Annotated in this window: 53 protein-coding genes (1 of these 53 running past the window's edge); 22 read left to right on the top strand and 31 right to left on the bottom strand. The window is 68.2% G+C overall.

The features are described 5' to 3' along the window. Positions 1–481: 481 nt before the first annotated feature. Both ilvA and queF read left to right on the top strand, forming a co-directional pair. Positions 482–2005: a threonine ammonia-lyase, biosynthetic gene (gene ilvA, locus AC1Z3W_RS34105; RefSeq protein WP_483509392.1), complete on the top strand. Its 1524-nt coding sequence runs from the start codon at positions 482–484 to the stop codon at positions 2003–2005. Between the two features lie 12 nt (positions 2006–2017). After that, positions 2018–2848, top strand: coding sequence for an NADPH-dependent 7-cyano-7-deazaguanine reductase QueF (gene queF, locus AC1Z3W_RS34110; protein ID WP_483509393.1), 831 nt, complete (start codon positions 2018–2020; stop codon positions 2846–2848). A 66-nt stretch (positions 2849–2914) separates the two neighbouring features. Here queF and AC1Z3W_RS34115 read toward each other — a convergent pair whose 3' ends face one another. The 5 genes from AC1Z3W_RS34115 to AC1Z3W_RS34135 form a co-directional block, all read right to left on the bottom strand. Continuing rightward, positions 2915–3352 carry a hypothetical protein gene (locus tag AC1Z3W_RS34115; protein ID WP_124660693.1) on the bottom strand — a complete coding sequence of 146 codons (438 nt, stop codon included), beginning with the start codon at positions 3350–3352 and terminating at the stop codon, positions 2915–2917. Continuing rightward, positions 3346–3948, bottom strand: coding sequence for a peptidoglycan recognition protein family protein (locus AC1Z3W_RS34120; protein WP_483509394.1), 603 nt, complete (start codon positions 3946–3948; stop codon positions 3346–3348). The genes AC1Z3W_RS34115 and AC1Z3W_RS34120 overlap by 7 nt, the downstream gene beginning before the upstream one ends. 399 nt (positions 3949–4347) lie before the next feature. Further along, the gene (locus AC1Z3W_RS34125; protein ID WP_057926573.1) at positions 4348–4734 is read right to left on the bottom strand and encodes a RidA family protein; all 387 of its coding nucleotides are present in this window, start codon (positions 4732–4734) and stop codon (positions 4348–4350) included. A gap of 123 nt (positions 4735–4857) precedes the next feature. Continuing rightward, positions 4858–6339, bottom strand: a complete 1482-nt coding sequence (locus AC1Z3W_RS34130; RefSeq protein WP_057926572.1) for an N-acyl-D-amino-acid deacylase family protein — start codon at positions 6337–6339, stop codon at positions 4858–4860. Positions 6340–6341: 2 nt separating this feature from the next. Further along, positions 6342–7277, bottom strand: a complete 936-nt coding sequence (locus AC1Z3W_RS34135) for a MurR/RpiR family transcriptional regulator (RefSeq protein WP_057926571.1) — start codon at positions 7275–7277, stop codon at positions 6342–6344. 119 nt (positions 7278–7396) lie between these two features. On the opposite strand from AC1Z3W_RS34135, the gene AC1Z3W_RS34140 reads away from it, so the two are divergent. After that, entirely contained in the window at positions 7397–8677 is a 1281-nt protein-coding gene (locus AC1Z3W_RS34140; protein WP_483509395.1) for an amino acid deaminase, read from the top strand. A 163-nt stretch (positions 8678–8840) separates the two neighbouring features. Next, positions 8841–9422 carry a DJ-1/PfpI family protein gene (locus AC1Z3W_RS34145; RefSeq protein ID WP_057926569.1) on the top strand — a complete coding sequence of 194 codons (582 nt, stop codon included), beginning with the start codon at positions 8841–8843 and terminating at the stop codon, positions 9420–9422. A gap of 112 nt (positions 9423–9534) precedes the next feature. Here AC1Z3W_RS34145 and AC1Z3W_RS34150 read toward each other — a convergent pair whose 3' ends face one another. Further along, entirely contained in the window at positions 9535–9981 is a 447-nt protein-coding gene (locus AC1Z3W_RS34150; RefSeq protein WP_124833614.1) for a MarR family winged helix-turn-helix transcriptional regulator, read from the bottom strand. A gap of 34 nt (positions 9982–10015) precedes the next feature. Then, positions 10016–11611 carry an MDR family MFS transporter gene (locus AC1Z3W_RS34155; protein ID WP_057926567.1) on the bottom strand — a complete coding sequence of 532 codons (1596 nt, stop codon included), beginning with the start codon at positions 11609–11611 and terminating at the stop codon, positions 10016–10018. Positions 11612–11718: 107 nt separating this feature from the next. Here AC1Z3W_RS34155 and AC1Z3W_RS34160 point away from each other — a divergent pair, with 107 nt between their 5' ends. After that, positions 11719–12561 carry an EcsC family protein gene (locus AC1Z3W_RS34160; protein WP_124833613.1) on the top strand — a complete coding sequence of 281 codons (843 nt, stop codon included), beginning with the start codon at positions 11719–11721 and terminating at the stop codon, positions 12559–12561. On the opposite strand, the gene AC1Z3W_RS34165 is transcribed toward AC1Z3W_RS34160, so the two are convergent. The 5 genes from AC1Z3W_RS34165 to AC1Z3W_RS34185 form a co-directional block, all read right to left on the bottom strand. Further along, on the bottom strand, positions 12531–13493 hold the full coding sequence (locus tag AC1Z3W_RS34165) for an alpha/beta hydrolase (protein WP_175825006.1): 963 nt from the start codon (positions 13491–13493) through the stop codon (positions 12531–12533). The genes AC1Z3W_RS34160 and AC1Z3W_RS34165 overlap by 31 nt on opposite strands. Before the next feature lie 103 nt (positions 13494–13596). Beyond that, the gene (locus AC1Z3W_RS34170) at positions 13597–14031 is read right to left on the bottom strand and encodes a CHRD domain-containing protein (protein ID WP_057926677.1); all 435 of its coding nucleotides are present in this window, start codon (positions 14029–14031) and stop codon (positions 13597–13599) included. 257 nt (positions 14032–14288) lie between these two features. Beyond that, complete coding sequence (locus AC1Z3W_RS34175; protein ID WP_483509396.1) at positions 14289–15062, bottom strand: class II aldolase/adducin family protein; 774 nt, start codon at positions 15060–15062, stop codon at positions 14289–14291. 263 nt (positions 15063–15325) lie between these two features. Continuing rightward, the gene (locus AC1Z3W_RS34180; protein WP_124833610.1) at positions 15326–16948 is read right to left on the bottom strand and encodes a phospholipase D family protein; all 1623 of its coding nucleotides are present in this window, start codon (positions 16946–16948) and stop codon (positions 15326–15328) included. Between the two features lie 225 nt (positions 16949–17173). Further along, positions 17174–17890: a FadR/GntR family transcriptional regulator gene (locus AC1Z3W_RS34185; RefSeq protein WP_057926562.1), complete on the bottom strand. Its 717-nt coding sequence runs from the start codon at positions 17888–17890 to the stop codon at positions 17174–17176. 134 nt (positions 17891–18024) lie between these two features. Between AC1Z3W_RS34185 and AC1Z3W_RS34190 the strand changes: the two genes are divergently transcribed. Genes AC1Z3W_RS34190 through AC1Z3W_RS34205 form a run of 4 tightly spaced genes read left to right on the top strand, consistent with a single transcriptional unit; the run spans position 18025 to position 22726 of the window. Continuing rightward, positions 18025–18825, top strand: a complete 801-nt coding sequence (locus AC1Z3W_RS34190; protein WP_124833609.1) for a (Fe-S)-binding protein — start codon at positions 18025–18027, stop codon at positions 18823–18825. Further along, the gene (locus tag AC1Z3W_RS34195; protein WP_057926560.1) at positions 18822–19532 is read left to right on the top strand and encodes an LUD domain-containing protein; all 711 of its coding nucleotides are present in this window, start codon (positions 18822–18824) and stop codon (positions 19530–19532) included. The genes AC1Z3W_RS34190 and AC1Z3W_RS34195 overlap by 4 nt, the downstream gene beginning before the upstream one ends. After that, entirely contained in the window at positions 19529–20974 is a 1446-nt protein-coding gene (locus tag AC1Z3W_RS34200) for a LutB/LldF family L-lactate oxidation iron-sulfur protein (protein WP_124833607.1), read from the top strand. The genes AC1Z3W_RS34195 and AC1Z3W_RS34200 overlap by 4 nt, the downstream gene beginning before the upstream one ends. A 51-nt stretch (positions 20975–21025) precedes the next feature. Further along, positions 21026–22726 (top strand): lactate permease LctP family transporter, encoded by a 1701-nt coding sequence (locus tag AC1Z3W_RS34205; protein ID WP_057926558.1) that lies wholly within the window; start codon positions 21026–21028, stop codon positions 22724–22726. Between the two features lie 109 nt (positions 22727–22835). Here AC1Z3W_RS34205 and loiP read toward each other — a convergent pair whose 3' ends face one another. From loiP to AC1Z3W_RS34230, 5 genes are all read right to left on the bottom strand, one after another. Further along, positions 22836–23597 carry a metalloprotease LoiP gene (gene loiP, locus AC1Z3W_RS34210; protein WP_057926557.1) on the bottom strand — a complete coding sequence of 254 codons (762 nt, stop codon included), beginning with the start codon at positions 23595–23597 and terminating at the stop codon, positions 22836–22838. A gap of 150 nt (positions 23598–23747) precedes the next feature. Next, positions 23748–24554 (bottom strand): glycosyltransferase family 2 protein, encoded by an 807-nt coding sequence (locus tag AC1Z3W_RS34215; RefSeq protein WP_124833606.1) that lies wholly within the window; start codon positions 24552–24554, stop codon positions 23748–23750. A gap of 125 nt (positions 24555–24679) precedes the next feature. Continuing rightward, on the bottom strand, positions 24680–25969 hold the full coding sequence (locus AC1Z3W_RS34220) for a chorismate transformation FkbO/Hyg5 family protein (RefSeq protein ID WP_483509397.1): 1290 nt from the start codon (positions 25967–25969) through the stop codon (positions 24680–24682). A gap of 97 nt (positions 25970–26066) precedes the next feature. After that, positions 26067–26783 carry a 3-oxoacyl-ACP reductase FabG gene (gene fabG, locus AC1Z3W_RS34225; protein ID WP_124833604.1) on the bottom strand — a complete coding sequence of 239 codons (717 nt, stop codon included), beginning with the start codon at positions 26781–26783 and terminating at the stop codon, positions 26067–26069. A gap of 115 nt (positions 26784–26898) precedes the next feature. Further along, a complete protein-coding gene (locus tag AC1Z3W_RS34230) occupies positions 26899–27183 on the bottom strand; it encodes a phosphopantetheine-binding protein (protein ID WP_124833603.1) in 285 nt (94 codons plus the stop codon). A 566-nt stretch (positions 27184–27749) separates the two neighbouring features. Between AC1Z3W_RS34230 and AC1Z3W_RS34235 the strand changes: the two genes are divergently transcribed. The 10 genes from AC1Z3W_RS34235 to AC1Z3W_RS34280 all read left to right on the top strand — a co-directional run bounded on the left by AC1Z3W_RS34235 (position 27750) and on the right by AC1Z3W_RS34280 (position 38160). After that, a complete protein-coding gene (locus AC1Z3W_RS34235) occupies positions 27750–28394 on the top strand; it encodes a COG4648 family protein (protein ID WP_124833602.1) in 645 nt (214 codons plus the stop codon). A 65-nt stretch (positions 28395–28459) separates the two neighbouring features. Further along, positions 28460–30220: an AMP-binding protein gene (locus AC1Z3W_RS34240; protein ID WP_175825002.1), complete on the top strand. Its 1761-nt coding sequence runs from the start codon at positions 28460–28462 to the stop codon at positions 30218–30220. Further along, positions 30217–31191, top strand: a complete 975-nt coding sequence (locus AC1Z3W_RS34245) for an LpxL/LpxP family acyltransferase (protein ID WP_483509398.1) — start codon at positions 30217–30219, stop codon at positions 31189–31191. Before AC1Z3W_RS34240 ends, AC1Z3W_RS34245 begins: the two co-directional genes overlap by 4 nt. Beyond that, positions 31188–31844, top strand: coding sequence for an outer membrane lipoprotein carrier protein LolA (locus AC1Z3W_RS34250; protein WP_483509399.1), 657 nt, complete (start codon positions 31188–31190; stop codon positions 31842–31844). The genes AC1Z3W_RS34245 and AC1Z3W_RS34250 overlap by 4 nt, the downstream gene beginning before the upstream one ends. After that, positions 31844–34324 carry an MMPL family transporter gene (locus tag AC1Z3W_RS34255; protein ID WP_124833598.1) on the top strand — a complete coding sequence of 827 codons (2481 nt, stop codon included), beginning with the start codon at positions 31844–31846 and terminating at the stop codon, positions 34322–34324. Before AC1Z3W_RS34250 ends, AC1Z3W_RS34255 begins: the two co-directional genes overlap by 1 nt. Continuing rightward, the gene (locus AC1Z3W_RS34260; RefSeq protein ID WP_057926550.1) at positions 34321–35214 is read left to right on the top strand and encodes a polysaccharide deacetylase family protein; all 894 of its coding nucleotides are present in this window, start codon (positions 34321–34323) and stop codon (positions 35212–35214) included. Before AC1Z3W_RS34255 ends, AC1Z3W_RS34260 begins: the two co-directional genes overlap by 4 nt. Before the next feature lie 63 nt (positions 35215–35277). Beyond that, positions 35278–36498, top strand: coding sequence for a beta-ketoacyl-[acyl-carrier-protein] synthase family protein (locus AC1Z3W_RS34265; protein ID WP_124833597.1), 1221 nt, complete (start codon positions 35278–35280; stop codon positions 36496–36498). Beyond that, entirely contained in the window at positions 36495–37313 is an 819-nt protein-coding gene (locus AC1Z3W_RS34270) for a beta-ketoacyl synthase chain length factor (RefSeq protein WP_483509400.1), read from the top strand. The genes AC1Z3W_RS34265 and AC1Z3W_RS34270 overlap by 4 nt, the downstream gene beginning before the upstream one ends. Next, positions 37310–37843 (top strand): hotdog family protein, encoded by a 534-nt coding sequence (locus AC1Z3W_RS34275; RefSeq protein WP_057926547.1) that lies wholly within the window; start codon positions 37310–37312, stop codon positions 37841–37843. Before AC1Z3W_RS34270 ends, AC1Z3W_RS34275 begins: the two co-directional genes overlap by 4 nt. Next, entirely contained in the window at positions 37840–38160 is a 321-nt protein-coding gene (locus AC1Z3W_RS34280; RefSeq protein WP_057926546.1) for a hypothetical protein, read from the top strand. The genes AC1Z3W_RS34275 and AC1Z3W_RS34280 overlap by 4 nt, the downstream gene beginning before the upstream one ends. A gap of 81 nt (positions 38161–38241) precedes the next feature. Here the strand turns inward: AC1Z3W_RS34280 and AC1Z3W_RS34285 are convergent, their stop codons facing one another. The 9 genes from AC1Z3W_RS34285 to AC1Z3W_RS34325 all read right to left on the bottom strand — a co-directional run bounded on the left by AC1Z3W_RS34285 (position 38242) and on the right by AC1Z3W_RS34325 (position 46068). Beyond that, the gene (locus tag AC1Z3W_RS34285; RefSeq protein WP_057926545.1) at positions 38242–38442 is read right to left on the bottom strand and encodes a hypothetical protein; all 201 of its coding nucleotides are present in this window, start codon (positions 38440–38442) and stop codon (positions 38242–38244) included. 195 nt (positions 38443–38637) lie between these two features. Further along, entirely contained in the window at positions 38638–39381 is a 744-nt protein-coding gene (phbB, locus tag AC1Z3W_RS34290) for an acetoacetyl-CoA reductase (protein WP_124833595.1), read from the bottom strand. A gap of 216 nt (positions 39382–39597) precedes the next feature. Continuing rightward, a complete protein-coding gene (locus AC1Z3W_RS34295) occupies positions 39598–40779 on the bottom strand; it encodes an acetyl-CoA C-acetyltransferase (RefSeq protein WP_483509401.1) in 1182 nt (393 codons plus the stop codon). A 268-nt stretch (positions 40780–41047) separates the two neighbouring features. Further along, positions 41048–41629, bottom strand: a complete 582-nt coding sequence (gene phaP / locus AC1Z3W_RS34300; RefSeq protein WP_483509402.1) for a TIGR01841 family phasin — start codon at positions 41627–41629, stop codon at positions 41048–41050. A gap of 451 nt (positions 41630–42080) precedes the next feature. After that, complete coding sequence (locus tag AC1Z3W_RS34305; RefSeq protein WP_057926542.1) at positions 42081–42845, bottom strand: ParA family protein; 765 nt, start codon at positions 42843–42845, stop codon at positions 42081–42083. A 102-nt stretch (positions 42846–42947) separates the two neighbouring features. Continuing rightward, the gene (locus AC1Z3W_RS34310; protein WP_057926541.1) at positions 42948–43571 is read right to left on the bottom strand and encodes a DNA-3-methyladenine glycosylase; all 624 of its coding nucleotides are present in this window, start codon (positions 43569–43571) and stop codon (positions 42948–42950) included. Further along, positions 43558–44106 (bottom strand): G/U mismatch-specific DNA glycosylase, encoded by a 549-nt coding sequence (mug, locus tag AC1Z3W_RS34315; RefSeq protein ID WP_483509403.1) that lies wholly within the window; start codon positions 44104–44106, stop codon positions 43558–43560. Before mug ends, AC1Z3W_RS34310 begins: the two co-directional genes overlap by 14 nt. A 120-nt stretch (positions 44107–44226) precedes the next feature. After that, on the bottom strand, positions 44227–44778 hold the full coding sequence (locus AC1Z3W_RS34320) for a single-stranded DNA-binding protein (protein WP_124834240.1): 552 nt from the start codon (positions 44776–44778) through the stop codon (positions 44227–44229). 102 nt (positions 44779–44880) lie between these two features. Then, positions 44881–46068, bottom strand: coding sequence for an MFS transporter (locus AC1Z3W_RS34325; RefSeq protein ID WP_057926538.1), 1188 nt, complete (start codon positions 46066–46068; stop codon positions 44881–44883). A gap of 275 nt (positions 46069–46343) precedes the next feature. On the opposite strand from AC1Z3W_RS34325, the gene uvrA reads away from it, so the two are divergent. Together uvrA and AC1Z3W_RS34335 are read left to right on the top strand one after the other, a co-directional pair. Beyond that, positions 46344–49229: an excinuclease ABC subunit UvrA gene (gene uvrA, locus AC1Z3W_RS34330; RefSeq protein ID WP_057926537.1), complete on the top strand. Its 2886-nt coding sequence runs from the start codon at positions 46344–46346 to the stop codon at positions 49227–49229. A gap of 255 nt (positions 49230–49484) precedes the next feature. Continuing rightward, a complete protein-coding gene (locus tag AC1Z3W_RS34335; protein WP_057926536.1) occupies positions 49485–50567 on the top strand; it encodes an AI-2E family transporter in 1083 nt (360 codons plus the stop codon). 128 nt (positions 50568–50695) lie between these two features. Here the strand turns inward: AC1Z3W_RS34335 and purU are convergent, their stop codons facing one another. From purU to AC1Z3W_RS34360, 5 genes are all read right to left on the bottom strand, one after another. Next, a complete protein-coding gene (gene purU / locus AC1Z3W_RS34340) occupies positions 50696–51580 on the bottom strand; it encodes a formyltetrahydrofolate deformylase (protein WP_057926535.1) in 885 nt (294 codons plus the stop codon). Positions 51581–51630: 50 nt separating this feature from the next. Next, positions 51631–52488: an NUDIX hydrolase gene (locus AC1Z3W_RS34345; protein WP_175826138.1), complete on the bottom strand. Its 858-nt coding sequence runs from the start codon at positions 52486–52488 to the stop codon at positions 51631–51633. 5 nt (positions 52489–52493) lie between these two features. Beyond that, on the bottom strand, positions 52494–53108 hold the full coding sequence (locus AC1Z3W_RS34350) for a LysE family translocator (RefSeq protein WP_057926533.1): 615 nt from the start codon (positions 53106–53108) through the stop codon (positions 52494–52496). 34 nt (positions 53109–53142) lie between these two features. Further along, positions 53143–53709, bottom strand: coding sequence for an adenine phosphoribosyltransferase (locus AC1Z3W_RS34355; protein ID WP_040141994.1), 567 nt, complete (start codon positions 53707–53709; stop codon positions 53143–53145). Between the two features lie 78 nt (positions 53710–53787). Further along, complete coding sequence (locus tag AC1Z3W_RS34360) at positions 53788–55794, bottom strand: monovalent cation:proton antiporter family protein (RefSeq protein ID WP_057926673.1); 2007 nt, start codon at positions 55792–55794, stop codon at positions 53788–53790. Positions 55795–55919: 125 nt separating this feature from the next. On the opposite strand from AC1Z3W_RS34360, the gene kdsD reads away from it, so the two are divergent. Then, positions 55920–56308, top strand: partial view of an arabinose 5-phosphate isomerase KdsD gene (gene kdsD, locus AC1Z3W_RS34365; RefSeq protein ID WP_057926532.1) — the 5' portion only. Its footprint extends 595 nt past the window's final position; only the first 389 of its 984 coding nucleotides appear in the window; its start codon is at positions 55920–55922; its stop codon lies beyond the right edge, outside the window.

Raw genomic sequence — 56308 nt, forward strand, 5'->3', positions numbered from 1 at the left:
ACTATCTCGCATGGGGCCGGAGCGGGACTGGACTCACCGTTCCTGGCCGGCAGGGCCTGGCGGCACTCGGAGCCATCAGCACGATCGCGCGCGGCGCGCATGCCGCTCCGCCGCGGGGCTGGCTGCACGCGGCGTCGGCTTCAACGGGGCGATCCGAGGGTGCCTCTGCATCTTCCGATCCTTGATTCAAAACGGAATTCTAACCCATGATCGGGTCTTCCGTGGCACGCCGGACAGGTCGTGGGGCTTTCGCCGCAACCCGCGCCGGGCCTGGTTCGGCACGGTTTTGCGCCGACATTCGCCGTCCGTCCGGTCGGTAACCGTGCGGTTAAACCGGTAAAAAAGGACACTCCACCCTTCAAACACGCCCGCCGGCGCGGTTCCGCGCCCGTGCACCCGGCATGCCGCTTGCATGCGGGCGGACCCTTGGCGCTATCATTGATCCTTTACCGTCTGCTTTCCGCACCGCACGCGAGCGCCCATGGCATCCCACGATTACCTGAAGAAAATCCTCACTGCGCGCGTCTACGACGTCGCGCTCGAGACGGAACTCGAACCCGCCCGCAACCTGTCGGCCCGGCTGCGCAACCCCGTTTACCTGAAGCGCGAGGACAACCAGCCGGTGTTCTCGTTCAAGCTGCGCGGCGCGTACAACAAGATGGCGCACATTCCGGCCGCCGCGCTCGCGCGCGGCGTGATTACGGCATCGGCCGGCAATCATGCGCAGGGCGTCGCGTTCTCGGCGTCCCGGATGGGCATCAAGGCCGTGATCGTCGTGCCCGTCACGACGCCGCAGGTGAAGGTCGATGCGGTTCGCGCGCACGGCGGCCCGAGCGTCGAGGTGATCCAGGCGGGCGAGTCGTACAGCGATGCGTACGCGCACGCGGTGAAGGTGCAGGCGGAACGCGATCTCACGTTCGTCCACCCGTTCGACGATCCGTACGTGATCGCCGGCCAGGGCACGATCGCGATGGAAATCCTGCGTCAGCACCAGGGCCCGATTCACGCGATCTTCGTGCCGATCGGCGGCGGCGGCCTCGCGGCCGGCGTGGCCGCGTACGTCAAGGCGGTGCGGCCGGAGATCAAGGTATTCGGCGTGCAGGCCGAGGATTCGTGCGCGATGGCGCAGTCGCTGCAGAAGGGCGAGCGCGTCGAGCTGGCCGAGGTCGGCCTGTTCGCGGACGGCACCGCGGTGAAGCTCGTCGGCGAGGAAACCTTCCGGCTCTGCAGCGAATTCCTCGACGGCGTCGTGACCGTCGACACCGACGCGCTGTGCGCGGCGATCAAGGACGTGTTCCAGGACACGCGCAGCGTGCTCGAGCCGTCCGGCGCGCTCGCGGTCGCCGGCGCGAAACGCTATGCGGAACGCGAAGGGATCGAGAACCAGACGCTCGTCGCAGTCACGTCCGGCGCGAACATGAACTTCGACCGGATGCGCTTCGTTGCCGAACGCGCGGAAGTCGGCGAGGCGCGCGAAGCCGTGTTCGCGGTCACGATCCCCGAGGAGCGCGGCAGCTTCAAGCGCTTCTGCTCGCTCGTCGGCGACCGCAACGTGACCGAGTTCAACTACCGGATCGCCGATGCGCAGTCCGCGCACATCTTCGTCGGCGTGCAGATCAAGCGGCGCGGCGAGTCGGCCGAGATCGCCGCGAACTTCGAATCGCACGGCTTCAAGACCGTCGACCTGACGCACGACGAGCTGTCGAAGGAACACATCCGCTACATGGTGGGCGGCCGCTCGCCGCTCGCGCTCGACGAACGCCTGTTCCGCTTCGAATTCCCGGAACGGCCGGGCGCGCTGATGAAGTTCCTGTCGTCGATGGCGCCGGACTGGAACATCAGCCTGTTCCACTACCGCAACCAGGGCGCGGACTACAGCTCGATCCTCGTCGGGCTGCAAGTGCCGCAGGCCGATCGCGCCGAGTTCGAACGCTTCCTCGCTGCGCTCGGCTATCCGTATGTCGAAGAGAGCGCCAATCCGGCCTACCGCCTCTTCCTGTCGTAAAGGCTTCGTGCAATGAATCCCGAACATTCCCCGCTCGGCAAGGCCACCGTCTACGCTGCCCAGTACGATGCGTCGCTGCTGTTCCCGATCCCGCGCGCCGGGGCGCGCGAGCAGCTCGGCATCACGTCGGCGCTGCCGTTCTTCGGCACCGACATCTGGAACGCGTACGAGCTGTCGTGGCTCAACGCGCGCGGCAAGCCGCAGCTCGCGGTCGCGACGTTCTACGTACCGGCCGAATCGCCGAACATCGTCGAATCGAAGTCGTTCAAGCTGTATCTCGGCTCGTTCGCGCAATCGCAGTTCGACTCGCTCGACGCCGTGCGCGACGTACTGAAGCGCGACGTGTCGGCCGCGTGCGGCGCGACCGTGTCGGTGCAGCTCGTGTCGCCGCACGATTTCGGCAAACTCGAGATGGAAGAGCTCGACGGGCTGTCGCTCGACCGGCTCGACCTCGACACCGACGTGTACGAACCCGATCCGTCGCTGCTGTCGGCCGCCGACGCCGAGGACGAAGCGCCGGTCGAGGAGACGCTCGTGTCCGACCTGCTGCGCTCGAACTGCCCGGTCACCGGCCAGCCCGACTGGGGCAGCGTGCAGATCCACTATGTCGGCCCGCAGATCGATCATGCGGGGCTGCTGCGCTACATCATCTCGTTCCGCAATCACACGGGCTTTCACGAGCAGTGCGTCGAGCGCATCTTCCTCGACATCCTGCATGCGTGCAAACCGGTGAAGCTCGCGGTGTATGCGCGGTATACGCGCCGCGGCGGGCTCGACATCAATCCGTTTCGCACGAACTACAACCAGCCGATGCCGGATAACGCGCGGACGGCGCGGCAGTAAATGAGTGTGTTGGCGGGGCATCTTGCGGTCCGCCAACCCTGCCTGCTTGCGGAAGGGCGCGTCTCTCTAATTCGGCGCGAACACGGCGGCCCGGCACTTCGGACAATACAGGTAGATTGTTCGACCATCGTGCGTGGAAATGAAGCCTCGCCTTGCCTGGTCTATCCTCCATTTCGCCGCGCCACCATCCGCGAAACGTGCTTTGCCTTCGGCATAGCAATTCGCGGCGTCCAGATCATGGCTGTACGCCCGTTCCGTTACGCGGCCCGCATGCTTGAAAAACGCGCTGACATCCGCACGCCGAAGAACGAACGTACGACACATCTCTGCCGTTTCGTCCCCACTGATGTCAGCCGACCACGCACCGTTTCTGACGATTTCGACTGACTCCGGCACAACAGCGGGCACCGCGCCGCGAGGCGATACCCTATTGGACAGCGTGCCCGCAACCGCACCGTGGTTGAGCAAGAGCGCCAACATCAAAATTGCGATCCGAATCACCATTTCACCCTCGCCGCCTCCGTCCGGTTCTTCCGCGATACTACCGGGTGACGAAAAACCTCTGTCATCGGAACACGTAGCGTTACCGAAAGGGCGTGGATGAGCCATCGTAACGAGTCATTTTGAGCGTCGGGCGCAGCGACGTAGATTCGTCGATCGGGGTTGGGCTCATTGAGCGGTAGAGCTTCCCCGACCAATTCCACGCCAATGCTGTCCGTATTGGAAGGGTAACGGTCCGGGACTATCTTACGCATCTCGCGCTGGTTTTCGCCACGCGGGTCAAAACGGCGAAGTTGCTGCAGTTCGACCGGCGTGCAACGCATTTCGGCTACACAGCGCGCCTTGATTCGACCAACATGCCAAGTCTGCTTCTTCAAAGATGCCGTCTGATAAATCGTTCCATCTTTTTCAATCAGAAAATGCGCGCCAGTAGCAGACGCATTCTGATAACTGTTGAGAGCAGAAGCCGCAGTTGAACCACCCGTTTGATGGACGACGATCCCACTAACCCTCTTCATCGCACCGCGCTCGATTTGAATTTTTCTGGCCCGCACTACGCGCGGAGTCACAACCATTCCACTGGAATCAATCGACAGCACCCAATACCCTCCCGTTTGATTACGGCATATCGCCTCGAGTTTTGCGCCTATCGGTTAGTCCCTCTGATCTGACAAAAACCTCGATCTCGTTCCAACGCACGCTTTCCATCAAAACACCTTGCCCTCTGGTTTGAAAAGGCGGTTGTACCAGGTGAATCGCACCATACATCCGCGGCTCGCTGTCACAGCCCGCTCAGACGGGCGTGTCACTTTGAGACCCGCTAGAAAAACTTCGTCACACAATGCAAAGTTCCGGTGCCGCTCACACCGACTTCAACCGAGTTGTATTTGAACGCCCTCCGTCCATGCGCTCGCCTTCGCATCGACTTCGTCAAATGCAAAAAGCCGGTGCATACCAATGCACCGGCCCTGTGTCGTACAGTTTTTGCCCTTGCCGCGTTACTTCGCCGGCGCCTTGTAAGCGATGCAATCGACCTCGACCTTGCAATCGATGACCATGCTCGACTGCACGCATGCGCGCGCCGGCGGGTTCTCGCCGAAGTACGACACGAACACCTTGTTGAACGACGCGAAATCGCGTGCGTCGTCGAGCCACACGCCGCAGCGCACGACGTGCTCGAGGCCGTAGCCGGCTTCCTTCAGGATCGCGATCACGTTCTCGATCGTCTGCTTCGACTGCGTGACGATCCCGCCTTCGACAACCTCGCCGTTCACCATCGGCGTCTGGCCCGACACGTACAGCCAGCCGTCGGCCTCGACCGCGCGCGCAAACGGCATCACCTGGCCGCCCGTGCCCTTCGCTTCGCCTACGCCATATCGCTTCATCGTTTCACTCCTTGTTGGTCGACCGGCATCGGCGCGCAAGCGCCGGCGCCGGTCCCATGCAACGCACGGTTGCGGATGCGCGCGCCGACATGGCGCACGCGGCAAATCGGATCAAGACCGCGTTCAGAACGCGGCGTCGGCACTCGCCGGCACGCGCTCGCCGCGCGCGACGAAGCCGCCGGCGCGCTCGCCGGTCGGCTGGCCGTTCTCATAGGTCAGCACGCCGTTCACCCACACCGCGTCGATCCCGTGCGCCGGCTGCTGCGGCTTGTCGAAGGTCGCGGCATCGATCACGCTCGTCGGGTCGAACAGCACGAGATCCGCGTGGTAGCCGACATGCACCTCGCCGCGCCGCGCGATCCCGTAGCGGCGCGCGGACAGCGACGTCATCTTGCGGATCGCTTCCTCGAGCGGCAGCAGGTTCGTGTCGCGCACGTAATGGCCGAGCACGCGCGGGAACGCGCCCCACAGCCGCGGGTGCGGCAGCGGATCGTTCGGCAGGCCGTCCGAGCCGACCATCGTCGCCGGATGCGACAGGATCCGGCGCACGTCGTCCTCGGACATGTTGTGGTACACGGCGCCGGCCGGGCGGATACGCTGCGCGGCCTCCTGCTCGGTCACGCCCCAGTCGGCCGCGATCGCCTTCAGCAGCTTGCCGGCGACTTCCGGATGCGGCTCCGACCACGTGATCGTGATGTCGATGTCGCCCGTCACCTGCTTCAGGTCGAGCGTCGACGAGCTGCGGCTGTACGGATAGCAGTCGCAGCCGACCGGCTGGTAGCGGCGCGCGCCTTCGAGCGACGCAAGCACCTCGGTGCTGCGCCCCCAGTTCGACGGGCCCGCGCACTTCAGGTGCGAGATCACGACCGGCACGCGGGCATGACGGCCGACCTGGTATGCCTCTTCCATCGCGTCGAGGATCGCATCGAACTCGGTGCGCATGTGTGTCGTGTACAGCGCGCCCGCATTCGCGAGCGGCTCGGCGAGCGCCATCACTTCCTCGGCCGGCGCCGCGAATGCGGAGCCGTACGCAAGGCCCGACGACAGCCCGAGCGCGCCGTTCGCGAGCGCCTCCTCGAGCTGCGTGCGCATCCCGGCGATTTCGCCGTCGGTCGCCGCGCGGTCGAGACGGTCCATCTGGTTGTTGCGCAGCGCGGTGTGCCCGACGAGCGCCGCGACGTTGACGGCCGGACGCGCATCGTTCACGGCCGCGACATAGGCGGCGAAGGTCGGATAGCGAAACGCGTCGCGATCGCCGAGCAGGTTCATCGGGTCGGGCGGATCGCCCGCGAGCGTCACCGGCGACGCGCTGATCCCGCAGTTGCCGACGATCACGGTCGTCACGCCCTGCGAGATCTTCGGCAGCATCTCCGGCGCGCGGATCACGTGCGTATCGTCGTGCGTGTGCACATCGACGAAGCCCGGCGCGAGCGCGCGGCCGTTCGCATCGACGACGGTTTCGGCGAGCCAGTTCGACAGGTTGCCGATCGCCGCGATCACGCCGTTGCGTATTGCGACGTCGCGCGTGACGGGCGGTGCGCCGGTGCCGTCGTACAGCTGCGCGCCGACGATCAGCGTATCGGCGGCTTCGGGATGCGAATGCATGGTCAGTCTCCTACCGGTTGACGGTCTCCGCCGCCGCGGTGCGCATCCAGCGCATGCTTGATGCGGCGCAGCGATTCTCGGCCCGCATCGCCGAGCCGCAGTGCGACTCCGGTGACGAGCACGTCGATCGCCATCATCATCGCGTAGCGCGATGTCGACGGCTTGTAAATGAAATCGGTTTCGAACGCGACGACCGGGATCAGGTGGTCGGCGAGCTTCGCGAGCGGCGAAGCCGGCGCGGTGATCGCGATCAGCGTCGCGCCGTAGCGCTTCGCGAGGCGGCAGCTCTCGAGCAGCTCGGGCACGCGCCCGCTCACCGACAGCGCGACGACTACGGCGTCGCGCGACAGCGTCGCCGACACCATCCGCTGCAGCAGGCTGTCCTGGTAGCTCGCGACCGGCCGGCCGAAGCGCACGAGGCGGAAGCGCAATTCGTCGGCGAGCGCGGTGGAACCGCCGCCCTGCCCGTACACGTAGATCATCTTCGCGCCGGCGAGCAGGTCGGCCGCCGCGTCGAACGACGTGTTGCGCAGCAGCTGGTGATTGTGCGCGAGCGCCACGCGGATCTCGTCGTAGACGACCGATGCCGGGCTCGCGTCTTCGCCGGGATGCGCGTCGGACGGCACGAGAAAGCGCTGGCCGACCGCCGCCGCCTGGGCGACAAGCACCTTCAGTTCGCGCACGTCGCGGCAGCCGACGGCCTTCGCGAAACGCGTGACCGTCGCGACGCTGACCTGCGCATCGCGCGCGAGTGCGCCGATGCTCGCATGCGCGGCGCGCGCGAGATCGGCGAGGATGAACGCCGCGACCTTGCGTTCGGCTTCGCGCAGCTCGGGTGCGCATTCGGCGATCCGCGCGACGATGTCGAGGACCGGCTGGGCGACCGGAGCCGGTTGCTCGGCGGCGAACGGAACGGACGGGGTGGCGGGCGAATTCATCTGTAGAAAAGGGGGTGGCGCTTTATGTTACTAAATAACATCACCGCGCAGATGCTACTTTCTGTACCATCTGCATGTCAACTTCAGTGCAATGCATAGTGATGATGGAGCGGGATGACATGAAAGTTACAAACTATCAGGAACCGACAATCAATCCGTTGGGCAAGGGCCTCGGCAACCTGCCGAGCGCGAGCGTGCCGCTCGACGACGCAGGCCGCCTCGAGTGGAGCCTGCTCGCGGAAGACGTCAGCCTGCCGGCAGCCGTGCTGTACGCGGATCGCATCGAACACAATCTGAACTGGATGCAGGCGTTCGTCCAGCAATACGGCGTGAAGTTCGCGCCGCACGGCAAGACGACGATGGCGCCGCAACTGTTCCGCCGCCAGCTCGCCGCCGGCGCATGGGGCATCACGCTCGCGACCGCGCACCAGACGCAGGCCGCCTATCACGGCGGCGTGCGGCGCGTGCTGCTCGCGAACCAGCTGGTCGGCCGCCAGAACATGACGATCATCGCGGCGCTGCTGTCCGACCCCGAGTTCGAATTCTTCTGCCTCGTCGATTCGGCCGACAGCGTCGACCAGCTCGGCCGCTTCTTCGGCGACGCGAAGAAAACGCTGAATGTGCTGCTCGAGCTCGGCGTGCCGGGCGGCCGCGCGGGCGTGCGCGATGCCGCGCAGCGCAAGGCCGTGCTCGACGCGATCGCGCGCTATCCGGACACGCTGAAGCTGGCCGGCATCGAACTCTACGAAGGCGTGCTGAAGGAGGAAGGCGAGATCCGCACGTTCCTGCAGGACGCGGTCGCGCTCACGCGCGAGCTGGCCGAAGCCGGCCGTTTCGCACGCACGCCGGCGATCCTGTCGGGCGCCGGCTCGGCGTGGTACGACGTGGTCGCGGAGGAGTTCTCGAAGGCGTCCGACGTCGGTTTCGCGGAAGTCGTGCTGCGTCCGGGCTGCTACCTGACGCACGACGTCGGCATCTACAAGAAGGCGCAGACCGACGTGTTCGCGCGCAACCCGATCGCCCGCAAGATGGGCGAAGGGCTGCTGCCGGCGCTGCAGCTGTGGGCGTACGTGCAGTCGATACCGGAACCCGATCGCGCGATCATCGCGCTCGGCAAGCGCGACGCGGCGTTCGACGCGGGCCTGCCCGAGCCGGCGCGCCATTTCCGCCCGGGCCGCGACAGCGCGCCGCGCGAGGTCGCCGCAAGCGAAGGCTGGGCCGTCACCGGGATGATGGACCAGCACGCATACCTGCAGATCCCGCCGGGCGCGGACGTGAAGGTCGGCGACATGGTCGCGTTCGACATCTCGCATCCGTGCCTGACGTTCGACAAGTGGCGCCAGCTGCTCGTCCTCGATCCGCAGTTCCGCGTGACGGAAGTCGTCGAAACCTTCTTCTGACGCCAGCACGCGCCGCCTCGCCGCCGCGCGGGGCGGCCGTCACGCGCGCTTCAATCTGCCGGAGTACACTGCGCTTTCGTCCTCGGGGCCGCTTCCCCGCCGTAGCACCCGTCTGCCGCTCACGGCGCGAACGGCCCCTCAACGCTGTTCAATGGAGAAAGCCATGGCCGCGAAGAAGATCCTGTTCCTGACCGGCGATTTCGCCGAAGACTACGAAACGATGGTGCCGTTCCAGGCGCTGCAGGCCGTCGGCCATCACGTCGATGCAGTCTGCCCGGGCAAGCGCGCGGGCGACAAGGTCAAGACCGCGATCCACGATTTCGAAGGCGACCAGACCTACACCGAGAAGCCCGGCCACAACTTCACGCTGAACGCGACGTTCGACGACGTCGATGCGTCGGGCTACGACGCGCTCGCGATCGCGGGCGGCCGCGCGCCCGAATACCTGCGTCTCGATGCGAAGGTGATCGCGCTGGTGCGCGCGTTCGCGGAAGCCGGCAAGCCGATCGCCGCGATCTGCCATGCGGCGCAGCTGCTCGCGGCCGCCGACGTGATCCGTGGCAAGCGCATCTCGGCCTACCCGGCCTGCGCGCCCGAAGTGAAGCTCGCGGGCGGCGAATATGCGGACATTCCGGTCGATGCGGCCGTGACCGACGCGCCGTTCGTCACCGCGCCAGCGTGGCCCGCGCATCCCGCGTGGCTTGCGCAGTTCCTCGCGCTGCTGGGCACGCGCATCGAGCTGTGAACGAAGTTGAAATGAAATGAAGCGCCGGCCGGCGGCGGGTTCGTGCGACCCGTGTGCCGCGCCGGTCGCAACCGGCCGGCGGGGTGCGCCCCGCCGCGCCGCTTCCTGCCCTTCAGTGCGGTGCCGGCGTCGAGCCGACCTCCGCAATCCGCGACTCCAGCATCGCCAGCGCACCCGACAGTGCGGTCAGCACGTCATCCGGCAGTTGCGCCATCGTCTGTTCAAGGAACGCCTTGCGGCGCGGCAGGCACGCGTCGAATGCGGCGCGGCCGGCGGCGGTCAGCGTGACGTTGGTCACGCGGTTGTCGCGTGCATCGGACGCGCGCTCGATCCAGCCGAGCGCGTCGAGCGATTTCAGCTGGCGAGTGAGCGCGCCCGGATCGATGCGCAGCACCTCGACAAGCTTCTTCTGCGACGAATGCCCGCCCATCGTGTGCAGCGCAACCATGATCCGCCAGCGCGGCATCGGCTGCCCGACGTGCGTTTCGAACGCGGTCATGAACGCGCGATACGTGCGTCCGAATTGCTGCAAGATCGCGACGCGGTCCTGTTCTTCCATGCGCTGATTTCTACTCGTTCAATCGGTGAATCGTTCAATCGGCCGCGACATGCGGCTCGATCTTGTGCCGCAGCGCGATCGGCGGCACACGGCGGCACTGCCACACCGACACCACGGCAACGACGGCCGCCATCGCGACACCCAGGTGGATCGCGCCGACCAGCGATTCGCGGGCGGCTTCCAGCAGCAGCGCGCCATTATGCCCGGCGCGGGTCAACTCCGCGACGAGTCCGCCTTGCGCCGCGCGGTCGATCAGGATCTGCGGATCGGCGAGCTGCGCATGCCACTGCAGCGCGTGGTCGCCCGCCAGCGCATCGCGCACGCCGCTCGAATACATCTGGTTGACGAGCGTGCCCGTCAGCGCAGTGCCAATCATCCCGCCGACCATCCGCAGCGACTGCAGCAGCGCGGTCGCGATACCGAGGTGCTCGCGGCCGGCCGTCTGCTGCGCGAACACGGTGAGGTTCGGCAGCACGAAACCGAGGCCGATGCCACCCGCGACCATCAGCGCCATCAGCACCCAGGTCGGCGTCGTGTGCGTCGCCACGACGATGCCTGCGCATGCGATCGCAAACAGTACGAAGCCGACGTGCAGCATCGCGTTCGGATTGCGGATGCGCGTGACGACGCGACCGTTCATGATGCTGCCGATCGTGATGAACACGACGAGCGGCGTGATCACGAGCCCCGCCTCCTTCGGCGACATCCCGAAGCCGCCCTGGAACAGCAGCGGCGCGTAGAACAGCAGCGAGAACATCGAGAAGCCGGCGAGGATCGCGAGCACGAACAGCGCCGACAGCGCGCGGTTGCCGAACATGTCGAACGGCAGAATCGGCTGCGCGCAGCGCTTTTCCCAATGCCACAAGCCGACGCCCGCGCCGACCGCGACAACCAGCAGCAGCGACGCCCAGCTCGCGACGCCGTACTTCGGCAGCCATTCGACGAACAGCTGCAGCGCGCCGAGCGACAGCGCGATCAGCAGCGCGCCGGGCCAGTCGAGCCGCATCTTGCGGTCGTGCTCGACATGCCGCAGGTGCGGCAGGTAGCGCCACACGAAGAACAACGACAGCAGGCCGACCGGCAGGTTCACGTAGAACACCGAACGCCAGCCGAACGACTGGGTCAGGAATCCGCCGAGCGACGGCCCGACCGCGTTTGCGATGCCGAATGCGGAACTCATCAGCACCTGCCAGCGCAGCCGCACGACGGAATCGGGAAACAGGTCGGGAATGCACGCGAACGCGGTGCCGACCAGCATCCCGCCGCCGATCCCCTGCAGGCCGCGCGCGAGCACCAGGTACAGCATGTCGTTCGCCATCCCGCACAGCACCGATGCGCCGGTGAACACGACGATCGACACGATCACGAACGGCTTGCGGCCGTAGTAGTCGCCGAGGCGGCCGAAAATCGGCACGGTAATCACGGAACTGAGCAGGTACGAGGTCGCGACCCACGCGTACAGGTCGAAGCCCCTCAGCTCGGCGACGATGGTCGGCAGCGCGGTGCCGACGACCGTCTGGTCGAGCGCGACGAGCATGGTGACGAACGAGATCCCGATCATCGCCAGCAGCGATTCGCGGAATGGCAGGACTTGCCCGCTCGAATGATGGGCGGCAGTATGGACGGCCATTTTTTGTTGATGCAACTTTTGACGAGTCAAGCAATCTCAAAATTCTAGCATGCCGGAGTAATCTAGGCTGGCGACGCTTCAACCCGGCCCGGCTGCCAAGGAGAACGATGGAACCGATTTCAATCACGCCTGCCGCGACGCTGTCGCCGGAAGACCAGGACGCACTGCGGCGCGCGAAGCAGGTGCTGGAAAGCCCGTCGCTGACGATGAAGCTGACGGGCGTGCTGGGTGCGCCGGTCGAGAAGATGATCGCGCGGCTGCCCGACTTCGCGACCGGCAAGATCAACGATGCGACGCAGCTCGCGCTGCGCAAGTGCCTGAACATCGCGCTGCGCACGCTCGGCAAGCCGCAGACGCCCGACGCGGAGCCGGACAAGCCGAGCAACCTGCTGCACAAGCTCGCGGTCGCGACGACCGGCGCGGCGGGTGGCGCGTTCGGCTTCCTCGCGCTGCCGGTCGAGCTGCCGGTGACGACCACGCTGATCTTCCGCTCGGTGTGCGACATCGCGCGCAGCGAGGGCGAGGACCTCGGCTCGGTGGATACGCAGTTGCAGTGTCTGGCCGTGCTCGGCATGGGCGGCAACCCGGACAAGCGGGAAGAGGACGCCGATCTCGGCTATTTCGTGCTGCGCGGCGCGCTCGCGCAGGCGATTTCGAAGGCGTCGTCGGACATCACGACGAAAGGGATCGCCGCGCACAGCTCGGCGGCGGTATTCAAGCTCGTGCAGACGGTGGCATCGCGCTTCTCGGTGCAGGTCACCGAACAGATGGCCGCGAAGTCGATCCCGGCGATCGGCGCGGTGCTCGGCGCGACCGTCAACACGCTGTTCATCGACCACTTTCAGCAGATGGCGCACGGCCACTTCACCGTGCGCCGGCTCGAGCGCAAGTACGGCTCGGTGGCCGTGAAGGCCGCGTATCAGGCGACCGACGGCTCGCCGGCGCGCTGAACCGCCCGCTCGACCGCGACGCGGCGCACGAACGCGGCCGCCCGGTCGAGCGCGTCGCGCGACTCCGGCACCATCGGCGTGTAGAGCTGCCACACGTGCGGCATGTCGGGCCACACCTCGATCTCCGCCGGCACGCCGGCCGCCTTCGCGTTGTCGGCGGCGCGGCGCGAATCGTCGAGCAGCACCTCGGTGCTGCCAGCCTGGATGAACAGCGGCGGCAGCCCGGTGAAATCCGCATAGAGCGGCGACGCATACGGATGCGTCGCCGACTCGTCCCCCAGATACAGCTTCGCCGCCTTCGGCAGTGCCGCGGCCGCGAACATCGGGTCGCGGCCGTCGTTGCTGCGCATCGTGCCGCCGGTGCCGGCCAGGTCGGTCCACGGCGAGAACAGAATCGCACCGGCCGGCAACGGTTCGCCGCGATCGCGCAGCGCGACGAGCGTCGCGAGCGCGAGGCCGCCGCCCGCCGAATCGCCGCCGAACACGATCGACTCGGGCGGCGTGCCGAGTGCGAGCAGTTGCCGGTAGGCGGCCAGCGCATCGTCGAGCGCGGCCGGAAAGCGGTGCTCGGGCGCGAGCCGGTAGTCGAGCGAGAACGAGCGCACGCCCGCGCGCTTCGTGAGGCCGAACACGAGCGGCCGATGGGTTTTCGTCGAACAGAAGTAGTAACCACCGCCGTGGAAATACAGCAGCGTGCGGCCGGGCCCGCGGGACGCGACCGCGTCGGTGCGCTCGAGCCATTCGCCGCGCAGCGGTGCGTCGCCGGGGCCGTAGCATTCGCGCAGCCGGTAGCCCGACGGCACGCGACGCGGCACGACCATTCTCAGGTCGGTGAAGCGCCGCGCACGGGCGGGATCGAGTACCGGGCGCGTGGTCTCGGGACGAAACTGCCAGCGCAGCAGCCAGCACGCGAACCTGCTTTGCCAACTCATCGAACACACTCCGTCATCGCAGTATGACGATGGTACGTGCGATCGCTGCCGCGCCGCTCGACGGGAGCCTCTACATCAAACGCCGGCGCCCGGTTCGCCGGCGTCAGTTCGCTGGCATCACCTGGCCGCGGATCTCGCCGGACGGATGGTCCTTCGTGTGCACGTTGAAGTACCACTTGCCGCCCATCAGGTCGGTCACCTGCGCGTCGGTGAGCTCCTTCGAGCCCTTGATCGGGCTCGCGAGCTCGTCCTTCGGGATCGGCACCTGCACGCCGGCGTTCTGGCCGACCGGCGCGGGCCCGTGGAAGTGCGCGGCGGTCACCGGCCCCGTGAGGTGTTCGTAAGTCACCGTCCACTGCAGCATGCGGGTGGCCGTGTCGTAGGTGGCGTTGACGGCGCCGGCGCCCTTCGTCGCGGTGGGCGGCACCTCGCTCGACGGCTGCAGGTTGGCGGACAGGCGCACCGTTTCGGCAGCGGCGCTGCCGGCGGCCAGCACGCCCGCGAGCAACGCCACCTGGAGCAAACGCAGCTTCGGCATGAATCCTCCTTGTACGACGTGGAGCGCCACCCGGACGGGGACGCTCCATGATGGTAGTCGATCGCCGCCGCTCCGGCAGCCTGCCGTAACCTGGAAGAGACCTTTGCAGCGAGCGCCCTGAATCCGCGCGCGGCCTTTCGCTACACTTCGTCTCACAGTTGCTTGTTTCCTTCGTCCGAAGGAGTCTGCGAGTATTCACGCGGCCATCCGGCCGCGTTTTTTTTGCCCGCACCGCACGGCACGCGGGTGATCGCGCATCACGCGCGATAACCGGGATCGATGCGATCGACGATCCGCTGCAACGCGTCGAACGCGTCCTGCCCCGCGCCGTGCTTCGGGTCGAAATTCAGCGAATCGCGCACGCAGCCCTCGAGCACGGGCGGCGCGATCGGCAATGCGTCGCCGATCGTGTGGGTCGCGACCTGTACCTCGCATGCGCGATTGAGCAGCCACATCAGCGAGAAGGTCTGCGCGAGCGTCGCGCCGATCGTCACGGGCCCGTGGTTGCGCAGCAGCAGCACGGGTCGCCCGCCGGCGCTCTCGACGATGCGCCGCCCTTCGTCGAGATGCACGGTGATGCCCTCGAAATCGTGATACGCGATCTTCCCGTATAGCTGCGCCGAATAGAAGTTCGAGAACGACAGTCCGTCGCGCGAGCAGCACACGGCCATCGTCGGCGTCGTATGCACGTGCATCACGCAGTGCGCGTCGGGCAGCGCCGCATGGATCGCGCTGTGGAACGTGAAGCCCGCCGGATTGATCGGCCAGTCGGAATGGCCGATCACGTTGCCGTCGATGTCGATCTTCACGAGGTTCGACGCGCAAACCTCGCGGTAATGGAGCCCGAACGGGTTGATCAGGAAATGGCCGTCCTCACCCGGTACGCGCAGCGAGATATGGTTGTAGATCAGCTCGGTCCAGCCGAGATGGTCGAAGATCCGGTAGGCGGCCGCGAGCTGCACGCGCGCCTGCCATTCGGCTTCGGAGAAACGGGCGGGACGCGTAAACGGCTGGTTCGGTACACGTTGCATGGGGCACTCCGGTTGCGGGCGAGCGCGACCGCGCGGGCGGCTGCGCATCGTCCATCGTCTCCTGGCGTCGCACGCGGCGCGCACGCGCATCCGGCGCGTACGGCGTGTGCAACTCGTGCGGCGCATCGTTCGGCACCGCCGCGACCCGCATTGCGCGAGCCGTCCGGCGACACCCTTCACGATACGAATATAGTTGCGCGCACAACCATATCACCTTTCTCCGCGCACCGGTATCGCGGGTTTGACCGGGGCCGTTCCGGCCCTTACAACTGGTCGTCGACCGGCAGCAGCATGAAGATGCCGGTCATCAGGTTGCGCATCAGCCCGGCATGCGGGTCGACGTGATAGGTGGTCGGCACGCCGTTGTCCGTGCCGGTCCACTGCAGCTCGGGCGTGCCGCCCGCCGGCGTCGCGAGGCTCACGCGATAGCTTTCGTCGGGCTGCGTCGCGCGCGCGAAGATCGCTGCCGCCTGCTGCGCGATCGTCGGACTGTGGATCACGAGCGCGAGCTCGGTGTTCAGGTGCGCGGAACGCGGATCGAGGTTCAGCGAGCCGATCACGAGGATCTTCCGGTCGATCACGTACGCCTTCGCATGCAGGCTCGCCCGTGAGCGCGAGCCGAACAGCCGCGGAGCCGGCTGCTCCGGCTGCGCCTTGAATTCGTACAGCTCGACGCCGTGCTGCAGCAGCGGCACGCGGTACGGCGCGTAGCCGGCCTGCACGGCAACCGCGTCGGTCGCGGCAAGCGAATTGGTCAGGATCGCCACGCGCACGCCGCGCGCGGTCGTGTCGCCGAGGATCTTCACACCCGCGTCGTGCGGCACGAAGTACGGCGAGAACGCGAGGAATTCCTGCTGTGCGCCGCGCGTCAGCTCGACGAGGCGCCGCATCGGCGGGCTCACGTACGCATCGGTCGGCCGCGCGACCTTGTCCGGCGCGTCGACCTTGAATTCGGCCGGCGCCCACACGAGCCCGAGTTCGTCGCGTGCGATCTGCCGCGCGAGCGGCGTCGCGTTCAGCGGCTTCGCGTTGTACGGGTCGGCGTTCTTGCGCCAGTGGTCGCGCAGTTCGTCGCGCATCGCGTCGAGATCCTTCGGATCGAACGTCTGATGATTCAGCACCCGCAGCGGATAGCTGCTCGCGCTCGCCCAGTAGTCGTCGAAGCTCTTCGAGACGTCGTTCGTCACAGGGCCGGCCGCGAGCACGTCGAGATCGCGGAACTGCAGCGTCGGGCTCGCGCTGAAGTATTCGTCGCCGAGGTTGCGGCCGCCGACGATCGCAAGCTGATTGTCCGCGATCATCGCCTTGTTGTGCATCCGGCGCGTGAAGCTGTCGATCCGCGTGAAGAAGTTGGCCGTACGCTCGACCATCCCGTACTGCGACGCGCCGAACGGGTTGAACACGCGGATCTCGATGTTCGGGTGCGTATTCAGCGCGGCCATTACGCGGTCGATATCATCGAAGTTCAGATCGTCGACCAGCATCCGCACGCGCACGCCGCGATCGGCCGCGTACAGCGCCGCGGCGAGCAGCAGCTTGCCGGTCGTGTCCTCGGTCGCGATGTAGTACTGCATGTCGAGCGTCTTCGTCGCCGCGCGCGCAAGCGCGATGCGCATCTGCAGCGCGGTCGCGCCGTCGGGCAGCAACCGGAAGCCCGACTGGCCCGGATGCGCGGCTTCAGGCGCGGCAAGCGCGTCGCGCAGCGGCGTCGCGGTATCGGCCGGCAACGCGTGCGAGACGGGACGATCGAGCGTGGTGGCAGGCGGATGCGTCGCGCAGGCGGCGACCAGCGACAGCAGCGCGCACACGGCGAACGCGCGGGCCGGGCGGCCGGCGGCGCGCCACGACAGCGCGACCGGCGCGCGCCGGATCAAGGACGTGAGCACGGCAAGCCTCCTCGTCAGACGGATCAATGGGTCGCAATCGCCGCGGCGCGCGGCTGACGGGCGGTTCCGGCCGATTCTAGTGGGCGCCCGATGAACCGGTCAAATCGCGCGGCCCGCGCATCCGGCGCAGCGCACGGCCACGCGCGCCGCCCGCGAAGCGCCGCTGGCCTGGCGGCCCGCGGTGGGCCGCCGCGCGGTCCTGCAGCGGCCATGGTCCAACCAATCTCACGATGCATCGCCGCTTTGCTCGAAGTGGCTGCGCACATAGTCGATATGGGTCTGCATCGCGGTACGCGCCTCCTCGGGCCGGTGCGCGCAGATCGCGTCGCAAACCACCCGGTGCTGCAGCAATAGCAACTCGGATGCCTGCTCGTCGTGCGTCGTCATCCCCGCGACATTGATCGTGATGTGCTCGCGCAGCATCCCGATCACGCTCGTGTGCAGGTGCAGGAACATCGTGTTGTGCGATGCGAGCGCGATCGCCTCGTGCAGCTTCGCATCGGTCGACGCCTCGACGGCCGCGTCGTCGTTCGCGTGCGCGGTTTCGAGTTCGCGCAGCAGCGCGCGGATCCGGCGCCGGTCGTTCGCGTCGGCGCGCAGCGCGGCGAAATACGCGGTCGCGCCTTCGAGCACGCGGCGGAATTCGAGGATGTCGTCGCGCAGCGCCGGATGGTCGGCGACGAGCTGACCCCAGGGTGACGCGATGCCCGCGCGCAACTGATCCGTCACGTACACGCCCGCGCCGCGCCGGCTCTGCAGCAGCCCGCGCGCGACGAGCCGCTGGGTCGCCTCGCGCACCGTATTGCGCGCGACGCCGTACTGCTGCGCGAGCACGCGCTCGGCCGGCAGCCGCGCGCCGGCCGGCCACGTGCCGTCGAGCAGCGCCGTCTCGATCTTGCGCATCACCACTTCGGTCCGGCCCCGTGCCGTCATCGCCGCCATCTTCGTGCCTCCATCCGGAATACCCGTCGCACCGATTGGCCCAACCAATTTGAGCTGCGGCGCCGTCGCGGGAATTATGCAGCGAAATCGTCGTCCCGCATGCGCATGCCGGGCCGTCGCACCTGGAGCGAGACATGAACGAAAGGCACTACCCCACCGCCGCCCCCGCACACGTCTATCTGTTCGCGACCTGCCTGGTCGACCTGTTCGTGCCCGAAGCCGGGCTCGATGCGGTCCGCCTGCTGGAACGCGAAGGCCTGACCGTCCACTATCCGCGCGGCCAGAGCTGCTGCGGACAGCCGGCCTACAGCAGCGGCAATCCCGACGAAGCACGCAACGTCGCGGCCGCGCAGCTCGACCTGTTCGCGCAGGCGTGGCCCGTGATCGTGCCGTCCGGCTCGTGCGCGGGCATGATCCGGCACCATTGGCCGGCCCTGTTCGCCGACGATCCCGTGCATGGCCCGAAAGCCCGCGCGATCGCGGAGCGCACCTACGAACTCGCCGAATTCCTCGTCCATGTGCTCGACGTGCGGCTCGACGGCATCACCGCGAACGCCGGCCCGGATGAGCGCGTAGTACTGCACACGTCGTGCGCGGCGCGCCGCGAGATGGGCACGCGCGTGCACGGCGTCGCACTGGTCGACGCACTGCCGGGCGTCACGCGCATCGAGCACGAACGCGAATCGGAATGCTGCGGCTTCGGCGGCACATTCTCGCTGAAGCACCCCGACATCTCCGGCGCGATGGTGCGCGACAAGGTCGCGTCTGCCTGTGCGACGGGCTGCGACCGGCTCGTATCGGCAGACTGCGGCTGCCTGCTCAACATCGGTCACGCGGCGACCAAGGCCGGCGCGGCGCTCCCCGTCGAGCATCTCGCGAGCTTCCTGTGGCGCCGCACGGCCGGTGCCGCGTCGCTGCGCGGAGACACGCAATGAGCGCGCGCGACGCAATCCTCGCACGCCTGCGCGCTGCCGCGCCCGGCGTCGCCACGAACGCCGCACCGGCGCTCGATGCACGCATCGACACGCATTACGCGGCGCGGCGTGCGCCGGCCGTCCCCGACCCGCTGGTGCTCGCGCGGACGATGCAGGCCGCGCTCGCCGCGTCGCACGCCGAAGTCTGGTGCGCCACCGCCGATGCGTGGCCCGCGCAGCTTGCCGCGCGCCTGGCCGACGCCGGCGTACGCCGGCTGCTGCTCGACCCGGCCCGCCCCGAAGCCGCGGCGCTCGCGCGTGCGCTGCCCGACGCGGTCGCGCAGGTGCCGTTCGATCGGCCGATCGACGCGTGGAAGGCCGAACTGTTCGACACGATCGACGCGGGCTTCACCGTCGCGCGCTCGGGCATCGCGGCAACCGGCACCATCGTGCTCGCGCCCGATGCCGGCACGCCGCGCACGGTGTCGCTGGTGCCGCCGCTGCACGTCGCGCTCGTTCATGCGAACACGCTGCACGCGGACCTTCACGCAGCCGTGCACGCGGAGCGCTGGCACGCCGGCATGCCGACCAACGTCGTGCTGGTATCGGGCCCGTCGAAGACATCCGACATCCAGCAGACCCTCGCGTACGGCGCCCACGGCCCGCGCAACCTCTGGGTCGTGATCGTCACCGAACCGACCGCAACCGCCTGGGACCAACCGCAATGAGCGACCAACCGCTGCAATTCGTCGCCCCCGGCGACTTCAAGGCACGCGCGCGCGCCGCGCTCGACGATCCCGCGCTGCGCCGGAGCTTTCGCGGCGCGATGGACTTCCTGCAGGGCAAGCGCGCGACCCAATTCCCCGACGACACCGAGCTGCAGCAGCTGCGCGATCTCGGCGAAGCCGTGCGGCAGCACGCGCTCGCGCAGCTGCCCACGCTGCTCGAGCGGCTGGAGGCGAAGCTCACCGCGGCCGGCGTGCACGTGCACTGGGCCGAGACGGCCGCCGACGCGAACGCGATCGTGCTCGGCATCGCGCAGGCGAACAAGGCGCGCCGCGTGATCAAGGGCAAGTCGATGGCGAGCGAGGAAATCGAGCTGAATCATTACCTCGCGGATCACGGCGTCGACTGCATCGAGTCCGACATGGGCGAGTTCATCGTGCAGCTCGCGGGCGAGAAGCCGTCGCACATCGTGATGCCGGCGATCCACAAGACGCGCGGCGACATCGCCGCACTCTTCGAGGAACACATCCCCGGCACGCGCTACACGGAGGACGTCGACGAGCTGATCCAGACCGGCCGGCGCGCGCTGCGCCGCGCGTTCGCGCAAGCCGACATCGGCCTGTCCGGCGTGAACTTCGCGGCGGCCGACACGGGCACGCTGTGGCTCGTCGAGAACGAGGGCAACGGCCGGCTGTCGACCACCGTACCCGACACGCATGTCGCGATCATGGGTATCGAGAAGGTCGTCGAGAAGCTCGAGCACATCGTGCCGCTGTCGAGCCTCCTGACGCGCTCGGCCACCGGCCAGGCGATCACGACCTACTTCAACCTGATCTCCGGCCCGCGGCGAGACGGCGAGCGCGACGGCCCGCGCGAACTGCATCTGGTGCTGCTCGACAACGGCCGCACGCAGGCCTATGCGGACGAACAGCTGCGCGCGACGCTGCAATGCATCCGCTGCGGCGCGTGCATGAACCACTGCCCTGTCTATACGCGCATCGGCGGCCACGCATACGGGACGACCTATCCCGGCCCGATCGGCAAGATCATCTCGCCGCACCTGCTCGGCCTCGACGCGACGGCCGACCTGCCGACCGCGTCGACGCTGTGCGGCGCATGCGGCGAGGTGTGCCCCGTCAGGATTCCGATCCCGCAACTGCTCGTGCGGCTGCGCACCGAGGCGAACCGCAAGCCCGACGAAGCCGTCGCGCATCCGCTGCGCGGCCAGGGCGCGAACTACAACCGCGCGGAAGACCTCGTATGGCGCTTCTGGTCGGGCGCGTTCGCCCACCCGCGCGCCTATCGCGCGTTCCGCTGGACCGCGACCCGGCTGCGCGCGCTCACACCGGCAAGGCAAATGGGCTGGACGCAGCACCGCACGCCGCTCGAACCGGCACCGCGCAGCCTGTCCGACCTGCTGCGCGCGCGCGGCCAGCCCGAATAGACCACCCCCGCTTTCAACCCGCACCGATAGAAATTCATGGAGGAGACAACCATGCAGGTTTGGCATCAGATCTACACGCCGCTCGGCAGCCTCGGGCTGTCGGCATTCGTCGCCGCAATTCCGATCATCTTCTTTTTCGTCGCGCTCGCCGCACTGCGGATGAAGGGGCACGTCGCCGCCGCGATCACGCTGCTGCTAGCGCTCGGCGTCGCGATCCTCGCGTACGGGATGCCCGTGCCGCAGGCGCTCGCGGCAGCCGGCTTCGGCTTCGCATATGGCCTGTGGCCGATCGCGTGGATCATCGTCGCGGCCGTGTTCCTGTACAAGATCGTCGTGAAAACCGGCCAGTTCGACATCATCCGCGCGTCCGTGTTGTCGATCACCGACGACCAGCGCCTGCAGATGCTGCTGATCGGCTTCTCGTTCGGCGCGTTCCTCGAAGGTGCCGCCGGCTTCGGCGCGCCCGTCGCGATCACGGCCGCGCTGCTCGTCGGCCTCGGCTTCAGGCCGCTGCACGCGGCAGGATTGTGTCTGATTGCAAACACCGCGCCGGTCGCATTCGGCGCGATGGGCATTCCGATCATCGTCGCCGGACAGGTGACGGGCATCGACGCGTTCCACATCGGCGCGATGGCCGGCCGCCAGTTGCCGCTGCTGTCGCTCGCGGTGCCGTTCTGGCTCGTATTCATGATGGACGGGCTGCGCGGCGTGCGGCAGACGTGGCCGGCCGCGCTCGTCGCGGGCGGCAGCTTCGCGATCACGCAGTACTTCACGTCGAACCATATCGGGCCCGAGCTGCCGGACATCACGTCGTCGCTCGTCAGCCTCGTGTCGCTTGCCGCGTTCCTGAAGGTCTGGCAGCCGAGCAGCGCGAAACAGGCGGCAGGCGGCCTTGTCGCGTCCGGCAGCGGCGCGGCGCTCGCGGGATTCGGCGCGGGTGGCAACGGGTCGGGTACGAGCCGCCAGGCGTCGCCGTACACGCTCGCGCAGACCGTGCGCGCGTGGTCGCCGTTCCTGATCCTGACGGCCGTCGTCACCGTGTGGAGCATCGCGCCGTTCAAGGCGCTGTTCGCCGCGCACGGCGCGCTCGCGTCGACCATCCTGAAGTTCCATGTGGCCGGCCTCGACCAGCTCGTCGTGAAGACCGCGCCGATCGCCGCGACGCCGAAGGCGCTCGAAGCGGTGCTGAAGATCGATCTCGTGTCGGCGGTGGGCAGCGCGATCCTCGTGACCGCGCTGATCTCGATGGCGCTGCTGCGGATGAAGCCGCGCGACGCGCTCGTCACGTTCGGCGAAACGCTGAAGGAACTCACGCGCCCGATCCTGTCGATCGGCCTCGTGCTCGCGTTCGCCTTCGTCGCGAACTATTCGGGGATGTCGTCGACGCTCGCGCTGATGCTGGCCGCGACCGGCGCCGCGTTCCCGTTCTTCTCGCCGTTCCTCGGCTGGCTCGGCGTGTTCCTGACCGGCTCGGACACGTCGTCGAACGCGCTGTTCTGTTCGCTGCAGCAAGCGACCGCGCACCAGCTCGGCGTGCCCGAGACGCTCGTGGTCGCCGCGAACACGACGGGCGGCGTGACCGCGAAGATGATCTCGCCGCAGTCGATCGCCGTGGCATGCGCGGCGACCGGCCTCGTCGGCAAGGAGTCCGAGCTGTTCCGCTTCACGGTGCGCCATAGCCTGCTGTTCGCGGTGATCGTCGGCCTGATCACGCTCGTGCAGGCCTACGTGCTGCCGGGGATGGTGCCGTAAGCGGCGCGGCCGTTTTCCGGTTCCCCGAAAAACGAAAACCCCACGCCCGAAAGAGCGTGGGGTTTCGTTCATCCCGGACGCCGGACGAAGCCGGCGCCTCGATCGGCGATCAGCTGCCCTTCGCGATGCGATCCTGGATGTGCTGCGCACGGCTCGCCGACGACGGGTGCGAGCTCATCATCGAGCTCTTGCCGCCATCGAGCTGCGCGAGTTTCTGGAACGCGGTGACGAGACCCTTCTGGTTCATGCTCTTCTGCTTCATCAGGTCGAACGAGTAGTCGTCGGCCGCGCTCTCCTGCGTCTGCGAGAACTGCGCATTGATGAACTTTTCGGTGATGTCGCCGAGCTGCGAGCTCGTCAGGGCCGCGACGCCCGGCGATGCCGCGCCGGCCGCGCTGCGCGCCGCGCTGACCGCGTAGGCGGTCTGCATCGCCTTCTTCGAGTGGCCCAGCGCGACGTGGCCCATTTCATGGCCGATCACGCCGCGCAGTTCGTCGTCGCTCATCATGTCCATCAGGCCGCTGTACACGCGCACGCAGCCGTTGCCCATCGCCCACGCGTTGACGTCCTTGGTCATGTAGACCTTGTAGTTGATCTTCTGGCCGTTCAGCGTCATGTCGCCGAAGCCCTTCATCACCTTCGTCAGGCGCTTCGCATACGCGCTGTTCGGCGCGGCGATCTTCGATTCGGCGTCGCTCGACTTGCACGAGTCGTTCGACAGTGCCGCGATGTCGCCGTCCGACAGCGTCGCCGCCTTGAACAGGTTGGTCCCCGCCGACGTCAGGCTGTTCGCGTCGAGACTCTGCACGCCGCCGCATGCGCTCAACAGGAACGCCATGCCACACGCTGCCGCCGCTTTCTTGATATGCATCCCGGATCCCTCGGTAGTTGTATTTGGGAGCGGCGATTTTGCATAATCCGGCAGAAAATTACCAGATGTTTACATCAAATGACATTTTCATTACCGACCGAACCGGAATGAACGGCGAGATTGTTCAGCGAATTGATGACAACCGGACGATCAATCGCCGTGACCGTGCGACCGGCTGAACGCCGAACGCGACCGGCGCGTCAGCCGCCGCGCGACCAGCATCGGCAACCGCACCACGAAGCCGGCGAAGAGCCGCAGGTGCATCCACGCGAGCAGCGCGTTGTCGCGGCCATAGTGGAAATGCGACACCCCGCCCTCGTGCGCGCCGAAGTAGCGCACCGGCGCTTCGATGCGGATCGGCCGCACGCCGGCCCAGCACAGCCGCACGGCCGCTTCCGGATCGAAGTCGAAGCCGCGCATCCACGGCTGCCGATGCATGATCGCGGCGAGCGGCGCGACCGGATACACGCGAAAACCGTACAGCGAATCGCCGATCCCGGCCCACAGCGTCTCGAGGTCGGCCCATCCGTTCGACAGCCGCCGGCCCTGCACGCGCAACTGCGGCGCGCTCGCGTCGAACTTCGGCAGGCCCAGCACCATCGCGTCCGGGCTCGCCTGCGACGCTGCCATGAATTCGGGAATCAGGTCGGCCGGATGCTGGCCGTCGGAATCCATCGTCAGCACGTGCGTGAAGCCATTCGCGGCCGCCGCGTCGAGGCCGGCCAGCACCGCGGCGCCCTTGCCGCGGTTCTCCGGCAGCACGATCACGCGCAGCCCCGGGTCGCGCTCGGCCATCGCCTGCAGCCGCTCGGCGCTGCCGTCGGTGCTGCCGTCGACGACGACCCATACCGGATTCCACTGCGCGCGCGCGTTGCGCACGGTCGTGTCGACCTTGGCGCCCGGGTTGTAGCTCGGAATCAGCACGAGATGGGTGGATGAGGCGTGCATCTTGGACATGGGAACGGCCGATTGCGAAGACGATGATCCTGACAAAAGTTTATGACCTGCGGGCGACCGCCGACAGGCTTCGTCGACACCGCCCGCATGCGGCGACGATTCGCGCAGCGACAGGCCCGCGCGCTTCACGACAGTTGCTCCAGCGGATGGCCGGCGCTCGCCTCGATCTCGACCAGCAGATCGTCGCGGCACACGTCCGCGTGGACGAACAGCGCCTGCACGCCGGAGCCGGCCGCCGCGCGCAGCGCGCGTTCGATCGCGGCGAGCGCCGCGGCATCGCCGGCGTCGCGCACGTAGACGCGATAGCTCAGGTCGGCTAGCGTGAACGGACCGTGCCCCTGCCGCGCGGCCTGCTCGAGGACCGCCGCCAGGTTCGCGATCGTCTCGCGCGTTTGTGCGACGACGTCGCCGCGATGCACGGTACGGTGCCCGACGATGCTGGCGGTACCCGACACGAACAGCAGCGGTGCCGCATCGCCGCCCGTCCATGCAGCCGCGCGCGCGAACGTCGGCGCACGCGGACCGTACTCGGCCGGGTAGTGATACGCACTGACCTGGCGCGGGTTCTCGACCGGATCGGCCGGCGTGCGGCTCGCGATGAAATGGATCGCGAGCGGCGCGGCCGGCGGCCTATCGCCCGCAGCCGGCTCGACCGAACCGAGCGCGCAGGCGGCCGGCACGCCGCCCGTCAGCGCGCGGCGGCACGCATCGAACGCGCGCTGCCGGCCGATATTGAACTGACGATAGCGCTCGATCCCGAACGCCTGCGCGTTGATCGCCGGTACGGTGTTCCAGATCCGCAGCGGATGCGGAAGCCCGAGCGTATCGAGCACGTCGAACAGCGCGCGGTAGGCCGCGTAGGTCGCCCGTTCGAGCGGCGTGCCGCCGTCGCGATCCACGTCGGCCGCTTCTTGCGTTTCCTGCACGACGATGCTGCCGAACACGAGCCCCGCCGCTTCGCTGTAGCGATACTGCAGCGCGCCGCGTCGCGCGCTGCGCAGGTCGTGCGCGCCGCACTGCCAGATTTCGCATACCGCACCGGCGCGTGCGTGGCCGCCGGCGTCGAGGAGTGCCATCGGCACCGGTGCGATCGGCAGGTCGGGCGCGGCCACGGCGAGCATGCGTGCCATCGCATCAGCCGGCGAGTCTGACGCGCCGATGCACACCGCACCCAGCGCGCCGGGAAACAGGTCGCCGAATGCGTCGCCTCGCTGCTGCGCATCGTGCAGCAGCGCAACGAGCCGCGCATGATCGATCCGGACGAGTCGCAGCGCACGGTTGCCGCCGTCTGCTGCGTGCGAGAGGCCCGCATGCGATGCGGCGGGCGCGGCGGCCATGTGTCCATGCGCGACCGCGGTCGTGGCGGACGACAGGGAACACGTTCGCCGTTCGGCGTCGACTGGATGCACTGACACTTCGATTTCCTCACTATGCGGCGCAGGCTCGCGGCACCGCGGCCGCGCGCCGCGTTGCGCGCCGTTGCTTCGGCTCAAGCCGACGCTGCGCGCGTCGTCATGCAAGCCCGCCGTTGACGGACAGCACCTGTCCCGTCACATACGCGGCCGCATCGGATACCAGATACGCGACCATCGCCGCGACTTCGTCGGGCCGGCCCGCGCGCTGCGCGGGCACGAGCTGCTTGATCCGTTCGGCCGGAAACGCGTGTTCGGCCATCGGCGATTCGATGATGCCGGGCGCGACCGCGTTCACCGTGATGCCGCGCGACGCGAGCTCCAGCGACAGCGACTTCGTCGCGCCGATCAGCCCCGCCTTCGCGGCAGCGTAATTGACCTGTCCGCGGTTGCCGGTCACGCCGGCGACCGACGCGATGTTGACGATCCGACCGCGTCGCGTGCGGATCATCGGCAGCAAGAGCGGCTGCGTGACGTTGAAAAAACCGTTGAGCGTCACGTCGATCACGCTCTGCCATTGCCGGCGCGACATGCCGGCCATCGGCGCGTCGTCGTGAATACCCGCGTTGTTGACGAGGATCTGCACCGGCGCGTCGTCGATGAACGGCGCGAGCGCGGCGAGCGTCGCATCGGCATCGGTCACGTCGAACGCGATCGCATGCGCGGTGCCGCCGGCCGCGACGATCTGCTGCGCGACAGCTTGCGCCTGCGCGAGACTCCGGTTCGCGTGCACCCAGACTTCGTGGCCGGCCTGCGCGAGCGTCGTGCAGATCGCCTGCCCGAGTGCGCCGCTGCCGCCCGTTACGAGCGCCCGCATCGAATGGCTCCGTTCATCGCGTTTCACCTCGATCGACGCGGCGGCGTATCGTCCAGCGACCGCCGCCGCATGCCGTAATCCTCCGCGTGCCGCGTCGCGCCCGTGCGCGCCGCCGTCACTTCGTGCGATGCGCGGCGACGTATTCGGCAAGCGCGCCGAGCGTCGCGAAGATCTTCTGGTTGTCCGGATTGTCCGAGCGCAGCTCGAAGCCATACTTCTTCGAGATCAGCAGCGCGATTTCCAGGATGTCGATGGAGTCGAGCCCGAAGCCCTCGCCGTACAGCGGGGTCCCGGCCGTCACCGTGTCGAGCGGGACGTCTTCGAGATTCAGTTCGCCGATGATCAGCGAGGCGAGCTCTTGTTCCAGTTCGTTCATCATGCTTGCGGGCAGGCGGCCCATGGCAGCGGGAGGCGCCCGGAAACGGCAACCGCGGTGCACGCCCGGCGCGTGCGAAACGCGCGCGAATCTCCGTCCCTCCGGCGTCTGCCGGCTTCCCCGCCTGCGTTATTGGGGATCATTTGTAAAAGTTACGCGGATTCTAGACGATGGGTATCGGCGCGTATACCGCGAATGGTTACAGACTGAAGGGCCCCGGCCGCGGCCGGTTTCGGGACCCGATCGCAGCAGACGCTTGAGCCGCTTCGGATGGAAATGGATCGCCGCCGCGAAAGCTTCAGTGCGCTGCCATACATTCGGTTACAAAACCCGGCTGCACCCACCTCGAACCGCCGCGCCGGGGCCCTAAAATGAGCGTGCACGACAGCCGGCCGGAACACGTGTCCCGGCCGCCATTCATCTGATGTTTGACAGCCCGACCAACGCGTCCGGCCCCCGATCCGCCCGATGTTTCCAGCAGCCATGCCGCGCCCGTTCGATTGCCTCGCCCCGGTTTGCCCGCCCGATCGCCGCCGTGCCGCGGCGGCCGGCGGCAACGCGCGCCCATGTCGCGCGCCCGGAGCGCCGCGATGAGCGCGCCGCTCGGCATCGCGCGCGGCGTCGGCGCGCTTGCCGCGGTGGCGGCGTACCAGATCGGCGCGCATTACGCGGCCGCGACGCCCGGCGCGCACGGCTTCGGCCTCGCGATGGCGCTCGTGCCACCGCTGCTGCTCGCGCTCGGCGCGGCGCTGCGCTCGCCGCGGCGTGCATGGCTCGTGCCGGCGTGGCTGCTGGCCGCCGTCGCGCTGTGGGCCGCGCGCATCCCGCTCGCGCGCCATTTCGAATGGGGCCTGTATCTGGAACATGCGAGCTTCAACCTCGCGATGGCGCTGCTGTTCGGCCGCACGCTCGCGGCCGGCCAGGTGCCGCTCTGCACGCGTTTCGCAACGATGATCCACGGCTCGATCACGCCGGCCGTCGCGCGCTACACGCGGCGCATCACGCTCGCGTGGACGCTGTTCTTCGTCGCGATCGCCGCCGTGTCGACGCTGATGTTCGCGACCGCGCCGATCGTCGCGTGGTCGACGTTCGCAAACTACCTGTCGCTGCCGCTCGTCGCCGTGATGTTCGCCGCCGAGCATGCGTACCGGCGCTTCGCGCTGCCGCACGATGCAAGCCCGCGGATGGTCGATGCGGTGCGCGCGTACCGCGCGTCGACGCAGCCGTCACGATGAATTCACAGCTGGCGCGGCGCCGCATCGCGGCCGCGCCGGCAACCGCTTCCCGCTTTAGCCGATTTATGCCGACTCACCCGCTGGTATTCCATTCCTCGCCGGACCAGACGATCGCCTGGCGCGACGGCACGCCCGTCACCGTGCGTGCGTTCGTCGCCGACGTCGCGCGCGTGGCCGCCGCGCTGCCCGCCGGCGGCCACGTGTTCAACGTGTGTCGCGACCGCTACCGCTTCGCGGTCAGCCTGTGCGCGGCACTCGTCGCCGGCAGGATCAGCCTGCTGCCGTCGACGCATACCCCGGAGATGGTGCGCCAGCTCGCGTCGTTCGCACCGGACGCGTTCTGCCTGCACGACGCGCCGGACTGCACGATCGACCTGCCGCGCTTCGCGTATCCGGACGCCGCCGCGGGCGACCTCCCCGACGACGCACCGTGCGTGGTGCCGCAGATCGACGCGGCGCGGATCATGGCGTACGTGTTCACGTCGGGCTCGACCGGCGCGCCGGTGCCGCACCGCAAGACCTGGGGCTTCCTGGTCGGCTGCGTGCGTGCGGCGGCCGACCGCCTCGGCCTGCTCGACGGCCGCGCGGCGACGCTGATCGGCACCGTGCCCGCGCAGCACATGTACGGCTTCGAATCGACGGTGCTGCTCGCGCTGATCGGCGGCCTCGCGTTCAGCAACCGCCAGCCGTTCTACCCGGTCGACATTCGCGACGAACTCGACGCGATCCCGCAGCCGCGCGTGCTCGTCACGTCGCCGATCCACCTGCGCGCACTGCTGTCGGCCGGCCACGCGCTGCCGCCGGCCGCGCTCGTGCTGTCGGCCACCGCGCCGCTGTCGGAAAAACTCGCGTGCGAAGCCGAGGCCGCGCTCGACGCGCCGCTCGTCGAGATCTACGGCAGCACCGAGACCGGCCAGATCGCGACGCGCCGCACGTCGCAGGGCGCGACGTGGCAGCTGTTTCCGGACATCCGGCTCGATGCACGCGATGCGCATGACGCGCCGGACCGCGACGCCGCGGGCGACGACGGCGGCCCGACCGTGTGGGCGTCGGGCGGACACGTCGAGACGCCCGTGCCGATGGGCGACGCGCTCGAGTTGCTCGGCGACGGCCGGTTCCTGCTGCACGGCCGCAAGGCGGACCTCGTCAACATCGCCGGCAAGCGCACGTCGCTCGCCTATCTGAATCATCAGCTGAACGCGATCGCCGGCGTCGTCGACGGCGTGTTCTTCATGCCGGACGAAGCCGCACCGGCCGACGCCGATGCGGCCCGCGAACCGGTCACGCGCCTCGTCGCGCTCGTGGTCGCACCGACGCTCGCCGCGGCCGATCTGCAGCGCGCGCTGCGCGAACGGATCGATCCCGCGTTCATGCCGCGTCCGCTCGTGTTCGTCGACGCACTGCCGCGCAACGAAACGGGCAAGCTGCCGCGTGACGTGCTCGCCGCGCTCGTCGCACGGCACACGCGCGTCGCCGCGGCCGACTTGCCCGATCGCGGCGAAACGGATGCGCCGCTCGCGTTCACGATTCCCGCCGATCACCCGGCGCTGCCCGGTCATTTCCCCGGTCATCCGATCGTGCCGGGTGTCGTGCTGCTCGATCACGCGATCGCCGCACTTGGCGCGTCGCTGAATCGCCCGCTCGATACCTGGCGCCTGGCTTCCGCGAAATTCCTGAGCCCGGTCGCGCCCGGCGAACCGCTCGATCTCGCGTTCGATGCGGCGGCCGGCGGTTCGATTCGCTTCACGCTGCGCGCCGGCGCACGCGAGGTCGCGACCGGCGTGCTGTCCGCGCCGCCGGCCGCACCGGACGGCGCGCAGCCATGAAGCGCACCGCGTGGGCCGAGCGCCAGGAACGCAGCAACGCGGCGTTGCTGCGTGCGATGACCTGGATCTCGCTGCGTTTCGGCCGGCGGCCGTCGCGCGTCGTGCTGCACGCCATCGCGATCTACTTCGTGCTGTTCTCGCCGGTCGCCTGCGCGGCGTCGCGCGACTACCTGCGCCGCGTGCTCGGCCGTCCCGCGCGCTGGCGCGACGTGTACCGGCACGTGTTCACGTTCGCGGCGACGATCCACGACCGCATCTACCTGATGAACGGCCGCTTCGACCTGTTCGACATCCGGCTGCACGGCGAAACGCGCGTCGACGACGCGCTCGCCGGCGGACGTGGCGCATTCCTGATGGGCGCACACCTCGGCAGCTTCGAAGTCGTGCGTGCGATCGGCCGCACGCGTCCGGACCTGCGCGTCGTCGTCACGATGTTCGAAGAGAACGCGCGCAAGATCAACGCGACGCTCGCCGCCGTGAATCCGGCCGCGAAGCCGGAAGTGATTCCGCTCGGGCAGGTCGACTCGATGCTGAAGGTGCGCGAGCGTCTCGACGCGAACTGCATGGTCGGGATGCTCGCCGACCGCACGCTGCTCGACGACGCGGCCGCGTCGCTGCGGCGGCTGCCGCTGCTCGGCACGCCGGCCGCGTTCCCGCTCGGGCCGCTGTACATGGCCGCGATGCTGCGGCGCCCGGTGCTGTTCATGACGGGCCTCTATCGCGACGGCAACCGCTACGATGTGCACTTCGAGACGCTCGCCGATTTCTCCGGCGTGAGTCGCGACACACGCGCGGCGGCCGTCGACGCGGCGCTCGCGCGCTACGTCGCGCTGCTCGAGCGGTACTGTCGCGCGGCACCGTACAACTGGTTCAACTATTTCGATTTCTGGCAGACCAGCGAGGCTGCCGCGCGCCGCGACGATGCGCGTGCGTGCACCGACCTGTCCGCCGCGAGGGATTCCGACGCATGACCGCCGTTCGCCGCTTTTTGCCGATGTTCTTGCCGATGCTCCCGCTGTCGTCCCCGCTCGCGCTGCGCCGCGCCGCGCGCATGTTCGCCGTCACGACCGCCGTCGCGCTCGCCCTGCCCGCGCAGGCGGCAGACACCGGTTCGGCGTGGACCCTCGACCGGCTGATGTCGACGCTCGCGCAGCACAAGTCCGGACGCGCGACGTTCACTGAAACGAAGACGCTGTCGATCGCCACGCAACCGGTCGAATCGTCGGGCGAGCTGGTGTTCGTCGCGCCCGACCATCTCGAGAAGCACACGCTGAACCCGAAGCCCGAACATCTCGTCGTCGACGGCGACATGCTCACGGTCGAGCGCAACAACCGCAAATACACGCTCGCGCTCGCCCGATATCCGGAGCTCGGCGCGTTCATCGACAGCATTCGCGCGACGCTCGCCGGCAACCGCTACGCGCTCGAGCAGGTCTACAAGGTCGCGCTCGCCGGTTGCGGCGACGACTGGACGCTGACGCTCACGCCGCTCGACTCGCGAATGCTGAAGGTCGTCAGCACGATCACGCTCGAAGGCTCGCGCGACGTGTTGCGCAGTGTCGCGATCCGGCAGGCCGACGGCGACCATTCGATGATGCGCCTGCAACCCGTCCCGGCGAACTGATGGACGAACGCACCCGGCCGCCCGCATCCGTCACGCAGCGCCTGCCCGCATTGCGGCAGCGCGCCGTGCTCGTGTGGCTGCTCGCGCTCGTCGCATGCGGGATCGCGATCGCCCGCGCGAATTTCATGGCCGACCTGTCCGCGTTCCTGCCGCGCGCGCCGAGCGCCGGGCAGCGCGTGCTCGTCGATCAACTGCGCGACGGCATCGTGTCGCGGCTGATCCTCGTCGCGATCGACGGCGGCGATGCGGCCACGCGTGCCGCGCTGTCGCGGCGCGTCGCCGGCACGCTGCGCGCCGACCGGCAATTCTCGGCGATCAACAACGGCGAGGCCGTGAACGACGCGCGCGACCAACAATTTGTGTTCGACCATCGCTACCTGCTGAGCCCGGCCGTCACGCCGCAGCGCTTCAGCGCGGACGGCCTGCACCAGGCGCTCGGCGACAGCCTCGACCTGCTGAGCTCGTCGGCGGGCCTCGTCGCGAAGGCGATGCTGCCGCGCGACCCGACCGGCGAAGTGGCCGCGCTCGTCGATCGGCTCGACAGCGGCGCGCAGCCCGCGATGCGCGACGGCGTGTGGGCGTCGCGCGACGGCACGCGCGCGGTGCTCGTCGTGCAGACGGCCGCTGCCGGCGCCGATACCGACGCGCAGGCCCGCGCGATCGACGCGGTGCGCCGCGCGTTCTCCGCCGCGGCGCAGACGCTGCCGAACCCGGCCGCGTACACGCTCGCGATGACGGGCCCCGGCGTGTTCTCGGTCGACACGCGCGACACGATCCGGCACGACGTCGAGCGGCTGTCGACGGCAAGCGTCGTGCTGATCATCGCACTGCTGCTGACGCTGTACCGCTCGCCGCGCACGCTCGCGCTGGGGCTGCTGCCGGTGCTGACCGGCATCGCGGCCGGGATCGCGGCGGTCAGCGTCGCGTTCGGCACGGTGCACGGGCTGACGCTCGGCTTCGGTACGACTCTGATCGGAGAAGCCGTCGACTATTCGATCTACCTGTTCGTGCAATCGGCGCAGGCCAGCTCGCGCGGCGCCACGCGGCCCGCCGACGCGACGCGCGCGTGGCTCGCCGCGTACTGGCCGACGATCCGGCTCGGCGTGCTGACGTCCGTGTGCGGTTTCGCGTCGATGCTGTTCTCCGGCTTTCCGGGCCTCGTGCAGCTCGGGTTGTATTCGATCGTCGGGCTGACGGCCGCCGCGCTCGTCACGCGCTTCGTGCTGCCGCACCTGCGCGGCGAGGACGTCGCGATTCGCGACGTGTCGCGCGTCGGCGCGGTGCTCGCGCGGGCGGCCGCTGCGGCGCCGCGGCTGCGCTGGCCGCTCGCCGTGCTCGTACTCGCCGCATGCGCGACGCTCGTGCTGCATCGCGACGGTCTGTGGAGCCGCGAGCTCGCCGCGCTCAGCCCCGTTCCCGCCCGCGCGCAGGCACTCGACGCGCGCCTTCGCGCCGATGTCGGCGCACCGGACGTGCGCTACCTCGTCGTGATTTCGGCGCCGACCGAACAGGCTGCGCTCGAGCGCGCCGAGCAGGTCGCCGCGCAATTGCAGCCGCTCGTCGATCGCGGTGCGCTCGCGGGCTTCGAAAGTCCCGCGCGCTACCTGCCGAGCGACGCCGCGCAGCGCGCGCGCCAGGCGAGCCTGCCGGATGCGGACGTGCTTGCCGCGCGCATGCGCGCGGCCGTCGCGAACCAGCCGATCTCGGTCAGGCCCGAGCTGTTCGCACCGTTCATCGCCGATGTCGAGGCCGCGCGCCACGCGCCGCTGCTCACGCGTGCGGACCTGCGCGGCACGTCGATGGCGCTCGCCGTCGACGCGCTGCTGACCGAGCGCGCGGGCCGCTGGAGCGCCATGCTGCCGCTGCGCGCGCCGGATGCCGCACGCAGCGCGTCGGCGGCAGCGCCTGCGCTCGACGCCGCACCGATCCGCGCGGCCGTCGCGCGCGCCGGCGTACCCGACGCGCTGTTCGTCGACATGAAGGCCGAGGCCGACCGCCTGTACGTGAACTACGTGCACGAGGACATCCGGCTGTCGCTAGCAGGTTTCGCGGCGATCGCCGTGCTGCTGCTGATCGCGCTGCGCTCGCCGCGCCGCGTCGTGCGCGCGCTCGCGCCGCTCATCGCGGCCGTGCTCGTGGTGACGGCCGGCTTCGCGCTCGCCGGCGTGCAGCTGACGATCCTGCACCTCGTCGGGATGCTGCTGATCGTCGCGGTCGGCTCGAACTACGCGCTGTTCTTCTGCAAGCGCGACGCCGCGCAACCGGTCACACCGTACACGCTCGTGTCGCTGCTGATCGCGAACCTCGCGACAGTCGCCGGCTTCGGCCTGCTCGCGTTGTCGCGCGTGCCGCTGCTCGAAACCTTCGGGCTGACGGTCGGCCCCGGCGCGATGCTCGCGCTCGCGTTCGCGGCGATCCTCGCGCCGCGCGCCGCGGCCGCGAGCCGCCCGCATCGTGATCCGACGGGAGGTCGCGCATGAACGCGCCATCGTCCGCCCCGCCACGGCAGCCCGGCGATCCGCGCCGCTGGAAGCCAACGCCGCTGATCGCGGGCACGGCCGCGCTGCACGCGCTCGCGCTCGCGGCCGTCGTCGCGCGGCCGGCCGCCTGGCCGTGGGCCGCCGGCGGCGTGGTCGCGTCGCATCTCGCGCTGACGGCCGCCGGCCTGTGGCCGCGCAGCGCGCTGCTCGGACCGAACTGGACGCGCCTGCCGACAGGTGCCGGCCGCCGGATCGCGCTGACGATCGACGATGGCCCGGACCCCGACGTCACGCCGCGCGTGCTCGACCTGCTCGATCGTTACGATGCGCGCGCCACGTTCTTCTGCATCGGCGATCTCGCGCGCCGCCACCCTCAGTGGATCGAAGCGATCGTCGCGCGCGGTCACGCGGTCGAGAATCACAGTCAGCGGCACCGGCATACGTTCTCGCTGTCGGGCCCCGCCGCGCTGCGGCGCGAAATCACGGCCGCGCAGCAGACGCTGACCGAGATCGCCGGCACGCGCCCGCGCTTCTTCCGCGCGCCGGCCGGCCTGCGCAATCCGTTTCTCGAGCCGGTGCTCTGCGAGCTCGGCCTGCAGCTCGCGAGCTGGACGCGCCGCGGCTTCGACACGCGCGCACACGATGCGGACACGGTCACGCGCCGCCTGCTGAACGGCCTGGCGCCGCGCGACATCCTGCTGGTGCACGACGGCCACGCGGCGCGCGATGCGCGCGGCGAACCGGTCGTGCTCGACGTGCTCCCGGCGCTGCTGCGCGCGGCCGCCGATGCGCAGTTGCAGTGGACCACACTGCGCGCCGCGCTCGCGCCGGAGCCACCCGCACCGCCCGGCCGGTCGGGCATGCCGGTCACCCCGTTTGATAAAATCTGACCATGCCCGACGCGCCCGCCAGCCCCGCTGCGGCGCCCGTTCCGGCCACCGGATGCGACCCTCGTGAAACCTCTCCTGCTCTCGCACTTCACCGCCACCAGCTGCATCGGCCGCGGCCTCGACGCGACCCTCGGCGCGCTGCGCCACGCGCGTGGCGGGCTCACGCCGTGCGACTTCGAGCGCGCCGAGCTCGACACCTGGATCGGCTCGGTGGACGGGGTCGATGCACAGTCCGTGCGCGCGGATCTCGCCGACTTCGACTGCCGCAACAACCGCCTCGCGCAACTCGCCCTCGTCCAGGACGGTTTCGACGCGCGCGTCGCGACGGCCGTGTCGCGCTACGGCGCTGCGCGCATCGGCGTGTTCGTCGGCACGAGCACGTCCGGCATCCTCGAGACCGAACGCGCATACGAGCAGCGCGATCCGGCGAGCGGCGCGCTGCCTGCCGGGTTTCGCTATGCGCACACGCACAATCCGTATTCGCCGGCCGCGTTCGTGCGCGCGTATTTCGCGCTGCGCGGGCCCGCGATGGCGATCTCGTCCGCGTGCTCGTCCGGCGCGAAGGTATTCGGCTCCGCGCGCCGGATGATCGAAGCGGGGCTGATCGATGCGGCCGTGGTCGGCGGCGTCGATTCGCTGTGCCTGACGACGCTGTACGGCTTCAATTCGCTCGAACTGCTGTCGCGCCGGCCGTGCCGTCCGTTCGACGTCGCGCGCGACGGCATCTCGATCGGCGAAGCCGCGGCGTTCGCGCTGCTCGAACGCGTGCCGGATGCGCCCGCCGTGCTCGACGACGACGCGATCCTGCTGCTCGGCATCGGCGAGTCGAGCGATGCGCACCACATGTCGTCGCCGCATCCGGAAGGGCTCGGCGCGCGCATCGCGATCGAACAGGCGCTTGCATCGGCCGGCCTCGATGCAAGCGACATCGACTACGTGAACCTGCACGGCACCGCGACGCCCAGCAACGATGCCGCCGAAAGCCGCGCCGTGGGCGCGCTGCTCGCGCGCACGCCGTGCAGTTCGACGAAGGGCGCGACCGGCCACACGCTCGGCGCCGCCGGTGCGCTCGAAGCGGTCGTCGCCGCGCTCGCGCTGCGCGAGCAGTTCGTGCCGGCCGGCGTCAACACCACGCAGCCCGACCCCGCGCTTGCCGCCGACTACGTGCTCGCGAGCCGCGACGCGCGCGTGCGAGCGGTCCTGTCCAATTCGTTCGGCTTCGGCGGCACGAATTGCAGCCTGATCCTCGGCCGCGCCGAGCACGCCCGCCGGGAGCCGACATGACACTCACCGCCTTCATCGAAAGCGTCGGCCTCGTCGGGCCGGGACTGAACGACTGGCCGCATGCGGCCGACGTGCTCACGGGCCGCGCGGCCTATGCGAGCGCGCGCACCGTGCTGCCGCCGCCAGCCGGCCTGCCGCCGGCCGAGCGCCGCCGCACGGGCCCCGTCGTGCGCGTCGCGCTCGCGGTCGGGCTCGAAGCGGCGGCCGCGAGCGGGCGCGATGCCGCCACGCTCGCGACCGTGTTCAGCGCGTCCGGCGGCGACGGCCAGAACTGCCACGCGATCTGCGAAACCCTCGCCTGCGAGGATCGCCACCTGTCGCCCACGCGCTTTCACAACTCCGTGCACAACGCACCGGCCGGCTACTGGAGCATCGCGACCCGCGCGATGGCAACGTCGAACGTGCTATGCGCGCACGACGGCAGCTTTGCCGCGGGCCTGCTCGAGAGCCTGTGCCAGGTGGCGGTCGATCGCGTGCCGAGCCTGCTGATCGCCTACGACACCGACTATCCGGAGCCGCTGCGCGCGGTGCGGCCGATCGTCGACGCATTCGGCGTCGCGCTCGTGCTCGTTCCCGACGCCAGCGAACGCACGCTCGCGCGCATCGACGTGCAGCTCACCGACGCGCCGGCGACGACGCTCGCGAACCGCGAACTCGACGCGCTGCGCACCGGTAATCCGGCCGCGCGCGCGCTGCCGCTGCTCGACGCGCTCGCCGCGCGGCGTGCGACGCGCGTCGTGCTCGACTATCTGGACGATGCGCGCGTGCAGGTCGATATCGCGCTGCCGGATGCCGCCGCGGAGCACACGCGATGAGCGCGCCCGTCTCGACGCCGATGCCGCCGCCGACAGCGACGCTCGATCGCGCATGGATCGCTGCGCACATTCCGCACGACGGCACGATGTGCGTGCTCGATCGAGTCGAAGCATGGGATGCCGCGCACATCCGCTGCAGCGCGACGAGCCACCGCGATCCGCACAATCCGCTGCGTTCGCGCGGCCGGCTCGCGTCGGTCTGCGGGATCGAATATGCGGCGCAGGCGATGGCCGTGCACGGCGCGCTGCTCGGTGCGCAACAGGCGCAGACGGAACAGGTGCGGCCGCGCGCCGGCTATCTCGCGAGCGTGCGCAACGTGGAGGCGTTCGTCGATCGGCTCGACACGTTCTCGCTACCGCTGATCGTCGACGCCGAGCGTATCAGCGGCGACGATCGCTCCGTGCTGTACGGCTTCGCGCTGCGCTGCGGCGAGCGCGTGCTGCTCAGCGGCCGCGCCGCGGTGATGCTCGATGCATCGGCGGCCGGCGCACTCGTTCCGCCGCCTGCGGGCCGCGCGGATTCCCGATGAATGAGCCCCAAGGAAACCACGTCGTGAAAGCACGTCAGTTCATTTGCACCGCGTTCGTTCTCGCGCTGATCAGCCCGATCGCGCACGCGGACATGTCGGAAGTGAAGCAGGACATCAAGCGCGATTCGAAGGAAGCCGCGCACAAGACCGGCGAGGCCGCGCGCAGCTTCGGTCATGCGACCGCGAGCGCCGCGAAGACGGTCGGCCACGGCATCGCGCATGCGTCGCGCGAGGGCTGGGATGCCACCAAGCGCACGACGAAGCGGATCTTCCACAAGAACGATTCGGGCGGCGGCTCGGAGAAGAGCGGCGATTGAGCGTGAGCGGCCCGCGCACCGCAGACGGAATGCCGGGGATGCGGCACGACGCGTGAGCGCGCCGATGCCGCACCACCACCGTCAGCGCGCGCGGCTGCGCGAGCGACGCGCCGGCCCCCGCGTGAAACACCTGCCGTACGCGACCAGCCAGCAATCGCGATGATCGAAGTTTCGCAGCAGCCGTGCGCGGCGCCGCTCGAGCCAGTGAAGCACGATCGCCATCGTCAGCGCGACAGCCAGCGCCGAGCCGCCGATCACGAGTCCCATCCAGGTTTCACCCATGCCTCCTCCGGAATGCGAGGCCGGTGCGGCGCGCCTGCCGCGACACGGTGGCCGGACCGCGGGCGCACACGGCCCGCCGCCTGTGCGGCGAACCTGCGTCCGTAACCCGTCACCGCGCCCGCGCGCCGCTCCGGCGCTGGATACAGCGGGGAGCACGGCCCGGACGCGCGCGAACGCCGCCCGGGCCGCCGCGCGTCAGTGCATGTGCTGGCCGCCGTTGATCGCGATGTTGGAGCCCGTCACGAAGCCGGCCTCCTCCGAGCACAGATACGCGACCAGCGCCGCGACTTCCTCGGGTTGACCGAGCCGTCCCGCCGGAATCTGCGGAAGGATCTTCGTATCGAGGATGTCCTGCGGGATTGCCGTCACCATCTTCGTCGCGAGATAGCCCGGCGACACCGTGTTCACCGTCACGCCCTTGCGTGCGATCTCGAGCGCGAGCGATTTCGTGAAGCCGTGCATGCCGGCCTTCGCGGCCGCGTAGTTGGTCTGGCCGACCGAACCCTTCGAGCCGTTGACCGATGCGATGTTGACGATGCGTCCCCAGCCACGCTCGACCATGCCGTCGCAGACCGGCTTCGTCATGTTGAATACGGAATCGAGGTTGGTGCGGATCACCGCATCCCAGTTGACCTTGTCGAGCTTGCGCAGCGTCATGTCGCGCGTGATGCCGGCGTTGTTCACCAGGATGTCGACCGGACCGACTTCCCGGACGATCTTCTCGATGCACTGCTGGCACGAATCGTGATCGGCCACGTCCACCGGATATGCGTGGAATTCGCGGCCGGCCGCGTGCATCTCGGTCAGCCAGCGATCCGCGCCGGTGTTGCTCGGCGAATACGTGACGACGACCCGGTAGCCCGCATCGTTCAACCGGATGCTGATCGCTTCACCGAGGCCGCCCATCCCACCTGTCACAACTGCAATTCGCTTAGTCATCCTATGAGTTACCGACAAAGAAAGTAGTCAATAATGCGGGGCGACGGCATCGCACATGCTGCCGCCCCACCGCTGCGGTGCACTGACGCCCTCGAGGCGGACGCCAGCGCACCGGAACATCACGCTTGTTGTTGGTTGCTTGTTGCGCGCGAAGGTTGCTTCGCGCGTGTGCGGCGCGGGCCCGCGCCGCACACGCGCAATATCGTCAGGCCCTGCTCAACCGCGTTCGACCGCGAGTGCGACACCCATCCCGCCGCCAATGCACAGCGACGCCAGCCCGCGCTTCGCGTCGCGCTTGACCATCTCGTGCAGCAGCGTCACCAGGATCCGGCAGCCCGACGCGCCGATCGGGTGGCCGATCGCGATCGCCCCGCCGTTCACGTTCACCTTCGACGTGTCCCAGCCCATCTGCTTGTGCACCGCCAGTGCCTGCGCCGCGAAGGCCTCGTTGATTTCCATCAGGTCCAGGTCGCCCGGCGTCCAGCCCGCACGTTCCAGGCAGCGGCGCGATGCCGGTACCGGACCCATGCCCATCACGCTCGGATCCACGCCCGCGTTCGCGTACGCCTTGATCCGCGCAAGCGGCGTCAGGCCGAGTGCCGCCGCCTTCTGCGCCGACATCACCAGCACCGCCGCCGCGCCATCGTTCAGGCCCGACGCGTTCGCCGCCGTCACCGAGCCGTCCTTCGAGAACGCCGGCTTCAGGCCCGCCAGCGATTCCGCCGTCACGCCGTGACGCACGAACTCGTCCGTCGCGAACTGCAGCGGCTCGCCCTTGCGTTGCGGAATCGCCACCGGCACGATCTCGTCGTTGAAGCGCCCGGCCTTCTGCGCCGCTTCCGCCTTGTTCTGCGACAGCGCCGCGAACGCATCCTGCTCCTCGCGCGTGATTCCGTATTCCTTCGCGACGTTCTCCGCCGTGATGCCCATGTGGTACTGGTTGTACACGTCCCACAGACCGTCGACGATCATCGTGTCGACCAGCTTCGCGTCACCCATCCGGAACCCGTCGCGCGAGCCCGGCAGCACGTGCGGCGACGCGCTCATGTTTTCCTGGCCGCCCGCGATCACGATGTCGGCATCGCCTGCCATGATCGCGTTCGCCGCCAGCATCACGGCCTTCAGGCCCGAACCGCACACCTTGTTGATCGTCATGCCCGGCACCGCGCTCGGCAGGCCGGCCTTGATCAGCGACTGGCGCGCCGGGTTCTGCCCCGAGCCCGCCGTCAGCACCTGGCCCATGATCACTTCGCTCACCTGCTCGGGCTTCATGCCCGCGCGCTCCAGCACCGCGCGAATCACCGTCGCGCCCAGCTCCGGTGCCGCGACCTTCGCGAGCGAGCCGCCGAATTTGCCGACCGCGGTCCGCGCGGCCGATACGATCACTACGTCCGTCATGTTCAGTTCCTGCATTGAAATCAGTGGGTCGATCCGTATCGCGTGCCGGTGCCGGTGCGACTTGGCGCAGCCGACGGCGGCGCATGAGCGCCGCGCGGCCCGGGATGCGGCTGCACGCTCGCGCTCCTGCTCGCCGCACATCCGCATGTTCCGGCCGTACCCGGCACGCTGCGGCGAGCCGGACGTTCGCCGATCGCCACGCGGCACACGCGGCGGCCGGCGCCCGCCGGCGCCGTTCAATCGTGTCGCGCCTGCGCGCGACACGCGGTCATGCAGCCGATTCGCGCGAAGCGGTTTCCTTGCGTGCGGCGGCTGCCGTCTGCTTGGCACCGCGCGCCGTCGTTTCGCTGACCGCCTCGAAACCGCTTTGCGCAGCCTCGATCGCCTGCCCTGCCGCAGCGCGCACGGAGTCGGCCGCGGCGCTCGCCGCGGACAGCGCCGAGTTAAACGCAGCGACCACGGGGGCCGAACCGGCCGGCGCATGCTTCGTCAGCTCGCCGAACACGTCCTTCACGCGCTTGTCGGTCTGCTCGTACTGAGCCTGCGCGACCTTCGCCCATTCGGTCTGCGTCGACACCGCGATGTCGAACAGATGGCGACCGTACGCGACGGCCTTGCCGGCGGCTTCCTGCGGCGCAGTGACCTGCTGCGCGAAACCCGCGGCCGGGTTGCTCACGTTGAACGCGTTCTTCAGCTTGTCCTCGTACTCCTCGAGCGCCGTCTTGGCCGCTTGCAGGTTGAGTTCGACGACGGCCTCGAAACCGCTGATCGCCGGACGGGCAATCGCAAACCAGGCAGCGATTCCGGACTGATAATCGGCGGTGAGTTTTTCGGGGGAAAATACGGACATCGGCACGCTCCTGTTAGCAATGCGAGAGACGACAAAAAAATGGAAGTCAGTTCGACGGCCTGCTTCCTTATTGACATCCCGCAGACCCTATTGAATGCGAGAAGTTGAGGATAGCCATTCTAAATGGATTAATTGTCAATTAAATGGCATTAATCCTAGGTGAAAACCCTTATTGAACGGATTGACCGCTACTCCACGGAGGCCACACGCACTGGGGGCCTTGCTGTAACGCCCTGTCCAGACATGGCTTTTACCTTTTTACAGCATGACCCGCCAACCCCCTGCAACATTTACCTCGTCATTATTCCCGTCATTAGAAAAGAGGTACGCATTGAAAAACGGAGCGGCCGCCGATGTAATCGTTTTTCCAGATTTATTTTGAAATCGTTACCGGGTTTATTAATGAACGATTCAATGATCGTATAAATTTCCGGATACGACGCCAACACTCTCACCCGACCAGCTCGCGATGCAGCGCGCGAAACTCCTGCGCGAGCTTGTGCGCCGGCTCGAGATGGATCACCGGCTTCGACTGCTGATGCGACTCGCGGATCTTCACCGACGCCGACAGCCGCGACGCCAGCACCGGCAGCCCTTCGTCGACGAGTTCGTCGACCAGCCGCTGCGGGAGGCTCGCGCGCGGCTGGAACTGGTTGATGACGATCCCTTCGACCTCGAGCGCCGCGTTGTGGTCCTGCTGGATTTCCTTCACGTTCTCGAGCAGCGTGTACAGTGCGCGACGCGAGAAGTCGTCGCAGTCGAACGGAATCAGGCAGCGCTCGACCGCGATCAGCGCCGAGCGCGTGTAGAAGTTCAGCGCGGGCGGCGTGTCGATGTAGACGGCGTCGTAGGCATCGAGCTCGTTCAGCGCATCGCGCAGCTTGTAGATCTTGTAGCGCGACTCGAGCTTGCCGTGCAGCGCGTCGAGGTCCGGATGCGCGGGCATCACGTCGAGCCCGTCGAACGGCGTCGGATGGATGAACGACTCGACGTCGACCGGCCGGAAGTTGAACGTCAGCGCGGTCTCGAAGAATTCGGCGGCGCCCGGATGCGCGTCGGTCGCGCGTTCCCCGAGCAGGTAGCGCGTGGAATTCGCCTGCGCGTCGAGGTCGATGACGAGCGTGCGCAGCCCTTCGCTCGCGCTGATTGCCGCCAGGTTGCAGACGATCGTCGACTTGCCCACGCCGCCCTTCTGGTTGAATACGACCCGCCGCATTGTGTCTCCTCACTCGAAAACGTCGAAACAAGAAGCTTAGCCGGTCAATAATGGCTGTCGCGTGACGCAGGTCGAATTGTGCGCAATTGGGCGCGATGTGTATCAACGGCGCATCACCGGCCCCGATACATACCGGTTGCCCGGCACGCTCCACCGCCACGGCAAATCCTTGCCGACGCGAATGCCGATGCGCGGCCCACCCGCCAGATCGGTGGGCGGCGCGACACCATCGTCGACGATCGCGAACCCTTCGTGCGCGCCGATCAGGTCGACACCATCCTGCGCGCCGGCGATCCCCATCGCCTGGGTCAGCCGCGCCGGCCCCCGGCACAGGTCGCGATCAAGCGTCTGCGGCGGCCGCGCCGCACGCATTTGTTCGAGCCCTAGCAGCGGCTCGAGCGCACGAATCAGCACGCCCGTTCCCGTGCCGTCCGGGCCGCACACGCAGTTGCAGCACCAGTGCATGCCATAGGTGAAATAGACGTACAGGTGCCCCGGCGGCCCGAACATCGTCGCATTGCGCTGCGTTTTGCCGCGATAGGTATGCGCAGCCGGGTCGATCGCGCCGGCATAGGCTTCCACTTCGACGATCCGTCCGGCCCGGCCGTCCGCGGCCGCGAGGACCTTGTTCAGCAGTTGCGGGGCGACGTCGGTGGCCACGCGGTTGAAGAACGCGCGCGGCAGCACGGTGCCCGGCCACCGAGGCGCGTTTTCATGGTGACGCATCCCGCCCCTCCGGTTGAAGACCGGACCCGGCCTTCGCCTGCAAACGAAGCTGACGGTATGCGTCGACCAGATCGTCGAGACCGAACGCGAGGTTTCTCCCGCTGGGATTGGGCAGCACCCAGACCCTCGCCCCCTGCATACGGGCCGGTTGCAGCCCCCACTCGACTTCTCGCTGCCCGGAAAGCACCGCGTACGCCGCCTTGCCGAGAAATGCGACGAAGCGCGGCCCGTAACGCCCCACCTTTTGGTCGAACGCCGCAGACGCAGCGAGGAATTCCGCGCGCGAAAGCTGATTGGCACTCGCGGTCGGCCGCTTCACCACCGCCGTCAGGCCGCAACCAAACCGGAGTATCGCGTGATCGTCCTGCGGCGAAATTTCCGCCGGCGTGAAGCCCGCGAGATGGATCACGCGCCAGAAGCGGTTGTTTCTCCCCGCGAAGTGATGCTCGGTCGCGGCCGCGGTCAGGCCAGGGTTGATCCCGCAGAACAGCACGTCGAGATTCGGAGCGATGAGGTCGGGAAGTTCGTCAGCCACGTTTTACCTGGCGCACAAGGAACATTGACGTAAACGGAAAAGGGCCCGAAGACCCGGGCCAAGCGGTTGGCTTGACTCGGACATTCAGGCCCATCGTGATGCTGGATGCCGACTTGCCGATCAGAACGGGATATCGTCGTCCATCTCGTCGAAGCCGCCACCTGCCGGCGCGCTCGGACGGCTCTGGCCGCCGCTTGCGCCACCGCGCGGTGCGCCGCCGGCACGACCGCCGCCACCGCCGCGCTCCATCTGTTCGCCGCCACGACCGCCGCCGCCACCAGCGTAGCCGCCGCCATAACCGCCTTCGTCACCGCCGCCACCGCCGCCGCCCGCACCACCGCGGCCGCCGAGCATCTGCATCTGGTCGGCGACGATTTCGGTCGAGTAGCGATCCTGGCCGTCCTGGCCCTGCCACTTGCGCGTGCGGATGCGGCCTTCGATATAGACCGACGACCCCTTCTTCAGGTATTCGCTGACGATTTCGGCGAGACGGCCGAAGAACGCGACGCGGTGCCACTCGGTCATTTCCTTGAAATCGCCGCTTGCCTTGTCCTTGTAGCGATCGGTCGTCGCGAGACGGATGTTCGCAACCGCGTCGCCGCTCGGCAGGTAACGGACTTCAGGATCGGCGCCGAGATTGCCGACGAGGATGACCTTGTTGACGGATGCCATGTGTTTCTCCAGTAAATTCGATGCCGGGCCGCCCGCGAATGTCGTCGGAGCGGCCCGCCGGACAGGCCGGCGAGCGCCGCCGGTGCCTGCCCGAAAAGAGGTTCAGGCCTTGCGCGGCGGCGCTTTCATGCTGGCCGCGATTATAAGCCACGCGGCAACGAGCCCCGAGCACGCATAGAAGACGGTGTTCGCGCCGCCGTGCTTCAGCAGCCAACCGCCCACGATGCCGCCGAGCGCGAGCCCGATCGATTGCGTGGTGTTGTAGACGCCCGTGGCCGCGCCCTTGCGCGAACCGGGCGCGAGCTTCGACACGAGCGACGGCTGCGACGCCTCCAGGATGTTGAAACCCAGGAAGTACACGAACAGGATCGCCGCCACAATGAGGATGGTATGCGGTGCGCTGCCGAGCAACAATTGGCCGATCAGGATAGCCAGAATGCCGCCGAGCAGCACCGGCTTCATCTTGCCCCGTTTTTCCGCGACGATGATCGCCGGGACCATCATCACGAACGCGAGCCCCATCACCGGCAGGTAGACCTTCCAGTGCGCGGCGACCGGCAGCCCGCCGTCGACCAGCAGGCGCGGCACGACGAGGAACAGCGCCGTCTGCGTCGCGTGCAGCACGAGCACGCCGAAGTTCAAACGCAGCAGCTCGCCGTTGTGCAGCACCTCGGCGAACGGCGCAGGCACGTGCACGGGCTTCGCCGCGTCGGGCACGATCCACACGACGACGCCGATCGCGAGGATCGACAACACGCCGACGATCGCGAACAGCCCGCTCATCCCGACCCAGTGGAACACGATCGGCGCGCCGACGATCGCGACCGCGAACGACACGCCGATCGAGCCGCCGACCATCGCCATCGCCTTCGTGCGGTTCTGCTCGGAGGTCAGGTCGGCGATGAACGCGAGCACCGCGGACGACACGGCACCCATCCCCTGGATCACGCGGCCGACGATGATCCACGTGATGTCGTGCGCGAACGCGGCGACGAAGCTGCCGAGCGCGAAGATCAGCAGGCCGGTGGCGATCACGGGCTTGCGCCCGAACTTGTCCGATGCCCATCCGTAGAAGATATACAGCAGCGACTGCGTGACGCCGTAGGCCCCGAGCGCGATGCCGACCAGCAGCACGTTGTCGCCGCCCGGGATGGTTTTCGCGTAGACCGAGAACACCGGCATGATCATGAACAGGCCGAGCATGCGCAGCGCGAAGATCGCCGCGAGCGACGTGGTCGCGCGCAATTCGGGCGCACTCATGCGGGAAGACGTGGCGGACGGATTGGACATCGGGAATGAATTTCGAATGATCGGAATGTCCGCCCGGCGGCGGGCGGCGGAAGATCAGGGCCACCGGCCCGGCACGCCTGGCAGGCGCTTTCCGGGGCCGCTTTCCGGGACGTCCCGAGGCAGCCCGCGGGCAGCCCGAAGCCGTGCGGCGCGGCCGCTTTCCCCGGCGTGGGCACCGCCTTGCTGCCAGCTGCTGCAAAGGCTGGGGCCCCCAACGACGGCCTCGAAAAGCCGTTATAGTAGCAGGTTTGGTTCCCTCCATTTTCGCCAGGTTCATGGAACAGATCCGTATCCGTGGGGCACGCACCCACAACCTGAAAAACGTCAATCTCGACCTGCCGCGCCACAAGCTGATCGTGATTACCGGGTTGTCCGGGTCGGGCAAGTCGTCGCTCGCGTTCGACACCCTTTACGCCGAGGGCCAGCGCCGCTATGTCGAAAGCCTGTCCGCGTACGCCCGCCAGTTCCTGCAGTTGATGGAGAAACCCGACGTCGACCTGATCGAGGGCCTGTCGCCCGCGATCTCGATCGAGCAGAAGGCGACGTCCCACAACCCGCGTTCGACCGTCGGCACAGTCACCGAAATCCACGACTACCTGCGACTTTTGTTCGCACGTGTCGGCACGCCCTACTGCCCCGACCACGACATCCCGCTCGAGGCGCAGAGCGTGTCGCAGATGGTCGACGCGGCGCTCGCGCTGCCCGAGGAAACCAAGCTGATGATCCTCGCGCCCGTCGTCGCGAACCGCAAGGGCGAGCACGCCGAGCTGTTCGAGGACATGCAGGCGCAGGGCTTCGTGCGCTTTCGCGTGCGCTCGGGCGGCGGCACCGCGAACGAAGGCGTCGCGAAGATCTACGAGGTCGAGTCGCTGCCGAAGCTCAAGAAGAACGACAAGCACACGATCGACGTCGTCGTCGACCGCCTGAAGGTGCGCCCGGACATGAAGCAGCGCCTCGCGGAATCGTTCGAGACCGCGCTGCGCCTCGCCGACGGCCGCGCGATCGCGCTCGAGATGGAGTCCGATCACGAGCACCTGTTCAGCTCGAAGTTCGCGTGCCCGATCTGCTCGTACTCGCTGCAGGAGCTCGAGCCGCGCCTGTTCTCGTTCAACAACCCGATGGGCGCGTGCCCGGAATGCGACGGCCTCGGCCAGATCACGTTCTTCGACCCGAAGCGGGTCGTCGCGCACCCGTCGCTGTCGCTCGCCGCGGGCGCCGTGAAGGGCTGGGACCGCCGCAACCAGTTCTACTTCCAGATGCTGCAGAGCCTCGCGGCGTTCTACGATTTCGACATCGACGCCGCGTTCGAGGATCTGCCGGAAAAGATCCGCAAGGTGCTGCTGTTCGGTTCGGGCAAGCAGACGATCCCGTTCTCGTACATCAACGAGCGCGGTCGCACGACGATCCGCGAGCACGTGTTCGAAGGGATCATCCCGAACCTCGAACGCCGTTACCGCGAGACCGATTCGGTCGCGGTGCGCGAGGAACTGTCGAAATACCAGAACAACCAGCCGTGCCCGTCGTGCGACGGCACGCGGCTGCGCCGCGAGGCGCGCCACGTGCGGGTCGGCACCGGCGACTACGCACGCGGCATCTATGAAATCAGCGGCTGGCCGCTGCGCGACGCGCTCGGCTATTTCGACGGGCTGACGCTCGACGGCGCGAAGCGCGAGATCGCCGACAAGGTGATCAAGGAAATCGTCGCGCGCCTGACCTTCCTGAACAACGTCGGCCTCGACTACCTGTCGCTCGAGCGCAGCGCCGAAACGCTGTCCGGCGGCGAGGCGCAGCGGATCCGGCTCGCGTCGCAGATCGGCTCGGGCCTGACCGGCGTGATGTACGTGCTCGACGAGCCGTCGATCGGCCTGCACCAGCGCGACAACGACCGCCTGATCGGCACGCTCAAGCACCTGCGCGACCTCGGCAACTCGGTGATCGTCGTCGAGCACGACGAGGACATGATCCGCACGGCCGACTACGTCGTCGACATGGGCCCCGGCGCGGGCGAGCACGGTGGCGTGATCGTGGCCGAAGGCACGCCGAAGCAGGTGCAGTCGAATCCGCAGTCGCTGACCGGCCAGTACCTGGTCGGCAAGCGCACGATCGAGTATCCGGACGAGCGGCTCGCGCCCGATCCCGAGCGGATGCTGCGCATCGTCGACGCGCACGGCAACAACCTGAAGCACGTCGATCTCGAGCTGCCGGTCGGCCTCTTGACCTGCATCACCGGCGTGTCGGGTTCCGGCAAGTCGACGCTGATCAACGACACGCTGTATCACGCAGTCGCACGCCACCTGTACGGCTCGTCGGCCGAACCGGCGCCGCACGAAGCGATCGAAGGCCTCGAGCACTTCGACAAGGTGATCAACGTCGACCAGTCGCCGATCGGCCGCACGCCGCGCTCGAACCCGGCTACCTACACGGGCCTGTTCACGCCGATCCGCGAGCTGTTCTCGGGCGTGCCGGCCGCGAAGGAGCGCGGCTACGATCCGGGCCGCTTCTCGTTCAACGTGAAGGGCGGCCGCTGCGAGTCGTGCCAGGGCGATGGCGTGCTGAAGGTCGAGATGCACTTCCTGCCTGACGTCTACGTGCCGTGCGACGTGTGCCACGGCAAGCGCTACAACCGCGAAACGCTCGAAGTGCAGTACAAGGGCAAGAACATCAGCGAAGTGCTCGACATGACCGTCGAGCACGCGTACGAATTCTTCAGCGCGGTGCCGGTGATCGCGCGCAAGCTGAAGACGCTGCTCGACGTCGGCCTCGGCTACATCCGCCTCGGCCAGTCGGCCACGACGCTGTCGGGCGGCGAGGCGCAGCGCGTGAAGCTGTCGCTGGAGCTGTCGAAGCGCGACACGGGCCGCACGCTGTACATCCTCGACGAGCCGACCACCGGCCTGCACTTCCACGACATCGCGCTGTTGCTGGAAGTGATCCACCGGCTGCGCGACCAGGGCAACACGGTCGTGATCATCGAGCACAACCTCGACGTGATCAAGACGGCCGACTGGGTGATCGACCTCGGCCCCGAGGGCGGTGCCGGCGGCGGGCAGATCATCGCGCAGGGCACGCCGGAGCAGGTCGCGAAGACCAAGGCGAGCTTCACCGGCAAGTACCTCGCTCCGCTGCTCAAGCGTCCGACCCGCAAGGCGGCGGCCGGCTGACAGCTTTCGTTCCCGCGCGCGGCTGCCGGCCGCGCGCCCCCGCCGCTCGCGGCGGCGCCGGTTTCCTCGTTTTCCCTTCTGCCGTTTTCCCCTCTACGTTTACACCACGAGCCAAACAGCCCCGTGGCGGACCATAATGGCAGCTATACTTTACGGTCGTAAGGTTCGCCATCCGCACCAACCCGGTGCGACGCCGGGCGACCGCCGTCCTGCCGCCCACCGCGCGGCACGACACACGAACGACAGGAATCCACGATGGAGAAGCAACAAGAGTCGCGCGACGCGCAGAACCGCGAGCCGCACCTGCGCAGCGTGCGGCTGACGAGCGACTTCAGCCTGCCGAAGCTGTCGGCGATCGAGATCGGCAGCTATCTGTTCGCCCTCATCGCGATGGTGCTCGTCATCGAACTCAAGCTGCTGGGCGGGCTGCTGGCCGGCATGCTGGTCTATCAGCTGATCCACACGATCGCCCCGGTGATCGAACGCCACACGACGAGCATGCGCGCGCGCTGGGTCGCCGTCGTGCTGCTGTCGATTGCGATCGTCGGCGGGCTCACGGGCCTGACGATCGGCATCATCGAACACTTCGAGCACACGGTGCCGAACCTGCAGAGCCTGCTCGACCAGCTGATGCAGATCGTCGAGCAGACCCGCGCGCGCACGCCTTCCTGGATCGCGAACCTGCTGCCCGTCGACGTCGAACAGATGAAATCCAAGGCGGCGCTGCTGATGCACTCGCACATGGATCAGCTCCAGCAAGGCGGCAAGAGCGTCGCGCGCGGCTTCGGCCATGTGCTGTTCGGGATGATCATCGGCGCGATGATCGCGATCGGCGTCGAGCACGGCAAGGTGCGCCGGCCGCTGTCGACCGCGCTCGTCACGCGCGTGTCGCGCTTCGCCGAGTCGTTCCGCCGGATCGTGTTCGCGCAGATCAAGATCTCGGCGATCAACGCGGCCTTCACCGGCATCTACCTGCTCGTCGCGCTGCCGCTCTTCCACCAGCGGCTGCCGCTGTCGAAGACCCTCGTGCTCGTCACGTTCATCGTCGGGCTGCTGCCGGTGATCGGCAACCTGATCTCGAACACGCTGATCGTCGCGGTGTCGCTGTCGGTCAGCATGGGCACGGCGATCGCATCGCTTGCGTTCCTCGTCGTGATCCACAAGCTCGAATACTTCCTGAACGCGAAGATCATCGGCGGCCAGATCGAGTCGCGCGCGTGGGAGCTGCTGCTCGCGATGCTGATCATGGAAGCCGCGTTCGGGCTGCCGGGCGTGATCGCCGCGCCGATCTTCTATGCATACCTGAAGCGCGAGTTGTACATGCTGCGGCTGATCTGACGGCCGCGCCCCCGCCCTGCCCGTCACACGCATCACGCGATAAAAAAACGCCGCGCCCCGTGAAGGGCGCGGCGTTCTTGTTTGCAGCAATCGACGGCCGGCACAGGCCGGCCGACGCAACCCGCGGATCAGCGGAACACGACGGTCTTCGTCCCGTTCAGCACGATCCGGTGCTCGACGTGCCACTTCACCGCGCGCGCGAGCGTCACGCACTCGACGTCGCGGCCGATCGCCGTGAGCTGGTCGGGCGTCATGCTGTGGTCGACGCGCTCGACTTCCTGCTCGATGATCGGGCCTTCGTCGAGGTCGGTCGTCACATAGTGCGCGGTCGCGCCGATCAGCTTCACGCCGCGGTCGAACGCCTGGTAGTACGGCTTCGCGCCCTTGAAGCTCGGCAGGAACGAATGGTGGATGTTGATCGCGCGGCCGGCGAGCTGCTCGCACATGTTCGGCGACAGGATCTGCATGTAGCGCGCGAGCACGACGAGATCGGCCTGGTGTTCGTCGATCACGCCCAGCACGCGCGCTTCCTGCGCGGCCTTCGCCGCATCGGACGACCCGCCGACGAGCGGAAAGTGATGGAACGGGATGTTGTAGCTCGCGGCGAGCTGATAGAACTCCTTGTGGTTCGACACGATCGCCGGGATCTCGATCGGCAGCTGGCCGGTGCGATAGCGGAACAGCAGGTCGTTCAGGCAATGGCCGATCTTCGACACCATGATCACGACGCGCGGCTTCACCGCCGCGTCGTGCATTTCCCAGCGCATCGCGAACTGCTCGGCGAGCGGCGCGAATTCCTTGCGAAGCGTATCGAGCGCCGACGCGGCATCCGCGCCGTCGGCATCCTGCTCGAAGTGCACGCGCATGAAAAACTCGCTGGTGCGGCTGTCGCCGAACTGCGCCGAGTCGAGGATGTTGTTGCTGCGCTCGAACAGGAAGCCCGAGACCGCGTGAACGATGCCGTGCCGGTCGGGGCACGACAGTTTCAAGATAAAGCTGTGATCGGTCGACATGACCGCTACTCCCTTCGTTTCGGTATTCGTCAAATAGGCCGTTCAGCGCGTTACGCGGCCGGCGCGAACAGCGCGTCGATGCCCGCGGCTTCCGCCGCCGCGAGCCAGCGGTGGCGCAGCAGCGTGTCGAGCATCGCGAGGCTCGCATCCATCGTCGCGCGGCCTTCGCGCAGCCAGCCAATCACCTCGGGCACGCCGGCCAGCAGGTGCTCGGCCACTTCGCCGTCCTGGTTGTGCGGCGCGAAGTCGCGCGGCAGCGGCAGGTCGTACACGAAGATCAGTTCGGACTGCGTGCCTTCCGGCAGCGAGCACAGCACCTGCACCGCCCGGCCCGCGATCGCGCGCGCCGCCAGGTCGGCCGGCATGCCGGCCTCTTCCCAGCACTCCTTCGTGAGCGTCTCGTGAACGCCCAAGCCCCAGCCGATGCCGCCTGCGACGACGTTGTCGAGCATGCCGGGGTCGGTGGCCTTGGTCGCGCTGCGGCGGCCGAGCCACATCTGCGGCACGGCGGGCGAACCCGGCGCAGCCGCATATTCTACGATGCCGTTCAGGTGCACCGCATAAGTCTGCGTGCCGAAGAAGCGCGACGCGGCGCGCTCGATATACGCGAGCGGCGGATCGTCGAAGCGGTTGCGGATCGCATAAATCTCGTCGCGCCAGCCGGGAATCGCACCTTCGGCCGCCAGCGCGCCGATCGCGCTCGCGAGCGCCATGCTGCGCGCGTCGACCGTGTCGTAGCGCGCCGACAGCACGACACGCTCGTCCGTCAGCTCGAACACGTCGGGCCAGCGGGCGAGCTTCGCGACGTCCTGGCGACGCACCCAGCCGACCTGCTCGCCGGCGATCTCGAAACGCAAGTGCGCGGCCGGATCGAAGCGGCGCGCGGCCGCAATGCACGGAAACGTCATCGGGTTCAGTCCTTCAGCGCCACGCGGATGCCGATCGCGATGAAGGTCGCACCGGCAATCCGGTCGAGCCACACGCCGGCCTTCGGGCGGCGCTTCAGCCATGCGCCGATCGCGCCCGCGCCGATGCCGAACAGCGAGAAGATCGCGGCCGTCTGCAGCATGAACAGCGCGCCGAGTTCGAACATCTGCAGCGTCACGCCCTGCACGCCGTGCGGATCGACGAACTGCGGCAGGAACACGACGAAGAACAGCGTGACCTTCGGGTTCATCAGGTTGCCGATCACGCTCTGCCGGAAGATCGCGCCAAGCGGCTGCGGCTCACGCGCATGCGCATTCGCAAGACCCTGGCTGCGCAGCGCCTTGATGCCGATCCACACGAGGTACGCGGCGCCCGCGAGCTTCAGCGCCTGGAACGCGACCGGCGACGAACGCAGCACGGCCGCGACGCCGAGCGCCGCGAGCGTCGTATGGAACAGGATCCCGGCCGTGAAGCCGAGCGCGGCGACGAAGCCGGCCGCGCGGCCCTGCGAGATGCCGCGCGCGAGCACCTGCAGGTTGTCGGGACCCGGCGCGAACGTGATCGCGATCGACGTGGCGAGAAACAGCATGAAGTTGGGCATCGTGACCTCGCGGCGAGAGCCGGCGTTCAGTGGTTCAGTGGCCGGCGAATTCGGTGACGGTATAGACGGGCAGCCCCGCGTTGCGCAGCAGCGCCGAGCCGCCGAGATCGGGCAGGTCGATGATCGCCGCGCCTTCGACGACGACCGCGCCGAGCCGCTGCAGCAGGTTGCGCCCCGCCATCATCGTGCCGCCGGTTGCGATCAGGTCGTCCATGATGATCACGCGGTCGCCGGGGCGGCACGCGTCTTCGTGGATCTCGACCGTCGCGCTGCCGTATTCGAGGTCGTACGATTCCGAGCGCGTCTTGTACGGCAGCTTGCCGACCTTGCGGATCGGCACGAAGCCGACGCTCAGCTCGTACGCGACGATCGGCGCGATGATGAAGCCGCGCGCGTCGAGCCCCGCGACGTAGTCGAGCTTCGCATCGACATAGCGTTCGACGAACAGGTCGACCAGGATGCGCAGCGCCTTCGGGCTCTGCAGCAGCGTCGTGATGTCGCGGAACATCACGCCCGGCTGCGGCCAGTCGGGCACGGTGCGGATCTGGCTGTGAATGAAGGCGACCGGATCGAGCGGTGCGCCCGACGACGAATGCGGCATGAAACTCTCCGAAAAAAACGGTGCGCGAAGATCGGGCACCGTTTCGAATAAATACGGGTCAGGTTATCGAATCGCGACTCAGGCGACCGCGGCCGGCGGCTCGCGCCGATGGCGCGACAGCCGCTCCTCCGCAAGCGCGAGCGCTTCGGGCAGCCCGCGCAGCACGACGATGTCGCTCGCGCGCAGCTTGGTCTGCGGATCGGGTTCGACGCCGCGGATCCCGTGCCGGCGGATCGCCGTGACTTCCAGCCCGAGCGCATACAGCCCGAGCTCCTCCAGCGAGCGCCCGACCGCGTCCGCGCGCGCGTCGACCGGCACCGATTGTAGCCGCACCTGCTCGTGATCGTCGTCGTCCGCATCGTCCGCGCCGCGGAAATAGCCGCGCAGCAGGCTGTAGCGCTCGTCGCGCATCTCCTCGACGCGCCGCACGACCTTGCGCATCGGCACGCCGACCAGCACCAGCGTGTGCGACGCGAGCATCAGGCTGCCCTCGACGATTTCCGGGATCACCTCGGTCGCGCCGGCCGCGAGCAACTTCTCGAGATCGGCGTCGTCGACCGTGCGCACGATCGCCGGCAGCGTCGGCTCCAGCTCGTGCACGTGGTGCAGCACGCGCAGCGCCGACGGCGTGTTCGCATACGTGATCGCGACAGCCGCCGCGCGATGGATACCGGCCGCGAGCAGCGACTCGCGCCGCGCCGCATCGCCGAACACGACCGATTCGCCGGCCGTCGCGGCCGCGCTCACGCGATCGGGGTCGAGGTCGAGCGCGACGTACGAAATGCCTTCCTGCTCGAGCATGCGCGCCAGGTTCTGCCCCGCGCGGCCGTAGCCGCAGATGATCACGTGGCCGCGCTGCTTGAGGCTTTGCGTCGCGATCCGCGTCATCTGCAGCGACTGCTGCATCCATTCCGTCGACGACAGCCGCATCACGATCCGGTCGGCGTTCTGGATCAGGAACGGCGCGGCGAGCATCGACAGCAGCATCGACGCGAGGATCGCCTGCAGCAGCGTCGAATCGACGAGATGCCGGTCGAGGATCAGGTTCAGCAGCACGAAGCCGAACTCGCCGGCCTGCGCGAGCCCGATGCCGGTGCGCATCGCGACGCCCGGCGTTGCGCCGAACAGGCGCGCGAGCCCGGCGATCATCGTCCCCTTGAACAGGATCTGCCCGACGAAGAAGCCGAGCACGAGCAACGGGTGCTCCCAGATCACGCGCGGATCGAGCAGCATCCCCGTCGTCACGAAGAACAGCCCGAGCAGCACGTCGCGAAACGGCTTGATGTCCTCTTCCACCTGGTGACGGAACGGCGTCTCGGAGATCAGCATCCCTGCGATGAACGCGCCGAGCGCGAGCGACAGGCCGAAGCGGTCGGTGATGAACGCGGCGCCGAGCGTGACGAGCAGCAGGTTCAGCACGAACAGCTCCTGCGAGCGGCGCCGCGCGACGACGTTGAGCCAGCGCGTCATGAAGCGCTGGCCGACGATCAGCAGCAGCGCGAGCGCGATCACGATCTTGACCGCCGCGAAGCCGAGCGTGATCGCGAGATCCTTCGACGACTCGGCACCGAACGCGGCGATCACGATCAGGAGCGGCACCACCGCAAGATCCTGGAACAGCAGCACGCCGAAGATGTTGCGGCCGTGCGCGGTCTCGATCTCGAGCCGCTCGGCGAGCATCTTCGACACGATCGCCGTCGACGACATCGCAAGCGCGCCGCCGAGCGCGACGCTGCCCTGCCACGTGATGTGCATCCAGCGCTCGAACAGCGCGCCGAGCACGACCGCGAGCACGAGTGTCGCGACCACCTGCAGCAGCCCGAGCCCGAACACGAGCCGCTGCATCGCCCTCAGCTTCGCGAGCGAGAACTCGAGGCCGATCGAGAACATCAGGAACACCACGCCGAATTCCGCAAGATGCTCGGCCCGCTCGAGGTCCGCGGCGATGCCGAACGCGTGCGGGCCGACCAGGATGCCGACGGTCAGGTAGCCGAGCATCGGCGGCAGGTTCAACGAGCGAAATACGACGACGCCCACCACCGAGGCCAGCAGCAGCAGCAGGGTCATTTCGAGCGGGGAAATCACGGGCGAAGCGTCCTCGTTCGTCGGGGCCACGGCAATGCGGGCGCGGGTGGTGGCGATGGACAGGCGTCCTCGGACGAGTCCGAGAGCCCGGCGCGGCGAACAAACGCCTTTGCTATACTCCGCGCATGATAGCGAAAATCAATGATGATCGGGCGCTCGCGCTCGCCCGCGACGTGCTCGACATCGAGGCGGACGCCGTGCGCGCGCTGCGCGACCAGCTCGACGGCGACTTCGTCCAGGCCGTCGCGCTGCTGCTCGGCTGCCGCGGCCGCGTCGTGGTATCGGGCATCGGCAAATCGGGGCACATCGCCCGCAAGATCGCGGCCACGCTCGCGAGCACCGGCACGCCGGCCTTCTTCGTTCACCCGGCCGAGGCCAGCCACGGCGACCTCGGCATGGTTACGTCGGACGACGTCTTCATCGGCATCTCCTATTCAGGCGAGTCGGAAGAACTCGTCGCGATCCTGCCGCTCGTCAAGCGGATCGGCGCAAAGCTGATCGCGATCACGGGCCG

The organism is Burkholderia sp. 10_S31, from assembly GCF_056930375.1.

Coding starts and splice junctions, on each gene's coding strand:
- ilvA (WP_483509392.1), top strand. CDS start 482: ATGGCATCCCACGATTACCTGAAGAAAATCCTCACTGCGCGCGTCTAC.
- queF (WP_483509393.1), top strand. CDS start 2,018: ATGAATCCCGAACATTCCCCGCTCGGCAAGGCCACCGTCTACGCTGCC.
- AC1Z3W_RS34115 (WP_124660693.1), bottom strand. CDS start 3,352: ATGGTGATTCGGATCGCAATTTTGATGTTGGCGCTCTTGCTCAACCAC.
- AC1Z3W_RS34125 (WP_057926573.1), bottom strand. CDS start 4,734: ATGAAGCGATATGGCGTAGGCGAAGCGAAGGGCACGGGCGGCCAGGTG.
- AC1Z3W_RS34130 (WP_057926572.1), bottom strand. CDS start 6,339: ATGCATTCGCATCCCGAAGCCGCCGATACGCTGATCGTCGGCGCGCAG.
- AC1Z3W_RS34135 (WP_057926571.1), bottom strand. CDS start 7,277: ATGAATTCGCCCGCCACCCCGTCCGTTCCGTTCGCCGCCGAGCAACCG.
- AC1Z3W_RS34140 (WP_483509395.1), top strand. CDS start 7,397: ATGAAAGTTACAAACTATCAGGAACCGACAATCAATCCGTTGGGCAAG.
- AC1Z3W_RS34145 (WP_057926569.1), top strand. CDS start 8,841: ATGGCCGCGAAGAAGATCCTGTTCCTGACCGGCGATTTCGCCGAAGAC.
- AC1Z3W_RS34150 (WP_124833614.1), bottom strand. CDS start 9,981: ATGGAAGAACAGGACCGCGTCGCGATCTTGCAGCAATTCGGACGCACG.
- AC1Z3W_RS34155 (WP_057926567.1), bottom strand. CDS start 11,611: ATGGCCGTCCATACTGCCGCCCATCATTCGAGCGGGCAAGTCCTGCCA.
- AC1Z3W_RS34160 (WP_124833613.1), top strand. CDS start 11,719: ATGGAACCGATTTCAATCACGCCTGCCGCGACGCTGTCGCCGGAAGAC.
- AC1Z3W_RS34165 (WP_175825006.1), bottom strand. CDS start 13,493: ATGAGTTGGCAAAGCAGGTTCGCGTGCTGGCTGCTGCGCTGGCAGTTT.
- AC1Z3W_RS34170 (WP_057926677.1), bottom strand. CDS start 14,031: ATGCCGAAGCTGCGTTTGCTCCAGGTGGCGTTGCTCGCGGGCGTGCTG.
- AC1Z3W_RS34175 (WP_483509396.1), bottom strand. CDS start 15,062: ATGCAACGTGTACCGAACCAGCCGTTTACGCGTCCCGCCCGTTTCTCC.
- AC1Z3W_RS34185 (WP_057926562.1), bottom strand. CDS start 17,890: ATGGCGGCGATGACGGCACGGGGCCGGACCGAAGTGGTGATGCGCAAG.
- AC1Z3W_RS34190 (WP_124833609.1), top strand. CDS start 18,025: ATGAACGAAAGGCACTACCCCACCGCCGCCCCCGCACACGTCTATCTG.
- AC1Z3W_RS34195 (WP_057926560.1), top strand. CDS start 18,822: ATGAGCGCGCGCGACGCAATCCTCGCACGCCTGCGCGCTGCCGCGCCC.
- AC1Z3W_RS34200 (WP_124833607.1), top strand. CDS start 19,529: ATGAGCGACCAACCGCTGCAATTCGTCGCCCCCGGCGACTTCAAGGCA.
- AC1Z3W_RS34205 (WP_057926558.1), top strand. CDS start 21,026: ATGCAGGTTTGGCATCAGATCTACACGCCGCTCGGCAGCCTCGGGCTG.
- loiP (WP_057926557.1), bottom strand. CDS start 23,597: ATGCATATCAAGAAAGCGGCGGCAGCGTGTGGCATGGCGTTCCTGTTG.
- AC1Z3W_RS34215 (WP_124833606.1), bottom strand. CDS start 24,554: ATGTCCAAGATGCACGCCTCATCCACCCATCTCGTGCTGATTCCGAGC.
- fabG (WP_124833604.1), bottom strand. CDS start 26,783: ATGCGGGCGCTCGTAACGGGCGGCAGCGGCGCACTCGGGCAGGCGATC.
- AC1Z3W_RS34230 (WP_124833603.1), bottom strand. CDS start 27,183: ATGGGCCGCCTGCCCGCAAGCATGATGAACGAACTGGAACAAGAGCTC.
- AC1Z3W_RS34235 (WP_124833602.1), top strand. CDS start 27,750: ATGAGCGCGCCGCTCGGCATCGCGCGCGGCGTCGGCGCGCTTGCCGCG.
- AC1Z3W_RS34240 (WP_175825002.1), top strand. CDS start 28,460: ATGCCGACTCACCCGCTGGTATTCCATTCCTCGCCGGACCAGACGATC.
- AC1Z3W_RS34245 (WP_483509398.1), top strand. CDS start 30,217: ATGAAGCGCACCGCGTGGGCCGAGCGCCAGGAACGCAGCAACGCGGCG.
- AC1Z3W_RS34250 (WP_483509399.1), top strand. CDS start 31,188: ATGACCGCCGTTCGCCGCTTTTTGCCGATGTTCTTGCCGATGCTCCCG.
- AC1Z3W_RS34255 (WP_124833598.1), top strand. CDS start 31,844: ATGGACGAACGCACCCGGCCGCCCGCATCCGTCACGCAGCGCCTGCCC.
- AC1Z3W_RS34260 (WP_057926550.1), top strand. CDS start 34,321: ATGAACGCGCCATCGTCCGCCCCGCCACGGCAGCCCGGCGATCCGCGC.
- AC1Z3W_RS34270 (WP_483509400.1), top strand. CDS start 36,495: ATGACACTCACCGCCTTCATCGAAAGCGTCGGCCTCGTCGGGCCGGGA.
- AC1Z3W_RS34275 (WP_057926547.1), top strand. CDS start 37,310: ATGAGCGCGCCCGTCTCGACGCCGATGCCGCCGCCGACAGCGACGCTC.
- AC1Z3W_RS34280 (WP_057926546.1), top strand. CDS start 37,840: ATGAATGAGCCCCAAGGAAACCACGTCGTGAAAGCACGTCAGTTCATT.
- AC1Z3W_RS34285 (WP_057926545.1), bottom strand. CDS start 38,442: ATGGGTGAAACCTGGATGGGACTCGTGATCGGCGGCTCGGCGCTGGCT.
- phbB (WP_124833595.1), bottom strand. CDS start 39,381: ATGACTAAGCGAATTGCAGTTGTGACAGGTGGGATGGGCGGCCTCGGT.
- AC1Z3W_RS34295 (WP_483509401.1), bottom strand. CDS start 40,779: ATGACGGACGTAGTGATCGTATCGGCCGCGCGGACCGCGGTCGGCAAA.
- phaP (WP_483509402.1), bottom strand. CDS start 41,629: ATGTCCGTATTTTCCCCCGAAAAACTCACCGCCGATTATCAGTCCGGA.
- AC1Z3W_RS34305 (WP_057926542.1), bottom strand. CDS start 42,845: ATGCGGCGGGTCGTATTCAACCAGAAGGGCGGCGTGGGCAAGTCGACG.
- AC1Z3W_RS34310 (WP_057926541.1), bottom strand. CDS start 43,571: ATGCGTCACCATGAAAACGCGCCTCGGTGGCCGGGCACCGTGCTGCCG.
- AC1Z3W_RS34320 (WP_124834240.1), bottom strand. CDS start 44,778: ATGGCATCCGTCAACAAGGTCATCCTCGTCGGCAATCTCGGCGCCGAT.
- AC1Z3W_RS34325 (WP_057926538.1), bottom strand. CDS start 46,068: ATGTCCAATCCGTCCGCCACGTCTTCCCGCATGAGTGCGCCCGAATTG.
- uvrA (WP_057926537.1), top strand. CDS start 46,344: ATGGAACAGATCCGTATCCGTGGGGCACGCACCCACAACCTGAAAAAC.
- AC1Z3W_RS34335 (WP_057926536.1), top strand. CDS start 49,485: ATGGAGAAGCAACAAGAGTCGCGCGACGCGCAGAACCGCGAGCCGCAC.
- purU (WP_057926535.1), bottom strand. CDS start 51,580: ATGTCGACCGATCACAGCTTTATCTTGAAACTGTCGTGCCCCGACCGG.
- AC1Z3W_RS34345 (WP_175826138.1), bottom strand. CDS start 52,488: ATGACGTTTCCGTGCATTGCGGCCGCGCGCCGCTTCGATCCGGCCGCG.
- AC1Z3W_RS34350 (WP_057926533.1), bottom strand. CDS start 53,108: ATGCCCAACTTCATGCTGTTTCTCGCCACGTCGATCGCGATCACGTTC.
- AC1Z3W_RS34355 (WP_040141994.1), bottom strand. CDS start 53,709: ATGCCGCATTCGTCGTCGGGCGCACCGCTCGATCCGGTCGCCTTCATT.